49 protein-coding genes are annotated in these 46,539 nt (G+C 68.5%); 25 read left to right on the forward strand and 24 right to left on the reverse strand.

Translation table 11 applies throughout. From position 1 onward, the window contains the following. On the forward strand, positions 1-153 hold a 153-nt coding region (locus BHE97_RS16610), incomplete at its 5' end, for a PhoU domain-containing protein (RefSeq protein WP_272896921.1). Positions 154-234: 81 nt separating this feature from the next. On the opposite strand, the gene BHE97_RS16615 is transcribed toward BHE97_RS16610, so the two are convergent. Beyond that, complete coding sequence (locus tag BHE97_RS16615) at positions 235-810, reverse strand: hypothetical protein (RefSeq protein ID WP_140400217.1); 576 nt, start codon at positions 808-810, stop codon at positions 235-237. A gap of 100 nt (positions 811-910) precedes the next feature. Between BHE97_RS16615 and BHE97_RS16620 the strand changes: the two genes are divergently transcribed. Then, positions 911-1,396, forward strand: coding sequence for a CarD family transcriptional regulator (locus BHE97_RS16620; RefSeq protein WP_087625160.1), 486 nt, complete (start codon positions 911-913; stop codon positions 1,394-1,396). A gap of 84 nt (positions 1,397-1,480) precedes the next feature. On the opposite strand, the gene ispF is transcribed toward BHE97_RS16620, so the two are convergent. Then, positions 1,481-1,957 carry a 2-C-methyl-D-erythritol 2,4-cyclodiphosphate synthase gene (gene ispF, locus BHE97_RS16625; protein ID WP_087625199.1) on the reverse strand — a complete coding sequence of 159 codons (477 nt, stop codon included), beginning with the start codon at positions 1,955-1,957 and terminating at the stop codon, positions 1,481-1,483. A 167-nt stretch (positions 1,958-2,124) separates the two neighbouring features. Here ispF and BHE97_RS16630 point away from each other — a divergent pair, with 167 nt between their 5' ends. From BHE97_RS16630 to rlmB, 3 genes are all read left to right on the forward strand, one after another. After that, positions 2,125-2,622 (forward strand): hypothetical protein, encoded by a 498-nt coding sequence (locus tag BHE97_RS16630; protein WP_140400219.1) that lies wholly within the window; start codon positions 2,125-2,127, stop codon positions 2,620-2,622. A gap of 68 nt (positions 2,623-2,690) precedes the next feature. Beyond that, positions 2,691-4,103, forward strand: coding sequence for a cysteine--tRNA ligase (gene cysS, locus BHE97_RS16635; RefSeq protein WP_087625200.1), 1,413 nt, complete (start codon positions 2,691-2,693; stop codon positions 4,101-4,103). Then, positions 4,103-5,050 carry a 23S rRNA (guanosine(2251)-2'-O)-methyltransferase RlmB gene (gene rlmB, locus BHE97_RS16640; RefSeq protein WP_087625162.1) on the forward strand — a complete coding sequence of 316 codons (948 nt, stop codon included), beginning with the start codon at positions 4,103-4,105 and terminating at the stop codon, positions 5,048-5,050. Before cysS ends, rlmB begins: the two co-directional genes overlap by 1 nt. Positions 5,051-5,056: 6 nt before the next feature. On the opposite strand, the gene BHE97_RS16645 is transcribed toward rlmB, so the two are convergent. The 8 genes from BHE97_RS16645 to BHE97_RS16680 all read right to left on the reverse strand — a co-directional run bounded on the left by BHE97_RS16645 (position 5,057) and on the right by BHE97_RS16680 (position 12,760). Continuing rightward, entirely contained in the window at positions 5,057-5,494 is a 438-nt protein-coding gene (locus BHE97_RS16645) for a hypothetical protein (RefSeq protein WP_087625163.1), read from the reverse strand. 95 nt (positions 5,495-5,589) lie between these two features. Beyond that, a complete protein-coding gene (locus BHE97_RS16650; RefSeq protein WP_236757753.1) occupies positions 5,590-6,885 on the reverse strand; it encodes a HAMP domain-containing sensor histidine kinase in 1,296 nt (431 codons plus the stop codon). A 2-nt stretch (positions 6,886-6,887) separates the two neighbouring features. Then, a complete protein-coding gene (locus tag BHE97_RS16655; RefSeq protein ID WP_087625165.1) occupies positions 6,888-7,565 on the reverse strand; it encodes a response regulator transcription factor in 678 nt (225 codons plus the stop codon). A 128-nt stretch (positions 7,566-7,693) separates the two neighbouring features. Further along, positions 7,694-8,473: a phosphate ABC transporter ATP-binding protein PstB gene (pstB, locus tag BHE97_RS16660; RefSeq protein WP_087625166.1), complete on the reverse strand. Its 780-nt coding sequence runs from the start codon at positions 8,471-8,473 to the stop codon at positions 7,694-7,696. A gap of 5 nt (positions 8,474-8,478) precedes the next feature. Beyond that, a complete protein-coding gene (gene pstA / locus BHE97_RS16665; protein ID WP_087625167.1) occupies positions 8,479-9,555 on the reverse strand; it encodes a phosphate ABC transporter permease PstA in 1,077 nt (358 codons plus the stop codon). Beyond that, the gene (gene pstC, locus BHE97_RS16670) at positions 9,555-10,499 is read right to left on the reverse strand and encodes a phosphate ABC transporter permease subunit PstC (protein ID WP_236757754.1); all 945 of its coding nucleotides are present in this window, start codon (positions 10,497-10,499) and stop codon (positions 9,555-9,557) included. The genes pstA and pstC overlap by 1 nt, the downstream gene beginning before the upstream one ends. A gap of 99 nt (positions 10,500-10,598) precedes the next feature. After that, positions 10,599-11,687, reverse strand: a complete 1,089-nt coding sequence (gene pstS / locus BHE97_RS16675) for a phosphate ABC transporter substrate-binding protein PstS (RefSeq protein ID WP_201791501.1) — start codon at positions 11,685-11,687, stop codon at positions 10,599-10,601. Positions 11,688-11,884: 197 nt separating this feature from the next. Then, on the reverse strand, positions 11,885-12,760 hold the full coding sequence (locus BHE97_RS16680; protein WP_087625169.1) for an NUDIX domain-containing protein: 876 nt from the start codon (positions 12,758-12,760) through the stop codon (positions 11,885-11,887). 34 nt (positions 12,761-12,794) lie between these two features. Between BHE97_RS16680 and BHE97_RS16685 the strand changes: the two genes are divergently transcribed. From BHE97_RS16685 to BHE97_RS16700, 4 genes are all read left to right on the forward strand, one after another. Beyond that, entirely contained in the window at positions 12,795-13,775 is a 981-nt protein-coding gene (locus tag BHE97_RS16685) for a hypothetical protein (protein WP_087625170.1), read from the forward strand. A 137-nt stretch (positions 13,776-13,912) separates the two neighbouring features. Then, the gene (locus BHE97_RS16690) at positions 13,913-14,872 is read left to right on the forward strand and encodes an ABC transporter ATP-binding protein (protein ID WP_236757755.1); all 960 of its coding nucleotides are present in this window, start codon (positions 13,913-13,915) and stop codon (positions 14,870-14,872) included. Between the two features lie 3 nt (positions 14,873-14,875). Then, positions 14,876-16,045, forward strand: a complete 1,170-nt coding sequence (locus tag BHE97_RS16695) for an ABC transporter permease (protein WP_201791502.1) — start codon at positions 14,876-14,878, stop codon at positions 16,043-16,045. After that, complete coding sequence (locus BHE97_RS16700) at positions 16,042-17,205, forward strand: ABC transporter permease (protein ID WP_087625172.1); 1,164 nt, start codon at positions 16,042-16,044, stop codon at positions 17,203-17,205. Before BHE97_RS16695 ends, BHE97_RS16700 begins: the two co-directional genes overlap by 4 nt. Before the next feature lie 171 nt (positions 17,206-17,376). On the opposite strand, the gene BHE97_RS16705 is transcribed toward BHE97_RS16700, so the two are convergent. From BHE97_RS16705 to BHE97_RS16720, 4 genes are all read right to left on the reverse strand, one after another. Next, positions 17,377-19,452 carry an RNA degradosome polyphosphate kinase gene (locus BHE97_RS16705; RefSeq protein ID WP_201791505.1) on the reverse strand — a complete coding sequence of 692 codons (2,076 nt, stop codon included), beginning with the start codon at positions 19,450-19,452 and terminating at the stop codon, positions 17,377-17,379. A 108-nt stretch (positions 19,453-19,560) separates the two neighbouring features. After that, positions 19,561-20,358 carry a mycothiol synthase gene (gene mshD / locus BHE97_RS16710; RefSeq protein WP_087625174.1) on the reverse strand — a complete coding sequence of 266 codons (798 nt, stop codon included), beginning with the start codon at positions 20,356-20,358 and terminating at the stop codon, positions 19,561-19,563. A gap of 178 nt (positions 20,359-20,536) precedes the next feature. After that, positions 20,537-21,955, reverse strand: a complete 1,419-nt coding sequence (locus BHE97_RS16715) for an acetyl-CoA carboxylase carboxyltransferase subunit alpha/beta (protein ID WP_236757756.1) — start codon at positions 21,953-21,955, stop codon at positions 20,537-20,539. Positions 21,956-22,001: 46 nt separating this feature from the next. Beyond that, on the reverse strand, positions 22,002-22,718 hold the full coding sequence (locus BHE97_RS16720; protein ID WP_087625204.1) for a response regulator transcription factor: 717 nt from the start codon (positions 22,716-22,718) through the stop codon (positions 22,002-22,004). Between the two features lie 158 nt (positions 22,719-22,876). On the opposite strand from BHE97_RS16720, the gene BHE97_RS16725 reads away from it, so the two are divergent. The 4 genes from BHE97_RS16725 (at position 22,877) to BHE97_RS16740 (ending at position 25,130) form a co-directional block, all read left to right on the forward strand. Then, entirely contained in the window at positions 22,877-23,314 is a 438-nt protein-coding gene (locus BHE97_RS16725; RefSeq protein ID WP_087625175.1) for a thioredoxin family protein, read from the forward strand. A gap of 221 nt (positions 23,315-23,535) precedes the next feature. Continuing rightward, positions 23,536-23,961 carry a DUF4395 domain-containing protein gene (locus tag BHE97_RS16730; protein WP_087625176.1) on the forward strand — a complete coding sequence of 142 codons (426 nt, stop codon included), beginning with the start codon at positions 23,536-23,538 and terminating at the stop codon, positions 23,959-23,961. 22 nt (positions 23,962-23,983) lie between these two features. Continuing rightward, on the forward strand, positions 23,984-24,832 hold the full coding sequence (locus BHE97_RS16735) for a sulfurtransferase (RefSeq protein ID WP_087625177.1): 849 nt from the start codon (positions 23,984-23,986) through the stop codon (positions 24,830-24,832). A gap of 1 nt (position 24,833) precedes the next feature. After that, on the forward strand, positions 24,834-25,130 hold the full coding sequence (locus BHE97_RS16740) for a DUF1416 domain-containing protein (protein ID WP_087625178.1): 297 nt from the start codon (positions 24,834-24,836) through the stop codon (positions 25,128-25,130). Between the two features lie 176 nt (positions 25,131-25,306). On the opposite strand, the gene dtd is transcribed toward BHE97_RS16740, so the two are convergent. Next, positions 25,307-25,732: a D-aminoacyl-tRNA deacylase gene (dtd, locus tag BHE97_RS16745; protein WP_087625179.1), complete on the reverse strand. Its 426-nt coding sequence runs from the start codon at positions 25,730-25,732 to the stop codon at positions 25,307-25,309. A 52-nt stretch (positions 25,733-25,784) separates the two neighbouring features. Between dtd and BHE97_RS16750 the strand changes: the two genes are divergently transcribed. From BHE97_RS16750 to manA, 4 genes are all read left to right on the forward strand, one after another. Beyond that, positions 25,785-26,279 carry an FABP family protein gene (locus BHE97_RS16750; RefSeq protein ID WP_087625180.1) on the forward strand — a complete coding sequence of 165 codons (495 nt, stop codon included), beginning with the start codon at positions 25,785-25,787 and terminating at the stop codon, positions 26,277-26,279. Then, positions 26,272-27,213, forward strand: coding sequence for a glycine cleavage T C-terminal barrel domain-containing protein (locus BHE97_RS16755; RefSeq protein WP_236757757.1), 942 nt, complete (start codon positions 26,272-26,274; stop codon positions 27,211-27,213). The genes BHE97_RS16750 and BHE97_RS16755 overlap by 8 nt, the downstream gene beginning before the upstream one ends. Continuing rightward, on the forward strand, positions 27,213-28,943 hold the full coding sequence (locus BHE97_RS16760; protein WP_087625182.1) for a DEAD/DEAH box helicase: 1,731 nt from the start codon (positions 27,213-27,215) through the stop codon (positions 28,941-28,943). The genes BHE97_RS16755 and BHE97_RS16760 overlap by 1 nt, the downstream gene beginning before the upstream one ends. An 86-nt stretch (positions 28,944-29,029) precedes the next feature. Beyond that, positions 29,030-30,214 (forward strand): mannose-6-phosphate isomerase, class I, encoded by a 1,185-nt coding sequence (manA, locus tag BHE97_RS16765; RefSeq protein ID WP_087625183.1) that lies wholly within the window; start codon positions 29,030-29,032, stop codon positions 30,212-30,214. A gap of 145 nt (positions 30,215-30,359) precedes the next feature. Here the strand turns inward: manA and BHE97_RS16770 are convergent, their stop codons facing one another. Next, on the reverse strand, positions 30,360-31,403 hold the full coding sequence (locus BHE97_RS16770) for a mannose-1-phosphate guanylyltransferase (RefSeq protein ID WP_087625184.1): 1,044 nt from the start codon (positions 31,401-31,403) through the stop codon (positions 30,360-30,362). Positions 31,404-31,462: 59 nt separating this feature from the next. Between BHE97_RS16770 and BHE97_RS16775 the strand changes: the two genes are divergently transcribed. After that, positions 31,463-32,392, forward strand: a complete 930-nt coding sequence (locus BHE97_RS16775; RefSeq protein ID WP_087625185.1) for an asparaginase — start codon at positions 31,463-31,465, stop codon at positions 32,390-32,392. Positions 32,393-32,425: 33 nt separating this feature from the next. Here BHE97_RS16775 and BHE97_RS16780 read toward each other — a convergent pair whose 3' ends face one another. Then, positions 32,426-33,355, reverse strand: coding sequence for an HAD family hydrolase (locus tag BHE97_RS16780; protein WP_087625186.1), 930 nt, complete (start codon positions 33,353-33,355; stop codon positions 32,426-32,428). Continuing rightward, positions 33,352-34,587 carry a helix-turn-helix domain-containing protein gene (locus BHE97_RS16785; RefSeq protein WP_170931472.1) on the reverse strand — a complete coding sequence of 412 codons (1,236 nt, stop codon included), beginning with the start codon at positions 34,585-34,587 and terminating at the stop codon, positions 33,352-33,354. The genes BHE97_RS16780 and BHE97_RS16785 overlap by 4 nt, the downstream gene beginning before the upstream one ends. A 410-nt stretch (positions 34,588-34,997) precedes the next feature. On the opposite strand from BHE97_RS16785, the gene BHE97_RS16790 reads away from it, so the two are divergent. After that, positions 34,998-35,528, forward strand: coding sequence for a bifunctional adenosylcobinamide kinase/adenosylcobinamide-phosphate guanylyltransferase (locus tag BHE97_RS16790; protein ID WP_087625205.1), 531 nt, complete (start codon positions 34,998-35,000; stop codon positions 35,526-35,528). Between the two features lie 168 nt (positions 35,529-35,696). Here BHE97_RS16790 and BHE97_RS16795 read toward each other — a convergent pair whose 3' ends face one another. The 5 genes from BHE97_RS16795 to BHE97_RS16815 form a co-directional block, all read right to left on the reverse strand. Then, positions 35,697-36,458 (reverse strand): adenosylcobinamide-GDP ribazoletransferase, encoded by a 762-nt coding sequence (locus tag BHE97_RS16795; RefSeq protein WP_087625188.1) that lies wholly within the window; start codon positions 36,456-36,458, stop codon positions 35,697-35,699. A 16-nt stretch (positions 36,459-36,474) separates the two neighbouring features. Next, the gene (locus BHE97_RS16800; protein WP_087625189.1) at positions 36,475-37,314 is read right to left on the reverse strand and encodes a hypothetical protein; all 840 of its coding nucleotides are present in this window, start codon (positions 37,312-37,314) and stop codon (positions 36,475-36,477) included. A gap of 32 nt (positions 37,315-37,346) precedes the next feature. Then, positions 37,347-37,607, reverse strand: a complete 261-nt coding sequence (locus BHE97_RS16805; RefSeq protein WP_087625190.1) for a hypothetical protein — start codon at positions 37,605-37,607, stop codon at positions 37,347-37,349. Beyond that, the gene (locus BHE97_RS16810; RefSeq protein ID WP_087625191.1) at positions 37,604-37,873 is read right to left on the reverse strand and encodes a hypothetical protein; all 270 of its coding nucleotides are present in this window, start codon (positions 37,871-37,873) and stop codon (positions 37,604-37,606) included. The genes BHE97_RS16805 and BHE97_RS16810 overlap by 4 nt, the downstream gene beginning before the upstream one ends. A 144-nt stretch (positions 37,874-38,017) precedes the next feature. Continuing rightward, the gene (locus BHE97_RS16815) at positions 38,018-38,974 is read right to left on the reverse strand and encodes an NADPH:quinone oxidoreductase family protein (protein ID WP_087625192.1); all 957 of its coding nucleotides are present in this window, start codon (positions 38,972-38,974) and stop codon (positions 38,018-38,020) included. Between the two features lie 85 nt (positions 38,975-39,059). Between BHE97_RS16815 and BHE97_RS16820 the strand changes: the two genes are divergently transcribed. After that, complete coding sequence (locus BHE97_RS16820) at positions 39,060-39,677, forward strand: TetR/AcrR family transcriptional regulator (RefSeq protein WP_236757758.1); 618 nt, start codon at positions 39,060-39,062, stop codon at positions 39,675-39,677. Positions 39,678-39,740: 63 nt separating this feature from the next. On the opposite strand, the gene BHE97_RS16825 is transcribed toward BHE97_RS16820, so the two are convergent. Next, positions 39,741-40,235 (reverse strand): inorganic diphosphatase, encoded by a 495-nt coding sequence (locus BHE97_RS16825; protein WP_087625206.1) that lies wholly within the window; start codon positions 40,233-40,235, stop codon positions 39,741-39,743. 94 nt (positions 40,236-40,329) lie between these two features. Between BHE97_RS16825 and dacB the strand changes: the two genes are divergently transcribed. The 5 genes from dacB (at position 40,330) to ftsH (ending at position 46,520) form a co-directional block, all read left to right on the forward strand. Beyond that, a complete protein-coding gene (gene dacB, locus BHE97_RS16830; protein ID WP_087625194.1) occupies positions 40,330-41,703 on the forward strand; it encodes a D-alanyl-D-alanine carboxypeptidase/D-alanyl-D-alanine-endopeptidase in 1,374 nt (457 codons plus the stop codon). A 225-nt stretch (positions 41,704-41,928) separates the two neighbouring features. Beyond that, the gene (locus BHE97_RS16835) at positions 41,929-42,966 is read left to right on the forward strand and encodes a zinc-dependent metalloprotease (RefSeq protein ID WP_087625195.1); all 1,038 of its coding nucleotides are present in this window, start codon (positions 41,929-41,931) and stop codon (positions 42,964-42,966) included. Positions 42,967-42,971: 5 nt separating this feature from the next. Further along, positions 42,972-43,931: a tRNA lysidine(34) synthetase TilS gene (gene tilS / locus BHE97_RS16840; protein ID WP_087625196.1), complete on the forward strand. Its 960-nt coding sequence runs from the start codon at positions 42,972-42,974 to the stop codon at positions 43,929-43,931. Between the two features lie 4 nt (positions 43,932-43,935). Then, positions 43,936-44,490: a hypoxanthine phosphoribosyltransferase gene (gene hpt / locus BHE97_RS16845; RefSeq protein WP_087625197.1), complete on the forward strand. Its 555-nt coding sequence runs from the start codon at positions 43,936-43,938 to the stop codon at positions 44,488-44,490. A gap of 23 nt (positions 44,491-44,513) precedes the next feature. Next, positions 44,514-46,520: an ATP-dependent zinc metalloprotease FtsH gene (ftsH, locus tag BHE97_RS16850; RefSeq protein ID WP_087625198.1), complete on the forward strand. Its 2,007-nt coding sequence runs from the start codon at positions 44,514-44,516 to the stop codon at positions 46,518-46,520. Positions 46,521-46,539 lie beyond the last annotated feature (19 nt).

Consider the following 46,539-nt stretch of genomic DNA (forward strand, 5'->3'; position numbering starts at 1 on the left):
TTCGTGTCCGATGATTCCTGGGACCACGGACTCGAGCCCGCGATCGATCTCGCACTGCTCGGCCGTTACTACGAGCGCTTGGGCGACCACGCCGTCAACATGGCCCGCCGCGTGGTCTTCCTGGTCACCGGGGAGCTGCCTGTCGGCGGCTGAGACCCGCGCTGGTCGCGCTGGTCCACCGATGAGAACGGGCCGCCCCGAGGGGCGGCCCGTTCTCATCGGTGTCGGTGGAACTCACTCCGCGGGTTCGAGGCCCGCGGCGTCGAGCTCCTCGAGCTGCTCTGTGCTCGGGGTCCGGGACTCCGTCGCGACCGAGGAGTACATCTCGCTGCGCGCGACGACCGGGACATTGAGCGAGACCTGCCCACCGGAGGCGAGGTTCAGGGTCAGCAGGGCGTAGCGGCCCTCGACGATCTCGTCGTCCTCGACGATGATCTCGCCGTCGGCGCCCACCGGGGCGAGGAGCTCTGCCCTGAGCTCGATGCCATTGGGCAGGTCGACGAGCGTTGGCGTGCCCGAAGGGGTGGCGTTGACGTCGGTGCCGCTGGCGGTGACCTCCACCGACTCGACGACCTGGTCCTCCGCCCGGGCAAGCAGGGCTCCGGAGAAGGTGGCCGTGCCGTCGCCGTTGTCCACGAACAGTCCGTTGTAGATCTGCACGGGCGCGTCGATGTCGCGCAGATTGGCGCCGATCGACTGCTGGTACTGCTGGTTGGTCTGCGCACTGAAGCTGGTTCCGCAGGCGGACAGCACGAGCGGAGAGGCGGCGACCAGGGCGATGGCGGCGATGCGGCGTCGTCGAAGGCTCACGGTCTGCATCGTATCGGAGGGCCCGGCCGCCGGCGAAAACGGCCAGGAAGTACGTCCGAAACCCGTGATATCCTGGGTGTCGAGGAAAGGTGCAATGTCTATGGCTTTCACTGTCGGCGAAACCGTTGTGTATCCGAATCACGGCGCTGCAGTCATCGAAGACATCGAGACACGAACGATCAAGGGGGAGATCCGCGAGTACCTCGTTCTGAGAGTCCTGGCGCAGAGTGACCTCGTCGTGCGCGTCCCGGCGTGCAATGTCGATCTGGTCGGTGTGCGCGATGTGGTCGACGAGGCCGGTCTGGAGCGGGTGTTCTCGGTGCTGCGAGCCGAGCACGTCGAGGAGCCCACCAACTGGTCCCGCCGCTACAAGGCGAATCTGGAGAAGCTGCACTCCGGAGATGTGCTCAAGGTGGCCGAGGTCGTCCGCGATCTCTGGCGCCGCGACCATGAGCGGGGCCTGTCGGCCGGTGAGAAGCGGATGCTCTCCAAGGCCCGGCAGATCCTCGTCTCGGAGCTGGCGCTGGCGGAGAACACCAATGAGGACAAGGCCGAGACCCGCCTCGATGAGGTTCTCGCGTCCTGAGTTTCCTGCCTAGCGGAACGGCGCCGGATCGACTGATCCGGCGCCGTTCGTCGTCTCCGCGGGCGCCGGTGGGGTGCGTGCCGTTCAGCCGAGCAGCAGAGCGGTGGCGATCGCCGCGATCCCCTCGCCTCGGCCGGTGAGTCCGAGGCCGTCGGTGGTGGTGCCGGAGACGGATACGTGAGCACCGATCGATGCGCCGAGCGTCTGCTGCGCCTCGCCTCGGCGCGAGCCGATCCTCGGACGGTTTCCGATGACCTGCACCGCGACATTGCCGATCTCCCAGCCCTCGGCGCGCACGAGTCGGGCGGTCTCCTCCAGGAAGACCGATCCCGAGGCGCCCGCGAACTCCGGTGACGCCGTGCCGAAGCGCTCCCCGATATCGCCCAGCCCCGCCGCCGTGAGGAGGGCGTCGGCCATGGCGTGTGCGGCGGCATCACCATCGGAGTGGCCGTCCAGACCGGCCTCGGCATCGGGCCAGTACAGTCCGGCCAGCCAGAGCTCACGGCCGGGAACCAGCCGGTGGACATCGGTGCCGATGCCGACACGGGGAAGCGCAGCCATGTCGACAGCGTAGTGGGAGTGCCTGGTCGGCGAGTCGTCGTCCACAGGCGGGGCGGGGTCCGGCATCGTCCACAGGTTCGCTGAAAAGGGTGGTCGGGGAGTGACGACGCTGCCTACCGTCAGTGGAATGGATCGACCGGATCGGTCACACTGAAGGGGTGTTGGGCATGGACCTGCAGACCTGGGTGTCGCTGTTCGCCGTGGTGGCGAGCTTTGGCAGCCTGTATGTCATGCTGCGGCGCGAACTGGGCAGCTTCCGTGCCGAGCTCAAGGCTGATATCGCCGCGGCGCGGGTGGAGTTCCGTGAGGGGATCGCGGATGCCAAGGCAGAAGCGAAAGCCGATAGCGACCGGGTGCGGGTGGAGTTCCGTGAGGGGATCGCGGATGCCAAGGCAGAAGCGAAAGCCGATAGCGAGCGGGTGCGGGTGGAGTTCCGTGAGGGGATCGCGGATGCCAAGGCAGAAGCGAAAGCCGATAGCGAGCGGGTGCGGGCAGACGTGAGGGCTGGGATGGAGTCGCTGGCCACGCGGATGGACCGCCTGGATGGCCGGATGGACCGCCTGGAGGATCGGATGAATCGCCTGGACGATCGTGTGTATCTCCTCGCGACCGGGCTGCGCCCCTACCTGGAGCAGGCTCCGCAGGCTGGCGGTAGCGGCGCCTGATGGCGCGGGGCGAGGCCCCCACCGGCGCGTCGGCCGACCACAGCCCCGCGGCCGATAGGGTTGGACCCGTGACCCTCCATCTGTATGACTCCGCGACACGGCAGATCCGGCCGCTCGACCCGGTGGTGCCGGGTCGCGTCGGGATCTACCACTGCGGGTTGACGGTGCAGGGACCGCCACACATCGGTCATATCCGCAAGGAGGTGGTCTTCGATGTGCTGCGCCGTTGGCTCGAGCGAGCCGGCTATGACGTGCGCATCGTCGCCAATGTGACCGATATCGACGACAAGATCATCGCCAAGGGTGCCGAGAACGGCGAGCCGTGGTTCGCCGTGGCCTACCGCAACGAGCGGGCCTTGCACGCGGCCTACGAGGTCCTCGGCTGTGAGCCTCCGACCTACGAGCCGCGGGCCACCGGCCACGTGCCAGAGATGATCGAGATGATGGAGACGCTCATCGCGCGAGGGCACGCCTACCCGGCCCAGGACGGGTCGGGAGACGTCTACTTCGATGTCCGCTCCTGGCCCCCCTACGGGGAGCTGTCGAATCAGTCGATCGAGGATATGCAGGAGGCACCCGACGCCCCCGCCGACGGCAAGCGCGATCCCCGTGACTTCGCGCTCTGGAAGGGCCGCAAGGAGGAAGAGCCCGAGTCCGCCTCGTGGCCGACTCCCTGGGGTCGGGGACGCCCTGGCTGGCATCTGGAGTGCTCGGCGATGGCTGCCAAGTATCTCGGACCGGAGTTCGACATCCACGGAGGCGGCCTGGACCTGCGCTTCCCGCATCACGAGAACGAGTTGGCGCAGTCACGGGCCGCTGGCCAGCCCTTCGCGCGCGTATGGATGCACAATGCGATGCTCAACCTCGGTTCGTCCAAGATGAGCAAGTCGGTCGGCAACACGCTGACGGTCGCGGAGGTCGTCAAGCGCGTCCCCGCGATCGCTCTGCGGTACTACCTGGTGGCCGCGCACTACCGCTCGATCATCGAGTACAGCGAGGAGTCCCTCGCCGAGGCTGCGACGACGATGAGCCGTATCGAGGGCTTCGTGACCCGCGCGGCCAGCCTCGTCGGCCGGTGCGACGGAGGGGAGATCCCGCCCGCTTTCGCCGAGGCGATGGACGACGATCTCTCCGTGCCCGCCGCGCTCGCCGTCGTGCAGGACACCGTGGCCTCGGGTCAGCGTCTGCTCGGTCACGGTGCCAGTGACGACCTGAGGGCCGCCCTCGGCTCTGTGCGCGCCATGCTCGATGTGCTCGGACTCGATCCGCTGGACCCGCACTGGGCCGGTAGCCGCGACCACGGGCCGGCCCAGGCCGCGCTCGGCGCCCTGGTCCAGCAGTTGCTCGACCACCGCGCCGAGGCGCGGGCCGCCAAGGATTTCGCGGCTGCCGACCGCATCCGTGACCAATTGACCACCGCGGGCATCGCCATCGAGGACACCCCTCAGGGCGCCCGCTGGACTGTGAAGGAGGACCGCTGATGGCCGGCAACAGCCAGCGTCGCGGCGCCGTAAAAAAGACCGGCAAGGGCAATCCCACGGCTGGTTCCGGCGGCAGGCGTCGCCGCGGCCTCGAGGGAAAGGGCCCGACCCCGCGGGCCGAGGACCGTCCCAATCACAAGAAGTACAAGATGGTGCAGGCTGCCGAGAAGCGCGAGCGGGCCAAGCCCAAGCGCAAGTCCGGTGACGGAGGCCCGGAGTGGGTCGCTGGCCGCAACTCCGTCGTGGAGCTGCTGCGGGCCACGGTGCCGGTCAATGCTGTGTACGTGGTCGAGGGCACCGAGCGAGACGAGCGCCTGCGCGAGATCTTCCGGCTCGCCGCCGAGCAGAATGTCTCGATGCTGGAGATCGGCCGCCCCGAGCTCGATCGGCTCACCGGCGGCGCCGTTCACCAGGGCATCGCCGCCAAGCTCGATGCCTACGAGTATGCGCACCCCGATGACCTGTTGGCGATCGCCGTCGAGCGAGGGGAACCGGCGCTCATCGTGATGCTCGATGGCATCACCGACCCGCGGAATCTGGGGGCGATCGTGCGCTCGGCCTCGGGCTTCGGCGTGCACGGGGTCGTCATCCCCGAGCGCCGCGCCGCGCAGATGACCGCGGCGGCCTGGAAGACGTCCGCAGGCGCCGCGGCCCGGGTCAGGGTCGCGCGGGCCACCAATCTGACGCGGCAGCTCAAGGCGTACCAGGAGGCCGGTCTCATGGTGGTGGGCCTGGCGGCCGACGGCGATGTCGAGCTGCCCTCCCTCGATCTGGCCGACGGACCACTCGTCGTGGTCGTCGGCAGCGAGGGCAAGGGTCTGTCGCGCCTCGTGGGCGAGACCTGCGACCAGCTGGTCAGCATCCCGATGTCGAGCGATCTCGAGTCGCTCAACGCGGGTGTCGCGACGGGTGTCGCGCTCTACGCGATCTCGCGATTGCGCGCCTGACACGCGCTAGCTGCGATCGTCACGGGCTGAGACTCGGCCGTATTGGTCGCGGTGACACGCACGGCGCCGCCGACGCTCTCGACCTGCGGGTCGGCAGGGAAGTCGCCGTAGGGCCGCCCCCTCGGGGTCTGACCGTCGACGGCCTCGGCGACGCGATCGCTCTCGTCGCCCGATCAGGCAGATCACGCTCCGCGGCTCACCGTCGGCGGCGTGGAACTCCACAGCATGCGGGACACCGGACCCGCTCTCGATGAGTGCCGCCACCGGATCGTCGAGGCAGCCCAGCAGCGCCGCGGTGGTCTCATCGCCCGCGGCCGAGCCCGCCGCCAGATCCACGCTGAGATTGCTGCCCAGACCGCCGATGATGACCCGGTCCCCGTCGATACGCACCTGATTGAGGGGTACCGCGAGGCGGTCCTTCTCGGCCGGTCCCCTGGCCAGCACCTCGTCGCCGGACCATCCCGCCTCCGCACCCCGCGAGGGCGAGCGTGGCCACGGGGATCCCGGTCAGAAATCCCGAAAGACGCATAGAGAGCAGTCTATGGCGAGCTCGTGCGCGGAATCTGGACGGTCAAGCGGGCGCCACCGAGGGGGCTCTCGTCGACGCCCACGCCCCCGCCGTGGGCCCGCGCGACCTCCGCGACGATCGCCAGGCCGAGTCCGCTGCCGCCAGCATCACGCGCCCGGCCCTCGTCCAAACGGACGAAGCGTCCGAAGACCCGCTCCCGGTCCGCTGGCTCGATACCATCGCCATCATCCTCGACCACGAGCAGTACGGTGTCCGGGCGCTCGCTCACCGAGAAGGCCACAGCGTTCCGCGCGTGCCGGGCGGCGTTATCGGCCAGATTGCGGAGCACCTGGCCGAGCAGGCGCCGATCGGCGTCGACCCGCGCCGGGCCGACCGCGGTGCTGTCGACCTCCAGACCCGCCGCACGCAGGCGACTCGCCTCGGCGAACATCAGATCGTCGATATCGACGGGCTCGCGTCGCAACGCCAGTCCGTGTTCATCGGAGCGCGCCAGGACGAGCATGGCCGCGACCAGGCCGTCCAATCTCTCGGTCTCGGCCAGCACGGTCGCCGGGAGGTCCAGATCCGCGGACGGGTGGCGGCGCAGCACCTCGGCACTCTGGCGCATGGAGGCGATGGGGGACCGCAGCTCGTGCGACGCATCGGAGACGAACTGCCGCTGTTGCCGCGACGAGGCCTCCAGGCGCTCCAGCATCGTGTTCATGGTGCGCGCGAGCCGTGGGATCTCATCACGTCCTCGCGGCACCTCGACCCTCCGGGACAGGTCGCTCACACCGATCCGGGCCACATCAGCGCGCATCCTCTCGACCGGCCGCAGGGAGCGGCCGACCGTCACCCAGGTGACCCCGGCGACGAGCACGACGAGCACGGGCAGGGCAACGAAGAGCAGTCCACGGGTGGCTCCGACGGAGTCCTCGACCTCGTCGAGCGGTGCACCGAGGGCCAGCACGCCGTCCTCGGCGGGGGCCGTGACCACCACGTAGCGGTCGCCGTCGACCTCGATGGTCCGCTCGTCGCGGTCCGGGTCGATGATCGCCGGCAGGCCGGAGGCCTCGTCGTTGGCGGCCCGCACGCTGCCGTCATCGTCGATCAGCTGAGCGAGATCATCGTCATCGGCATCGCTGATGCGGTCGTCGTCATCGTCGAGGGTGCGGGCGAGTGCCTCGGCGGATCGCTCGGCCGTGTCGGCCAGCGACGAGGTCAGCGTGCGCTCGAGGGTCCAGGTGAACAGCACGGCACCGAGGACGAGCACGATCGCGACGATCAGGCTCGCCCCGAGCGTGATACGGGCGCGGACGGACGACACGGTCATCCTCCATCTGCCGCGAGTCGATAGCCCGCACCCCGCACGGTTTCGATAGCGGCACGGCTGAAGGGCCGGTCGACCTTGTTGCGCAGGTGGCGGATGTAGACCTCGACGATATTGGGATCGCCGTCGAAGTCGAAGTCCCAGACATTGCCGAGTACATCGGCTTTGGAGACCACCTCGCCCTTGCGCCGCAGCAGGTATTCGAGCACGGCGAACTCGCGCGAGGTCAGTTCGATCGGCATGTCATCGCGGCTGACCGCGCGTGTCGAGGGGTCGAGGGCGAGATCGCCGGCGGTGAGCACCGCGGGGCGAGCGCTCTGCCCTCGGCGCACCAGCGCGCGGATCCGGGCGAGGAGGACATCGAAAGAGAAGGGCTTGGTGAGGTAGTCGTCGGCGCCGCCGTCGAGGGCCTCGATCTGGTCCCAGTCGCCGTCCTTCGCGGTCAACATGAGCACCGGCGTCCAGACCTCGTGATGCCGCAACGACTCGCACACCTTGAACCCGTTGAGGCTGGGCAGCATGATGTCGAGCACGATGGCGTCATAGGCGTTCTCGCGACCCAGCCACAGTCCGTCGGTGCCCGTGTGGGCGATATCGACGGCGAACCCCTCGGCCTCGAAGCCGGCCTTGAGGCCCGCCGCGAGCCGGACCTCGTCCTCGACCACCAGGATGCGCACGGTCCGATCATCCCAGGTCCCCGCTGAACGAACGCTGAAGAAGCCGCCGCGTGCGAACCCGTTGAGTGTGACGTTTGGACGGCGGAATCAGTGAATCAGCCGTCCAAACGTCACACTCAACGGGTTCGTCAGCCGAAGCGGCCCTGGATATAGGCCTCGGTGGCGGGATCCTCGGGATTGGAGAACATCATCGATGTGTCGCCGTGCTCGATGAGCCTGCCCGGCTGCCCGACGCCCGCGAGGTTGAAGAAGGCCGTGGTGTCGGAGACGCGAGCTGCCTGCTGCATATTGTGCGTGACGATGACGATCGTGTAATCGGTCTTCAACTCGTGGATGAGGTCCTCGATGATGCTCGTCGAGATCGGGTCGAGAGCCGAGCAGGGCTCGTCCATGAGCAACACCTCCGGCTGTGTCGCGATCGCCCGGGCGATGCAGAGTCGCTGCTGCTGGCCGCCGGACAGGCCCGAGCCGGGGCGGTCCAGACGGTCCTTGACCTCGTTCCACAGTCCCGCGCTACGCAGGGAGCGCTCGACGATATCGTCGGCCTCCTTCTTCTTCATCCGCTTGCTGTTGAGGCGCTGACCGGCCAGCACGTTCTCCGCGATCGACATCGTGGGGAACGGGTTGGGTCGCTGGAACACCATGCCGATCAACCGGCGCACGTTGACCGGGTCCATGTCATCGGCGTAGAGGTCCTGACCGTCGATGAGTACCTTGCCGTCGACACGAGCGCCGCGGATCACCTCGTGCATGCGGTTCAGCGAGCGCAGGAAGGTCGACTTGCCGCAACCGGAGGGACCGATGAATGCGGTCACGGATCGTGCGGCGATGGGGATGGTCACACCCTCGACGGCGAGGAAGTCGCCGTAGTAGATGTCGAGGTCGCTGACGTCGATGCTCTTGGCCATTGGTTTTACCGCTCTCCCTTGGGGCTGAAGAAGTACGAGACGAGCCGTGCGGCGAGGTTCAGCAGCATCACGATGATGAGCAGCACGAGAGCCGCTCCCCACGCGCGTTCGATGCTGGGACCCGGCGGCACGCCCGGGACGATGATCGAGAAGTAGGTGAACACCGGCAGCGTGGCCATGCGTCCGTCGAAGAGATTGAAGTTCACCGAATCGGTGAGACCCGCGATGACGAGCAAGGGCGCGGTCTCACCGATGACTCGAGCGATCGCGAGCGTCACCCCGGTCACGATACCGGCCAGCGCCGTCGGCAGCACCACCTTGACGATCGTGCGCCACTTCGGCACGCCGAGGGCGTAGGAGGCCTCGCGCAGCTCATTCGGCACCAGCTTGAGCATCTCCTCACAGGAGCGTACGACGACCGGGATCATCAGCACCGACAGCGCCACGGCGCCGCCGACGCCCATCCGGACACCGGGCCCGAAGAAGATGACGAACAGCGCGTAGGCGAAGAGGCCGGCGACGATCGAGGGGATCCCGGTCATGACGTCGACCAGGAAGCGGATCCATCCCGCCAGTCGGGTGCCGTCGCCGTACTCGATCAGGTAGATCGCGGTGAAGAGGCCGATGGGGATCGAGATCGCCGCGGCGGCGGCCGTGATGAGCAGCGTGCCCATCAATGCGTGGTAGATGCCGCCGCCCTCGCCGACGATATTGCGCATCGAGTAGGTGAAGAACTCGCTGCTCAGGACGGGCGCGCCACGCGAGACGACGGTGGCGAGGATGCTGCCGAGGGGGAACAGCGTGATCGCGAAGGCGGTCGAGACGAGCAGCGTCACGAGCCGGTCCATGGCCTTGCGGCTGCCCTCGACGGCCAGCGACCAGATCGGGATGACCGCTGCGACACACCAGCCGACGAGCACGAGCCAGGCGCCTACGGGACCGAAGACACCGACGAGGGCCAGCAGGACCGCGGCCGCGGTCAGCGCAGGGGGCACCCAGCGGGGGAGTTGCCGCCCGCGCAGGCTCGAGGCGATCGGCGATGCCCCGGACTCGGGACGAGGGGTCTGCAATGTGGAGGTCATCAGTTGGCTCCCGAGAAGTCCTTGCGGCGGTCCACGATGGCGCGTGCCGCGAAATTGACCCCGAAGGTGATGACGAAGAGCACGAGCCCGGAGGCGATGAGCGCGTTGACGGTCAGGCCGGTGGCCTCATTGAAGGTCAAGGCGATATTGGCCGCGATGGTCGATGGGTTCGTCGAGCTGATCAGGTTGAAGGTGACGACGCCGCTGGCCGAGAGGACCATCGCGACCGCCATCGTCTCTCCGAGTGCGCGGCCGAGACCGAGCATCGAGGCGGAGATGATGCCCGAGCGGGCGTAAGGGAAGATCGCCAGCCGGGCCATCTCCCAGCGTGTGGCGCCGAGGGCGAGCGCGGCCTCCTCGTGCAGTCGCGGGGTCTGCAGGAAGATCTCGCGGCAGATCGCCGTGATGACCGGCAGCACCATGACCGCGAGCACGATCGAGGCGGTCAGGATCGTACGTCCCGTGGCTGAGGCAGGTCCCGCGAACAGCGGGACGAATCCGAGATTGTCCTCCAGCCAGCGGTAGAGCGGCACGAGGGCAGGTGCCAGGAAGCTGATGCCCCAGACGCCGTAGACGACGCTGGGGACGGCGGCGAGGAGGTCGATGACATAGCCGAGTGGGGCTGCCAGCTTTCGCGGTGCGTAGTGGGAGATGAACAGCGCCACGCCGATCGCGAGGGGCACGGCCATCGTCAGGGCGAGGATCGCAGCCAGGAGCGTACCGAAGACGAGCGGTGCCACATAGTCGACGAAGCCCGTGCCGTGCTTGACCTCATCGGGCGAGGCCAGGATGCCCGGGATGCCCTCGGCGGTCAGGAACACGGCGACCCCGGCCAGGGTCGCGAGGATCAGCAGTGCCGCGGCCAGCGATGTGCCGCGGAAGATCCGGTCCCCCGGTCGGGTGGGGGTCGTCCTCCGGCGTTCCGGGGACTGGGTCGAGGTCACGATGGTGAGCCTTTCCGATGGTGCGGTGGTGCCGGGCGGACAGCCCATGACCCCGGCGAACGATTGGTGCCTCGTTCGCCGGGACCAAGGCCCGTCCGATCAGCCGCCGATCGTGTCGATCGCGGTCTGGACCTTCTCGCGGAAGTCATCCGTGAGCGGTGCGGAGCCGGCCGAGTCGGCGGCCGCCTGCTGGCCATCCTCGCTGACGACGTAGGTCAGCCAGGACTTCACGAGTTCGGCCTTGTCGGCGTCTTCGTAGGTCTGGCAGGCCATCTGGTAGGAGACCAGGACGATCGGGTAGACGCCGTCCTCGGTGGTCGCCCGGTCGAGCTCGAGGGCGATATCGGTGTCCTCGCGTCCCTCGACCTCCTCGGCGGTGTCGAGGACACGGGCCGCTGCCTCCTCGGTCGGGGCGACGTACTCGTCACCGACCTTGACCGCGACCTGGCCGAGGTCGCCGGCCTGGCTCGCGTCGGCGTAGCCGATCGTTCCCTCACCGGACTCGACCGCCGCCACGACACCTGAGGTGCCGTTGGCGGCCTCGCCGCCCTGCGTGGGCCAGGTCTCGACGACACCCGCGGTCCAGGTGCCCTCGGACGCGGCGTCCAGGTACTCGGTGAAGTTCTCGGTCGTGCCGGAGTCGTCGGAACGGTGGACGGGGGTGATCGCGCTGTCGGGCAGCTCGGCGTCCGGGTTGTCCTCGGCGATCGCCGGGTCATTCCAGGTGGTGATGTCGCCGGCGAAGATCGAGCCGATCGTCGAGGGCGAGAGCTGGAGCCCGTCGACACCCGGTAGGTTGTAGATGACGGCGATCGGGCTCACATAAGTGGGCACGGAGACGATCTGGCCGCACAGGTCGTTGGCCTGGGTCAGTTCCTCGTCGTCGAGGTAGGCATCCGAGCCGGCGAAGTCGGTGCCGCCTGCGAGGAACTGCTCACGACCGCCACCGGAGCCGATCGGGTCGTAGTTGACCGTCACATCGGAGTTCTCGGTCTGGAAGCCCTGCTGCCAGGCGGAGACGGCAGCCTGCTGGGAGCTGGCGCCGGCGCCGTTGAGCGTACCGGACAGATCGCTGCTGCTCTCGTCGCCGTCACCGGACTCGTTCCCGGCGCCACAGGCCGTGAGGCCGAGGGCGAGCACGGCGCCTGCGCCGAGTGCCGCGGCCTTACGCATGGACTTGCTCTTCACGGGCATTTCCTTCTCTGGGTCCTATCGGTCGGGCCGGTCTCGGCCCCTCGGATACGACGCTAGGGAGGGTAGGTGTATCGCAACCCCAGGGCGGGTGAACGGAAGGTGAACGATCAGCGAAGCGTCCTGCGGGACCTCGTGCGACGAGCCTCCGGGCGGTGACCTGTTCAACGCGGGAGGCCTGCAGGTCCGCGGAATCAGGCACGCCAGCGCTCGGTGGCCAGAACCACACCCTTGCGGTGGTGCACGATGGCCGCTTCGCCGGTCGAGAGCTCGGGATCTTCGAGGTCGAGGGCGGCGAACAGGTCTGGAAAGACGGGACGGTGCGAGCACAGCAGCGACCGCTTGTGCGCCAACGCATCCCGCACGGCATCGCGGGCGGCTTTGGGGGAGGTGCCTTCGAGCAGCCGGTCGTCCAGGAACATCGAGCGTCCGGTGGCCTCGGCGTAGGGTTCGAGGGATTGGCGGCAGCGTAGGGCCGGGGAGCAGAACAGCCGCTTGGGGCCGAAGGCGTCGAGCACGGGGATTAGGCGCAGCGCTGCCGTCAGCCCGGGGGGCGCCAGGGGACGTTCGCGATCGTCGGGGCCGTGGAAGTGCTTGCGCTGTTCGGCCTTGGCGTGACGTAACAGCACGAGGCTGTGGGTGGCGTGCTGTCGTGGTCCGATGAGGTCCTCGACGTGGTCGAGGAGTGCGATGTCGTGCTCGTAGCTGAGTCGTTTGCGTGCCGCGCGCAGCGTGCACCATCGGAGGGCGTCGACCTCCTTGGTGGGCTCGAAGCTCGAGCTTCCCCGGGTCTTGGCCATCCAATAGTCGACTTCTTTGACGCCCCCGGCGATCTGATAGGAGACTTTCGGCAGCGGACGGCCGAGCCGGACGCGGAATCCGGTCTCCTCGAGGATCTCCCGGGCTGCGGTGACGGGCGGAAGTTCGCCAGCCTCGGCCTTCCCTTTGGGGAAGGTCCAGTCGTCGTAGCGGGGGCGATGGATGAGTAGGATCTCGAGACCGTCCGTACGCGAGGAGGGCTTGCGCCACACCACGCCACCGGCGGCGGGGACGACCTTGCGGGGCGACATGGTGAGTATTGTCCATGCTCAAGGTGACGAGGACATGTCGAGAGGCTGGGCGATGCGGCGTTCTGTGGTGATGTTCGTCGCGTTTGCCGTGGTCGCGGCCGGTTGCACTGCCTCGCCCTCGGCCTCCTCGCCGTTGGCCGCGGCTCTCGCGGCGGCGCCGGTCGATGCGGTCGAGGTCTCGTTCACGGATTGGTCGCGGGTCGATGACGACGATCTGGCGGCGGCGGTACGTGCTGGTCTGGCCGATGACACCCTCACCCGCTCGGCGATCGCGCCCCTGGCCGTGCAGTGGGAGGAGGTCTTCGGTTTCTCGCCGCAGGATCTGGACTGGGAGGCGGGTTCGTTGACGGAATCTGGCAGCTCTTTGGCGGTCGGATGGTCCTCCTCGTTCGGATCGGGCCGGATCGCCGATGCGTTGGAGGCGGCTGGCTACGAGCGCGATGGTGAGCGCTGGAGGCTCGGCGACGATGCGCCGCTTCCAGCCGGTCTGGCGGCCTCGATGATGGTGGCGGAGATCGACGAGAGCAGCCGCACCCTGCGGGCAGGGAGCGATGACGGAGCCCTCGACGGTGGTCTGTCGACCCGCCGTGCCGTGCGTGATGTCGTGGTCGCTGTGTCAGAGGCGCCTGCCGCGATGCTGCTGCAGCGCGGCGATAGGGCCTGCGCGACGGCGGGTGTCTCGGGGCGTGGTGGGCAGGTGGCAGAGCAGGGCAAGGCCGCTGCTGAGCGGGCCGGCGGTCTCAGCGAGCCGACGTGGGGCGTGCGCGCCGTCGGTGAACGGTCCTTCACGGTGGTCCTCGGTTTCGACAGTCCTGGTCTCGCGACCGACCAGGCCCGGGTGCGCGAACGGTTGACGACGGGTGCGTTCATCGGCCGCTCTGGTGCCGTGACCGATGTGGTGACCGATGCGGATGTCACCGCGGAGGAGAACGTGACTCGGTTGTCGTTCACGCGCCGGCCCGGCGGCCCTTCGCTGATGGACAGCACGGGGCCGATTCTCTTCGCGGGCTGCTGACCGGGCGGTGTCGTTCGGGACCACGCCAGTGGAAACCGGTGAGCTGGCGCACGAGCATCCGCATAGCGGCCTCGCTCCTCTAGGATGTGCTCCATGAGACCGGGCCGTGAGTGACGATGGCGGGTGACGAGGACCAAGTGGGGGACACCCGAGGAGCCGTCGACGACGTTCTCGTCGTCGACGGCTTGTCCCGACGCTTCGGCGAGCTGAGAGCCGTGGACGAGGTGAGCTTCCGGATCGCCCCGGGTGAGACCTACGGCCTGCTGGGACCCAATGGCGCGGGAAAGACCACCACCATCTCGATGGTCGCCGGCCTGATCCGCGCGGACGCGGGGACGGTGCGGGTGGCGGGCCAGCGGATGTCGCCCTCACATCCCCAGCCCAAGCGGCATATCGGTCTGGTGCCGCAGGATCTGGCGATCTATCCCGAGTTGTCCGCCCGGGAGAACCTGGTCTTCTTCGGGCGGCTGCAGGGCATGGGCGGCGCCGATCTCAAGGGTCGGGTCCAGGAGGTCCTGGAGCTGATCGGGCTGGCTGACCGGGCGAAGGACAAGAGCAAGAACTTCTCCGGCGGCATGAAGCGCCGACTGAACATCGGCATCGGACTGCTGCACGAGCCGCACCTGCTGATCCTCGACGAGCCGACCGTGGGCGTGGACCCGCAATCCCGCAATTCCATCTTGGAATCCGTGGAGCGGCTGTCCACTGCCGGGATGGCAGTGCTGTACACCACGCACTACATGGAGGAGGCCGAGCGGCTCTGCGACCGGATCGGCATCATCGACACGGGCCGAATCCAGGCCGAGGGCACGCGTGATGAGCTCATCCGGCTCACCGGCGGCGTGGACCAGATCCGCCTGGCCGGCACGGGCGATCTCACGCACGCCATCGAGAGTCTCCGGGAGCTGCCTGCGGTCGAGCAGGTCGATCACGACGGTCTCGCGCTCCGGCTGACGGTTCATGGCGCACCGACCGCTGTCGCCGAGATCGTCACGAGGGCCACCGGAGCCGGGATGTCACTGGCCGATGTGGAGATCACGCGCCCCGATCTCGAGTCGGTCTTCCTCCAGCTGACCGGCAAGGCGTTGAGGGACTGACCTATGGGCCGCATCTGGACGATGACCGCCGCGGATCTCAAACAGCGCATCCGCGATCGCTCGGTCATCATCTTCGCCATCGTCGTCCCGCTCGCGCTCATGGGGATCTTGAACCTGATCATCGGTGGAGCCGAAGAGGGTACCGAGCTCGGCGATATGACTGTGGCTGCGTCGGTCCCGCAGGGCGATGCCTCCGCCGACGGTGTCCTCAGCGCGCTCGAGGGCATCGAGGGGCTGTCCATCACGGTGAACCAGGTCGACGAGGATCGGGCTCGGGCCGATGCCCGCGACGGGACCGCCACCGTCGGGTTATTGATACCTGAGGGATTCGGGGCGGGCCTGAGCAGCGGTGAGGGCTGTGACGTCACCGTCATCGAGGGAGACGGTGCCGGCCTGGAGGGGCAGGTCCTGACCTCGGTGCTCACCGGCATCGTGGACCGGTTCGCTGCCGCGACGGTCGCGACCCAGGCGGCCGGCGCGCTCGGCGTTCCCGCGGCGGATCTCCAGGACATCGCGCAGGACGTGACGACCGCCGCTCCGTCGATCTCCCTGACCGACGGGCAGGCCTCCGACGAGCAGTTGAGCGACTCCGGGGCACTGGTCGCCGGTCAAGCCGGGTTGTTCCTGCTCTTCACGGTCGGATTCGGTGTCCTCTCCTTGAATGCCGAACGCGATCAGGGAACCCTGCCGCGTCTGCTGTCGATGCCGATGCGGCCGAGTGCGGTGCTCATCTCCAAGGGGCTGGTCAGTTTCCTGCTCGGCATCGTGGCCACGACGATCCTGTTGGTGGCGGGCGGCCTCATGTTCGATGTCAACTTCGGCTCGCTCCCTGCGGTGGCGCTGCTGGTCCTGTCGGTGGTGACGGCGGCGACCTCGTTGATGTTCGTCATCGCCCGCGTGGCCAAGACCGCCGAGCAGGCCAATATCGCGCAGTCGATCATCGCGGTGACATTGGGTGTAGCCGGAGGGGCGTTCTTCCCGTTGGCCGCGTCGGGGCTGCTCGGCAGGCTCCTGGACCTGAACCCGGTCGCGGCCTTCATCCGTGGGCTCGGGATCACCTCGGGTGGTGGCGGCGTCGCCGATATCGCCGGACCGGTGCTCATCATGTTCGGCTTCGCCGTCGTGGTCGGTGTCATCTCCCGGCTGGTGCCCGACCGTGGGACGTCCCTGTGAGGCCCGTGGCGGCCGTCGCCTGGGCGGAGCTGCTGCGCTTCCTGCGCGACAGGTCGAATATCTTCTTCGTCTTCGTGTTCCCGATGTTGCTGGTGTTCGTACTCGGGTCGACCTTCGGCGGCGCTGGCACGCAGGGCGGTGTGCGGGTAGTGGGGGAGAGCGGGGCGCTGCGCGATGCCCTGGTCGCTCAATTGGAGTCGCAAGATCTGTCGGTCCGCATGGCGGATGAGGATGAGGCGCTCGAACAGGTCTCACGTGGCCGCGCTGCCGCGGGCCTGATCCTTCCCGATGGGGTGGAGGAGGCCTACGCCCGCGGGGATCGCATCGAACTGGAGATCGTGCCCACCTCGGGGGCGGCAGGACTGGCCATGCGGCAACAGGTGGCCACGGCGGTCGAGACGCTTCAGCTCGATCGCGCAGCGCTCGGAGCGCTCACTCAGCGTGGCATCGAGGCGCCCGCGGCGGAGGCGGCCCTCGATGCGGCGAGGGGGCGGGTCACGCCATCGAGGGTGACGGTTCGCGATGTCGATGACGTCGCGCAGGCCTTCTCCGGTGTGGGCCAGTTCGAGGTCGGGGCCACCTCGCAGCTGCTGCTGTTCGTCTTCCTGACTTCGTTGGCCGGATCGTCGACCCTGATCCAGGCTCGACGCGAGGGGGTGATCGCCCGGTCGTTCTCAGCGCCGGTGCGCTCGGGGCAGGTGCTGCTGGGGCAGACGACCGGGCGCTTCGCCATCGCGATGTTCCAGGGCCTGTACATCATGATCGCGACCACACTGATCTTCGATGTCGACTGGGGCGATCCGTTGCTGGCTGTCCTCATCCTGGCGTGTTTCGGGGCCGTGGCCGCGGGCGCGGCCATGCTGCTCGGCTCGCTCGTCGACAACGAGGCCGCCGCGAGCGGGATCGGTGTCGGGCTCGGACTGGTGCTCGCCGGCCTCGGCGGCGGTATGGCTCCGCTGGAGATCTTCTCCGACACGCTGCGCACGGTCGCGCACATCACCCCGCACGCCTGGGCCTACGACGCCTTCGCCGATATCCAGCGGCGTGGCGGCGGGATGATCGACATCCTGCCGCAGCTCGGGGTGCTGCTGGCGATGGCCGCGGTGGTTCTCGCCGCGGGCACCTGGAGCCTGCGCCGCAGTGTCGAACGCTCGCTCTGAGCACTCGCTGCCCGGCCTACTCCGCGCTCCCGGCCGATAGGCTCGGGACAGAGTGTGGCCGACGCGGCGGTAAGGCATACATCGGTTCCGCCTACTGGGTGGGAAGAAGGCCGTGAAGTAGACCCGGAGTATGCGCCACCTCGCCCTCCTCCTGGTCGGTGTGCTGAAGGCTCAGTCGCGGCGGGATCGGCGGGATCGGGCCTGTTCGATGAGGCTCGCCTGGATGTCGCGGTCGCCGTGCCGGGTCCACGTGCCGTCGGAGTCCAGATGCCAGGACATCGTCTCGGGGGAGGCCATCCTCGTGAGCAGATCCGAGAGCTGGTCGACGTGCTGCTGCGAGGGGACCCGGACGAGCACCTCAACGCGGCGATCGAGGTTACGGTGCATGAGGTCGGCCGAACCGATCCAGACCTCCTGCTCGCCACCGCCGGCGAACCAGAACACCCGGCTGTGCTCCAGGAAGCGTCCCAGTACGCTGTGCACCTGGATGTTCTCGCTGAGCCCCGGGACACCCGGCCGCAGGGCGCAGATACCGCGCACGATGAGGTCGATGCGCACGCCTGCCCGCGATGCCTCGTACAGGGCGTCGATCATCTCCTCGTCGACGAGTGCGTTGACCTTGATCCGGATCGCTCCGGGGCGGCCGGAGCGCGCATGGCTCGCCTCGCGGCCGATGCGTTCCAGCAGGCCGGCGCGGACATCGTGCGGGGCCACGAGCAGGGTGTCGTAGTCGGTGTTCTGCGCGAAGCCCGACAGATTGTTGAACAGCTCGGTGAGGTCGTGGGTCACGCCGGCATTCGAGGTCAGCAGTCCGAGATCCTCGTACTGACGCGCGGTCTTGGGGTTGTAGTTGCCGGTGCCGATGTGGGCATAGCGACGCAGGCCGTCGGGCTCGTCGCGGATGACGAGGGCCAGCTTGCAATGGGTCTTCAGGCCGACCAGGCCGTACACGACGTGACATCCTGCCCGTTCGAGCTTGCGAGCCCAGCGGATATTGGCCTGCTCGTCGAAGCGCGCCTTGATCTCCACCAGGACCAGCACCTGCTTGCCGGCCCGGGCGGCGTCGACGAGCGCGTCGATGATCGGCGAGTCTCCCGAGGTGCGATAGAGGGTCTGCTTGATCGCCAGCACATCGGGGTCGACGGCGGCCTGCTCGATGAAGCGCTGCACGCTCGTCGCGAAGGAGTCGTACGGGTGGTGGACGAGGACATCGCGCTTGCGGAGGGCCCCGAACATGTCGGCGGGACTGGCGGTCTCGACCTCGGCGAGATGCTGGTGCGTGCCGGGCACGAAGGGCGGGTATTGCAGCTCCGGTCGGTCGAGGTCGGCGATCTGGTTCAGTGACCGCAGGTCCAGCGGGCCGGGGAGCCGGAACACCTCCTCCTCAGTGATGCGCAGCTCCGTGACCAGCAAGGACAGGACGTCGTCGGTGATCGTGTCCTCGACCTCGAGCCGGACCGGTGGGCCGAAGCGCCGCCGCAGCAGCTCTTGTTCGAGTGCCTTGAGCAGGTTCTCGGCGTCGTCCTCCTCGACCTCCAGGTCCTCGTTGCGGGTCACGCGGAAGAGGTGGTGCGCTACGGGCTCCATGCCTGGGAACAGCATGTCCAGATGGGCCGCGATGACCTCCTCGAGGGGCACATAGCGGCCGTCCGATGCCGATACCCAGCGGTCGATGATCGGCGGCACCTTGACCCGGGCGAAGTGCTCCTTGCCGGTCGTCGGATTGCGCATGAGCAGGGCCAGGTTCAGCGAGAGCCCGGAGATATAGGGGAAGGGGTGTGCCGGGTCGACCGCGAGCGGGGTCAGGATCGGGAAGACGCGTTCGCGGTAGAACGCACCGAGGCGCTCACGCTCGTCGGCATCGAGATCGGCCCAGGTGATGAGCTCGATGCCTTCTGCCGCGAGCGCGGGCACGAGCGAGGAGGTGAACAGCTCGGCCTGCCGGGCCATGAGGGCATTGCTCTCACGCAGGCTCTCGGTGAGGACATGGCGCGGCTTGAGCCCGCTCGCCGAGGGGACGGCCACCCCGGCCGCGATGCGACGTTTGAGGCCGGCGACGCGGACCATGAAGAACTCGTCGAGATTGCTGTTGAAGATGGCCGTGAAGCGCACCCGTTCCAACAGCGGCAGGCTCGTGTCCTCCGCGAGCTCGAGGACGCGCGCGTTGAAGGCGATCCACGACAGCTCGCGGTCGAGGAAGCGGTCGTCGGGCAGGCTGCCCTCATGCGGATCATAGGGCGGATCCACGTCGAACTCGTCAGGCGACGTCGCAGCTTCGATCAGATCCGAACTCTCCACGTGTTCACGATGACATGAAAACGTGAACGGTGCGTGAACACCTGTCCTGCCGAGGGCTCAGGACGACCAGAGGACATCGCGCGCATGTTCGATGAATCCGAGTCTGCGGTAGACCGCGAGGGCAGGGGCATTGTCGCCCTCTACGTACAGATCGACGGTCCGCAGACCGCTGTCCCACAGATGTCGCAGGCCGCGGGCGGTGAGGGCGGTGCCCAGTCCACCACCGTGGGCCTCCGGATCGACGCCGACGACATACACCTCGCCCGAGTCGTTCTCGACCTTCGTCCAGTGGAAGCCGACGACACGACCGTCCCGTTCGGCGACGAAGAGTCCGGCGGGGTCGAACCACGGCTGGGCCCGGCGGCGGTCGAAGTCGGTGCGGTCCATCGCACCCTGCTCGGGGTGCGCGGCGAAGGCGCGCGCATTGATCGCGACGATCGTATCGGCGTCGTCCTCCTCGAAGGACCGGAGCGTGACGCCCGGGGGCTCGACGACCTCGGGTGCGGTCGTCATCGAGAGCCGCAGGACCAGCAGGGTGCGGGCGACGCGAAGACCGCGAGAGGTGGCGAGGGCGCGTGCGGCGGGCAGGTCGCCGTGGGACCAGAATGCCTCCTCGCCGCTCGCGAGAAGTCGATCCAGCAGAGCCCCGCCTCGGCCCCGGCGGCGATGGTCGGGGTGCACGGCGATCTCGACGGGGGCATCGCCGCTGGCGAGAGCGGCCGCGTGGTCCTCCGCCTGGAAGACCCGCCACGGTCCCTCGTTCTCCACGGCGATGGTGGTGGCCTCGTTGAACGGTGCGACGCCATCGGCCAGGCGGGCTGCCTCAGCGAGGTCGGCGATGTCCTGGACGCTCATGCGGTCACCCTACCCATCCAGCCCCGCCGCTCATGGGCGGTGACTTACGCACCTGTCCCGAGCGTGGGCGGTGGCCTACGCACCTGTCCCGCGCCGTGAGGCGTGCGTAACCCACCGCCCTGGGTGTCGAGAGGTGCGTAACCCGCCGGCCTGGGTGTGCGCTCAGTGAGAGGAGGCGTTAGGCGAGCTCGCGCAACTGGGCCCCGACTTCGGCCGCGACCGCACGCGCGAGGGACTCGGCATCGTCCTCGTCGTCCTCGGGGATGATCCGGTGCACGGTACCGGACTCGTGCAGGTCGAAGGCGCCGATGCGCTGGGCTCGGGCGAGCTCCTCGGCATGATCGATGTCCCCGTGCACGATCGCACTGGCACCCTCGGGCGGCAGCGGTGAGAGCCACGCATTCTGCGTGGCGATGACCCGTGCGGCAGGGAGCAGAGCGAGCGCGCCGCCACCACATCCCTGGCCGAGCAGCACAGAGACCGAGGGCACGCGAATGGTGGAGAGCTGGCTGATGCAGCGGGCGATCTCGCCGGCGATCGCTCCCTCCTCCGCCTGCGGCGAGAGCTCGGCGCCCGGGGTGTCGATGAAGGACACGAGCGGCAGGCCGAGTTCATTGGCGAGGCGGATCCCGCGGCGTGCCTCGCGCAGCGCCGCGGGTCCCATCGGCTTGATACGGCTCTGTGTCGTGCGGTCCTGCCCGATGACGACACATGGCACGCCGTCGAGCCGGGCGAGGGCGACGATCATCGCGGAGTCCCGCTCGCCCTTCTCGGTGCCCTGCAGGCGCAGCGTCGCATCGCTGCCGTAGCGGAGCACCTCGCGGACCCCTGCCCGCTGGGCGCGCCGCGTCAGCTGCACCGACTCCCAGGTGTCGTGCCGGATGGTCGTCTGCTCGCTCCGTCGGTGGCGCCTCGAGGGTTCGGCGGGGTCGACGAGCACCGACAGCGCGGTGTCGACCATCGATGGCAGTTCCTCGGGGAAGACGACCGCATCGATGATGCCGCGATTCGCCAGATTGTCGGAGGTCTGGACACCGGGCGGGAACGGCGCCCCGTTCAACAGCTCATAGACTTTAGGGCCGAGGAAACCGACCAGGGCGCCCGGCTCGGCGATCGTGATGTGGCCCAGCGATCCCCAGGACGCGAAGACTCCGCCGGTGGTGGGATGGCGCAGGTAGACCAGATAGGGCAGACCTGCAGCCTTGTGATCCATGAGTGCGCGGGAGATGTCCACCATCGTCACGAAGGCAGGGGTGCCCTCCTGCATCCGGGTTCCTCCCGAGGCGGTCGTCGCGAGGACCGGCAGCCTTTCGGCGGTGGCCCGGCGGACGGCCGAGACGATCCGGCTCGCAGCGGCCCGGCCGATGGATCCGGCGAGGAAACCGAACTCGTTGACGAGGACGGCGACCGGCCGGCCCTTGACCGTGGCGCGACCGGTGACGATCGATTCGTCCGTCCCGGCGCGCTCGGCCGCGGCGCGCAACTCGGTCCGGTACGGCTCTCGGTGTCCGCTGATGTCGATCGGCTCGTCCCAGGACGTGTAGGAGCCCTCGTCGAGGACGAGGTCGATCAGCTCGCGTGCGTTCAGGCGTCCCACGCCCGCGACTCTAGTGCTTGTGCGCCGCGCGTGGGCGTCGAACGCCTCAGACGGAGGTGTCGGCGGTGTCGCGCGAGGTCTCGCGCTTGGCGGCCACGAAGCGGTAGCCGACGTTGCGGACGGTGCCGATGAGGGTCTCGTGGTCGGCACCCAGCTTCGCACGAAGTCGCCGGACGTGGACGTCCACCGTGCGCGTGCCGCCGAAGTAGTCGTAACCCCACACTTCCTGGAGCAGCTGCTGCCGGGTGAAGACCCGGCCGGGGTGCTGGGCCAGGAACTTGAGCAGCTCGAATTCCTTGAAGGTGAGGTCGAGCGAGCGGTTCTCCAGCTTGGCGGTGTAGGTGACATCGTCGACCACGAGTCCGCCCGAGCTGATGACGTGCGCGTCGTCGTCGCCGGTGGTCTTGGCCTGCTGGAGACGACCGATGGCCAGCCGCAGGCGCGCCTCGAGCTCGGCGGGTCCAGCGGTGGTCAGGATGACATCGTCCATTCCCCAATCGGCGGCGGCCACGGCCAGTCCACCTTCGGTGAGGATGAGGAGGAGGGGGCAGTCGATGCCCGTGGTGCGGAGCACGCGGGTCAGGGAGCGGACTTGAGCGAGATCGAGGCGGCCGTCGACGAGCACGGCATCGGCCTGGGGGGCGTCGATGAGGGCGCTCGCCTCGGCGGGCAGAATCTTCACGTGGTGCGGCAACAGGGCCAGCGCGGGCAGCACCTCCACCGATGACTGGGTGCTCCTGGTGAGCAGAATCAGGTGGGACATGGCGTGGAATCCTCCCAGTACACGTTGAGGCCATGGCGAATTCACCGTGGCCTCATTGCTGCGTCGATCGTACTTCATGATTCATCGATGTTTCTAGGTGTGACGGGTGGAATGAGAACTGAATCACATCTGTTTCGGTCGCGTTCTAGTCTCATGACATGACCGGATGGTGGGTGCTCGCGGCCGCTCTCGTCGCGACCTTCCTCGTGGCCTTCGCGGCCCGCGCGGTCAACGGCCGGTTCCGTTCGACGGGGAGTGACGGCGTGCCTGCGACCGAGGATGCCGAGGGCCGATTCGATCTCGGAGCCCTCGGGCGGCGCCCTGGGGAGACGGCCACGCTGGTGCAGTTCTCGAGCGCCTTCTGTCAGCCGTGCCGGGCCACGCGGGCGGTGCTCGCCCAGGTCGCGGAGCTCGTGCCGGGCGTGGAAGTGGTCGAGGTCGATGCCGAGGCGCACCTGGAACTGGTGAGGGAGTGGGGCGTGCTGCGGACGCCGACTGTCTTCGTGCTCGACTCCTCCGGTCGGTTGGTCCGGCGTGCCTCCGGCGCTCCCAGCCGCGATCAGGTGCTGGCCGCCGTGGCGGAAGCGATCGAATGATCTCAATATATGGATAGTTGTCTTGCATTTCGAGACGCACGATGGGGTCGGCCGCTTTCGCCCCTAAGCTGAGGGACATGTTCATCACGGCACTCCTTACGCGACGCCGGGCGGTCGATAACTGCCACGTGCGCTCCGCGCTGTGTCGTCTTCGCTGACCCCTCCCACCGTCAGCCGGCCGCTCCCGCGGCCCTCCTTGGAGAAGACCCTTGTCTCGACCCGTGCAAGTGGACCCGCGTGGCCCCCGCGTCGCCGCTGCGCTCACCGCGGCCGTCCTCGCCGTCGCCCTCGTGGTCCCGTCGCCCGCACGAGAGATCGTGCTGGCCGTCCAGGCCGTCGTCTTCGCCCTGGGAGCGTTCGTGGGAGTGGGGGCGACGCCCTATGCCCAGCTCTTCGCCCGCGTGGTGCGCCCGCGCCTCGCGGCACCGACCGAGTGGGAGGACGCGCGCCCGCCGCAGTTCGCCCAGCTCGTCGGCCTCATCTTCGTGGTCGTCGCCATCGCCGGTTTCCTGACCGGCATCACGGTGCTCGGCTTCGTCGCCACCGCCGCGGCCCTCGTCGCGGCACTGTTGAACGCAGCCATCGGCCTGTGCCTGGGTTGCGAGTTGTACCTGATCACCCGCCGACTGGCCACCTCCCTGGCCTGAGTCACCACCGAAAGGAATGAGTATGAGCCGCGAGAACGCGCTCGTCACGGCCGACTGGGTCGAGGAGCATCTCAACGATCCGAATGTCGTCCTCATCGAGGTCGACGAGGATGCCGAGGCCTACGACAAGGGTCATATCCCCGGCGCCATCAAGCTGGACTGGAAGAAGGACCTCCAGGACGGCGTGCGTCACGACTTCATCAGCAAGGACCGCCTCGAGAAGCTGCTGAGCGAGAAGGGTGTCGGCAATGACGACACGATCGTCTTCTACGGCGGCAACAACAACTGGTTCGCGGCCTATGCCTACTGGTATCTCGCGTACTACGGGCACGAGAACCTGCGGCTGCTCGACGGCGGACGCAAGAAGTGGGAGCTCGACTCCCGCGAGCTGACCACCGAGGTCCCCTCGCGCGAGGCGACGACCTACACGGCGAAGGAGCCGAACGAGGAGATCCGCGCCTACCGCGACGAGGTCGTCGAAGCCATCGGCACCAAGAACCTCATCGACGTTCGTAGCCCCGACGAGTTCGCCGGTCGCCTCCTAGCCCCTGCGCACCTGCCGCAGGAGGCCGCGCAGATCGCCGGTCACATCCCCACCGCCGGGAACGTGCCGTGGAGCAAGGCCGCCAATGAGGACGGCACCTTCAAGAGCGACGAGGAGCTCCGCGAGCTCTACAGCGACGCCGGACTCGATGAGGACAAGGACACCATCGCCTACTGCCGCATCGGCGAGCGCAGTTCGCACACGTGGTTCGTGCTGCGGGAGATCCTCGGCTACCCGAATGTCAAGAACTACGACGGCTCGTGGAGCGAGTACGGTTCGCTGCGCGGCGTGCCGGTCGCCCTCGGTGACGAGCCCGGGGAGGCCTGACATGTGCGGAGCGATCAAGGGCGGCCCGAGCCTCGAGGGCGTCGATGTCGCCAATCAGGCTGTGATCCAGGGCATCGTCACCCGCGGTGACGAGCCGGTCGGCAATGCCTACGTGCGACTGCTGGATGCGGGCGGCGAGTTCACCGCCGAGGTCCCGACCTCGGCCACCGGACAGTTCCGGTTCTTCGCGGCCCCGGGCTCGTGGACGCTGCGCACTCTGGCGCCGCGCGCCGATGTCGTGGAGCGTCAGGTCGTCGCCCAGAAGGGATCGGTCGCCGAGGTGGCCGTCACCGTCTGACCCGATCCATCGAACGAAGGGGACTCACCGACCCGGTGGGTCCCCTTCGTCGTCCCGCTGGGTGGCGGCGGTAGGCCATCAACCCCTCGTCGCAGCTGGCGGTACCTGGTCAACGTATTCGCGGCTGGATGGGGTTGGTGGCGTACTGCCACCGGCGCGTGGGTGAGGTGTCCGATTCAGGCCTCGAGGAGCAAGGTCACCGGGCCGTCATTGACGAGCTCGACCGCCATGTCCGCCCCGAACATCCCGCGGCCCACCGTCGCGCCCAGTGCCTCGAGGGCCACGCAGAACTCTTCGTACAGGGGCTCGGCCACCGGCCCCGGCGCCGCCGCGCCCCAGGACGGCCGCCGCCCCTTGCGGGTATCGGCGTACAGCGTGAACTGACTGACCACCAGCACCGGTGCCCCGATGTCCGAGGCCGACTTCTCCTCGGCCAGGATCCGCAGTTTCCAGAGCTTCGCGGCGAGAGTCGCCCCGCGCTCCGATGTGTCGTCGTGGGTGATGCCGAGCAGCACCAGGAGCCCCGGTGCGTCGAGGCGTGAGATCACCTCTCCGCCCACCGTGACCGATGCCCGTGTGACCCGCTGCACGACCGCCCGCATGCGCGCCAGCGTACGTGTCGGACCTCAGGCGATCGGCGATAGGATGGCCCTTATGGCCTTCGAGATTCCGCCCGACCTCCATCAGGACGTCATGCCCCTCGCCTGGCTCCTCGGGCACTGGCACGGCAATGGCCGCGGGGACTACCCCACCATCGAGGAGTTCGGCTTCGAGCAGGACATCGCGTTCACGCACGACACCCGCCCGTTCCTGCATTACTTCAGCCAGACCTGGATCACCGACGAGGACGGCGATCGCGTGCGACCCGGTGCCCTCGAGACCGGATTCATCCGGGCTGTGGGGGAGGGCAAGGTCGAGATGGTCCTCGCGCACCCCACCGGCTACGCCGAGATCTGGTACGGCGAGATCGACGGCCCCCGTCTCACGCTCAGCACCGATGTCATCGCCCGGACCGAGACCGCCAAGGAGTACACCGCGGGCCAGCGGATGTACGGCCTGGTGGAGGGCAACCTCATGTATGCCTATGACATGGCCGCCGAGGGTCAGCCCCTGCAGTCCCACCTCTGGGGGAAGCTCGCCCGTGTCTGAACACCGCAGCCCCCTGCTCGACCTCCCCGGCGCGGTGGAGGCCGACGCGCCCGATTCCGGCGTTGCCGCGCACTATGGATCGATCGTCCCCGAGCAGCGCCGCCTGATCGTCGGCGAGGGCTTCGTCGACCTGTCGAACCGTGAGGTCTTCACCGTGAGCGGGCCCGACCGGTTGACCTGGCTCCATTCGCTCACCACCCAGCACCTGGAATCGCTGCCCGCGCACACGTGGACCGATGTCCTCCTGCTCACGCCGCAGGGGCGCATCGAGTTCGCCTTCACCGGCCGCGACGACGGTGAGGACGTCTTCCGCGCCTACACGGAACCGGGTGCCGCTGACGATCTGATCGCCTTCCTCGATCGCATGCGCTTCATGTCGCGCGTCGAGGTGGCGCGCGACGCCGACCATGTCCTCATCGCGACGGGGGCTGAGCTGATGCCCCGCTTCATCGCCCGCGAGGAGTTGGCCGGTCTCCCCGCCGAGCTCGGCCGGCCGGCCGGCACCTGGGCCTATGAGGCCATCCGCATCGAGCAGGGGCTGCCGCGGCTCGGTCTGGACACCGACGACCGCACCATCCCCAATGAGGTCGGCCTGCTCGGCCGCGCCGTCCACCTGGACAAGGGCTGCTACCGCGGGCAGGAGACGGTGGCCCGCGTCTACAACCTGGGGCGTCCGCCGCGCCGCCTCGTCCGGCTGCTGCTCGACGGCTCCGTCGACCACCTTCCCGCGCACGGCACCGACATCCTCGACGGCGACAAGGTCGTCGGACAGATCGGTTCGAGTGCACGCCATCACGAGCTGGGGCCCATCGCCCTGGCCGTCGTCAAACGCAATGTCGACCCCGCCGCCACGCTCGTGGCCGACGGCGTCGCCGCATCACAGGAGATCATCGTGGACCCCGATGCAGGACTACACGTGCGAGCGGCCCGGTAATGGCCGATTTCGCCGAACTCGGCTTGGACGACGCGATCGTCGACGTCGTCACGGGACTGGGCTATGAGACGCCCACCCCCATTCAAGAGAAGGCCATCCCAGCGCTGCTGACCGGCCGGGATGTCGTCGGCCTGGCGCAGACCGGCACCGGCAAGACCGCGGCCTTCGCGCTGCCCATCCTGCAGCGCCTCGACCCCTCGGCGAAGCAGACGCAGGCGCTAGTGCTCGCGCCGACCCGCGAGTTGGCGCTCCAGGTCTGCGAGGCCTTCGCTACCTACGCCGCCGCCACCCCGGGTCTCCGGGTGCTGCCGGTGTACGGCGGGCAGAGCTATCAGTTCCAGATCTCCGGACTCAAGCGCGGTGCACATGTCGTGGTCGGCACTCCCGGCCGCGTCATCGACCACCTGGAACGTGGCACCCTCGACCTCTCGCATCTGGACGTCCTGGTGCTCGACGAGGCCGACGAGATGCTCAACATGGGCTTCGCCGAGGATGTCGAACGGATCCTCGCCGACACGCCCGAGTACAAGCAGGTCGCGCTGTTCTCGGCGACGATGCCGACGGCGATCCGCCGATTGGCCAAGCAGTACCTGCACGACCCGATGGACATCGCCACACCCCAGGCGCGTCAGTCGACCAGTTCGGTGCGCCAGCGCTGGATCGCGACCTCGCAGCACTACAAGCTCGATGTGCTGACGCGACTCCTCGAGGTCGAGTCGGGTGACGCGATGATCATCTTCGTCCGCACCAAGCAGGCGACCGAGGAATTGGCCGAGAAGCTGCGCAGCCGCGGCTATCAGGCGGCGGCTCTCAACGGCGATCTCGCGCAGGCCCAGCGCGAGCGCACCGTCGGGGCGCTCAAATCCGGTGTGCTCGACATCGTCGTGGCGACGGATGTCGCGGCCCGCGGGCTGGACGTCGAGCGCATCAGCCATGTCGTCAACTACGACATCCCGCACGACACCGAGGCCTATGTCCACCGCATCGGTCGCACCGGCCGGGCGGGGCGCACAGGTGACGCGATCGTCTTCGTGACCCCGCGCGAACGGCGGATGCTCGGAGCGATCGAGAAGGTCTCGGGACAGCCGGTGGTCGAGATGTCGATCCCGACCGCCGATGAGGTCAACGCGCGCCGGGTGGACAAGTTCGCCAAGGAGATCACCTCCAGCATGGGCTCGCCGCAGTTCCATGCCTTCCGTGGCCTCGTCGAGCAGTTCGCGGTCGAGAACGGCGTGGAGATGATCGACATCGCCGCCGCGCTCGCGGTGATGGGCCACGATGGCGACGAGTTCTTCGTCTCCGGTGAGGTGCCCGGCCCCCACAAGCGCGGGCCCCGCGACCAGCGGGAGCCGCGCGAGGCCCGGGAGCCGAGGGCTCCGAAGGACGGACGATCCGTCTACCGGATCGCGGTGGGCAAGAGGCACAAGGTCACCCCGGCGATGGTCGTCGGCGCCATGGCGAACGAGGGTGGTCTGAGGCGCTCGGACTTCGGCAAGATCACGATCGGCATGGACCACACGCTCGTGGAGCTGCCCCCGGATCTGCCCGGTGAGGTGTTCGATGCGCTGAGCGACACTCGGATCTCCGGACGGCGCATCGACTTGCGCCGCGACGAGGGCCGTCCCGGCGGCTACCGGAGCGACAAAGGCGGACCGCGCAAGGGTGCTGCGTACAAGGGCGGCAAGGGTCGAGGAGGCAAGCCGCCGCATCGCAAGGGCCCCCGCACGTAGTCCGCGATCGGTCCGCACCGCCGCGCAACGATGTCACTCGAGCAGGACGACGGTTGCGATCGGGCGCCACGCCCTAGACTGGACGGGTGTTCGTCCTCGACAACGCCGTACGGCATTACGACTGGGGTAGCTTCGACGAGATCCCGCGATTCGTCGGTGCCGGACGCCCCGATGAGCCGGTCGCCGAGGTCTGGATGGGCACCCACCCCATGGACCCGTCATCGGTCACACTGCCCGATGGATCCAGGCGCCGCCTCGACGAGGTGGTAGGGGAGCTTCCCTTCCTGCTGAAGCTCCTCTCGGCGCGTCGCCCCCTGTCGCTGCAGGTGCACCCGGACCGGGAGCGGGCGCGGCGGGGATTCGAGCGGGAGAACGCGCTCGGCATCGCCCTCGACGCTCCTGAGCGCACCTATAAGGACCCGAATCACAAACCGGAGATGGTCTACGCGCTGTCGACCTTCGACACGGTGGTCGGCTTCCGGCCCACCGCGGAGATCCTGCGGGTGCTCGCTCCGATCGAGGCACCCCTGGCGCAATGGATGCACGATGGGCTGCGGGCGAATCCGGGATTCGCCGGCATCGTACGTCTCGTGGAATCGCTGCTCGCCGAGTCGATCGATCCTCAGCAGATCGATCAGGTCGTGCAATGCTGCCGCGATCTGCTCGACCAGGGGCTCGACATCAAGCGGGCCTATGCGACCGCTCTGTTGATCCGTCAGGACTTCCCCAACGACCCGGGGGTCGTCATCTCCTTGCTGTTGAACCGCCTCACACTGCAGCCGGGCGAGGCCGCCTTCCTCGACACGGGGGTCGTGCACGCCCATCTGCGCGGAATGTGTCTCGAGGTCATGGCGACCTCGGACAATGTCCTTCGGGCGGGCCTCACGAGCAAGCATCTGGACACCCGGGGGCTGGTGGACTGCCTCGATGCCGGCATGTCGCGGCTGGCGCGGGTCACGCCCGATACCCTCGGCTTCACGACCGAGGTCTACGATCCCGGTGTCGGGGACTTCGCCCTCGCGGTGACGCAGTGCTCTCGTGGTGAGCCGGAAGGCGTGCGGCTCATCGATGCGCCCCAGCGCATCGTGGTGTGCACCGGCGGTGAGGTCGAGTTGGTGAACTCCTTCGATGAGCGGCTCAAGCTGACCCGCGGCGATGCCGTGTACGCCGGAGCCGTGGACGGGGAGCTCACCGTCCACGGGACGGGTGAGATCGCCGAGGCCTATGCTCCGCAGGATCGCGCGGCCAGCCGCCTCGTCGATCTCATCTGACCGGGGCGGTGACCTACGCACCCCTCGCCTCGGTGGGGCGGTGAGCTAGGCACGTCTGGTCTCGGTGGGTGGTGGGTTACGCACCTCTCGACGTCCTCGAGAGGTGCGTAATCCACCACCCAGGGGAGTCAGCCGGTCGGGTGGGTCAGAGCAGGTCGGTGCGACCGCGCTCTCGCCATCGCCCCGGGACTGCCTTGACGTCTTGGGCCGCGGCCCGCGTGGTGACGAGGACGGCGTCGGGGGTGACCGCGACGATGACGTCGTCGAGGCCCACGACCGACACCGTCTGCTCCGTCGTGCTGGCGACGAAGCCGGCGGCATCGACCCAGACCGCATCGGCAGACGGAGACTTCGCGGCCAGCGCGGCGAAATCTCCGAGATCGGTCCAGTCGAAGGCGCCCGGCACGACCGCCACTCCGCCGTCGAGCGACACGGGCTCGGCGATGGCGTGGTCGATCGCTATCGAGGTCAGTCGCGGCCAGTGCTCCGCGAGGGCGGCCTCCCGTCCGGGGGTGTCCCATGCCTCGGCGATCGCCAGCAGTCCGGCGTGCATCGTGGGCTGCAGTCGGGCGAGGTGCTCCAGCAGTACAGACGCCCGGACCACGAACATGCCGGCATTCCAGGAGTAGGTGCCGGCGGCGAGGTATCCGCGCGCCGTCTCGAGATCGGGCTTCTCCACGAACCGGTTCACGCTCCTCGCGGTCGCGAAAGCATCGAGTCGGTCGCCACCGTCGATATAGCCGAAGGCGGTCGACGGGGTCAGCGGGGTGAGACCGATCGTCACGACCTTGCCGGTCTCGGCGACTCTCACCGCCTCGCGTACCGCGGCGGTGAACCCCGCGATGTCGTCGATCACGTGATCGGCCGCGAACGATCCGATGATCGCGTCGGGGTCACGTCGCGCGATGATCGCGGCGGCCAGGCCGATCGCGGGCATCGAGTCGCGGGGGCTGGGCTCGGCCAGCACCTCGACATCGGGGAGCTGCTCGGCGACGGCGGACTCGTGCGCTCGCCCGGTGACGACGTGCACGCCCGCCGCCAGACCGTCCAGGCGGTCCGCCGTCTGCTGCAGCAGCGAACGGCCCGTGCCGGTGAGGTCCAGGAGGAACTTCGGGTGACCGGCGCGGGAGAGCGGCCAGAGCCGGGTTCCGGCGCCCCCCGCGGGGATGATCGCGTGCAGTTCGTCCATGCCGGGAGACTACCGGTGGCCGACAGAACGGCTGAGCCGCAGGACACTAGGGTGGCGGCATGGACGTCATCGCGGAGGTCGAACGGTCTGGATTGGTGGAGAGCCGGCACCGGGGTGTAGCCGTGCGGGTCGACGCTGAAGGCGCCGTCATCTGGGCACTCGGCGACCCCGACACCATCACCTACCCCAGATCGGCCAACAAGCCCTTCCAGGCTGTCGCGATGCTGCGTGCCGGGCTGCCGCTGGTGGGCGAGCAGCTCGCGATCGCCAGCGCGAGCCACTCCGCGGAGCCGTTCCATCTCCAGACGGTACGTGCCATGCTCGCCGATGCGGGGCTGACCGAGGAAGCATTGCAGACGCCCCCGTCCTATCCCGTCGATCCGAAGGAGCACGCCGCGATCCTGCGCGCGGGCGAGGGGCGGCTGCCCATCCGGCACGACTGCTCGGGCAAGCACGCGGCCATGCTCCGGACCTGCGTGGAGCGCGGCTGGGACCCGGGGAGCTATCTCGAGCCGGACCATCCGCTGCAGGTCGCGATCACGGAGACCTTCACCGAGCTCATCGGGGCCCGGCCGGCCCGGATCGGCATCGATGGTTGCGGAGCGCCGCAGCACGCCACCAGCATGCGCCATCTCGCGATGGGGATCGCGCGGATCGCCGCCGCGCCCGAGGACTCCGAGGAGGGTCGGCTGCGGCGGGCGATGCTCGACCATCCGACCTTCGTGAGCGGCACCCGTCGCCCGGAGCTGCGGTTCATGACCGAGCTGCCGGGGGTCATCGCCAAGTCCGGTGCCGAGGCCCTGTTCGTGGTCGGGCTGCCGGACTCCACGGCGATCGCCGTGAAGATCGAGGACGGAGCCGACCGGCCGCTGTATGCCGTCGCCGGGCGAGCGGTGCAGCTCGCCGGCTGGGAGGCCGAGGTCCTGACGGAGCGTCCGCGCGTCCTCGGCGGCGGTGAGACGGTGGGCGCCCTACACGTCGCCTTCTGACGGCCCTTCGGCGATGGGCGGGGAGTGGTCCCGTCAACCGCCACGGATGACGGCTAACGAGGGCGCGGTCGCCACGACGAGTCCGGCGGTGATACTGCCGATCAGAGCGAGCCTCCTGCCGCGTCGGATCCGTGCCGGAAGGTCACGCGCGAGGGCGTAGGCCTCGGCGACGAGGCGGAGATCGGCGGGGCCGTCGGGAAGAGGCAGGACGGCGGCATGGACCCCCGCGGCGTTGAGCTCCGCCGAGACCTCCTCCGGCGAGCTCTGTGCCCGGACATCGTCGATACCCACATGGGCCGCGACATGCTCGGCCTTCTCGCGTGTGGTCCGGGTGGCGAGGGTGCAGCCGATGCCGAGTTCACGGAGCCGCTGCACCCCCGGCGCCGCGGAGTCGGCGATCTCGTCGACGAGCCGGATCAGCCCGAGCGGACGGTCGTCGACCTCGACTGCCACGGTCGTCGATATCGGATCGGTCGCGGTGTCGATGCCGATCCATCGGGGCGCGCCGACCCGCACCGGATGCTTGTCGACGATGCCGCTGATGCCCACGGCGGAGTCCTCGAAGACATCGGTCACCCGTCCGCGGGTCGAGAGTCGCGCGATCGCCCGGCCGACCCGGTGGGTGGCATGGTGCTCCAATGCCCCGGCGAACCAGCGGAGGTCCCGCTCGTGTCCGGCGCGCAGCGATTGCACTTCGTCGACCCGCATGCCGGTCACGAGGTAACCGTCTCGATCCATCACCAGCCGCTCGATCCAGGGATCGGGGGGGAGATCGAGTCCTCGCTTGGCTGCGGCACGGCTGAGTGATCGCCGGGCACCGCGCGCCCCGAGGTCGAAGGCAGCCGGAGCGGTGACGACGAGGGTGCCGACCGCGGCGATCAGAGCCCACAGCGGTCCGTCCTGGATCCACCAGACAGCGAGAACGACGGCGCCCACCCCGACCCAGAGCACACGTCCGATCACGGGGTCTCCTCGGCGTGGAACCGTTCGAAGTCGCGCTGGTCCCCGGCCTTCCAGAGAGGGACGCTCGCCTTGAGCAGCATGGTGATCTGCACGATGAACTCCGGTTCGTGGAGGTCATCGCCGAAGATCTCGTTGATGCGCTTCCATCGGTAGCGGATGGTCTGCGGATGCACGCCCAGTCGTGCGGCGATCGCCGGAGCGCTGTCGCGGGTCTCGAGCCAGGCGAGCAGCGTCTCGGAAAGAATCTCGCGGGAGTTGGGGGTCTCGGCCAGGAGGGGCCGCAGCAGCTCCTGGACCATGCCGCGCCGCAGCGCGGGCTCGGCGCCGAGCCAGAGTTGGGTGCGGTGCTGGGCGCAGTCGATCACGGGATGGTCCGCGATGACACCGGCCGTGTGGAGCTGGATCGCCCGGGTGCTCCAGCGGTGGGCATCGGGTACGTCGTGGCGTTCCACGGGCCAGCTGAAGGCGATGACGATGCCGGGTGCCGCGATCTCGTCGAGTCGTCGGCGGAGCTCGTCGGCATCGTGCTCGGCGCAGACCAGGTCGACGGCACGCGCGCTGGAGCGTTGCAGCACATCCCCGGGCAGTTCGGGGAGTGTGAGTGGTTGTTCGAGGGAGATCGCCCGGATCGCCCACACGATGAAGCGTTCGGGTACCGGCCAGCGGGCCTGCGCGGCGAGTCCGCCGATATCGGGCAGGCCCGGGTCGATCAGCATGTCGAGGAGACGGACGCGATTGCGGTCCTGATCGCGTTCGAGCACATCGTGGGCCGCCTGCCAGCCGATCACCGCCTGCTCGGAGAGATGGTCGATATAGGCGAGTAGAGCATCGCCGAGCACGCCGAGGGCCTCGGCGCTCAACTGATTCTCGACGGCGAAGCTGCGCAGGTAGTCCCAGGCACGCTCACGGGCGATGCGATGCGATGCCCGCATCGCGGTGAGGTCGTGTCCGTCGAGGGCCTCGCCGTATCCCATCTTGCGGAAGAGATCGTCGACGCGGTCGCCCGCGCCACCGTTGCCTTCAGCCAGATCGAGGAAGTGGCTGACCGCTCCGTTGACCGCCACCATGATGAGCCGGTGGCGTCGTCCCTGCGAGGGACCCGCGAAGGCCGGCACCCCCGCTTGGATCTCACTCGTGATCCGCGTGACGAGCTCGGGTATTCGAGGGCGGAAGAGGGGAACGAAGGTGCGAGCGAGTCCGCGGAGATTGCCGTCCTCGCGGAGCGCGGTCATGAGGACGCGCCATCGGCTCGACGACGTGATGCGGCGCTCATGATCTCCCTTGCTCAACGTGCCGGGCCTCACATTCTCGCCGGACCACCAGCCGACGCGCAAGCAGCTGCTGAAGATCGCGGAGTGGCCAGTAGGGAGTGGGAGGGAGTAACTGGCCACTCCGCGATTCACGGGCCGAGTCATGAGGGAGGAGTGACCCGACATCGTCCAGTGCAGCACGTGTCGCCGATCTGAGCCACCGGCTCGGAGGAAAAAGTGGAAAACTCGGATGATCATCCGAAAAGTCGGCGGTCCGATCGCGATCTTTGTACGAGAGTGAGGGTTCATCCCCGCTCGGACCGCGGGCATCGGCTGTCCATGATGTACTGCTGATGGCGCTCGTGAGCGCTGCACGGGTGGAGGAGGTCACCGTGAAGTCACTGGTCACCGGGGGTGTGCGCTCGGGCAAGTCCTTCCACGCGGAGTCGCTCGTCGTGGCCGAACCCCATGTCACGTATATCGCGCCCGGGCGTGAGGCCGATCCTGCTGCCGACCCGTCCCATGCGGCGCGGGTCGTCGAGCATCAGGCGCGTCGTCCGTCGAGCTGGGTGACGGTGGAGTCCCATGGTCTGGCCGATGCCGTCTGCGCCGCCGAGGGAGCCGTCATCGTCGACTGCGTCGGCGACTGGGTGCAATGGCTCATCGGTGAGCTGGACGGCTGGGATGCCACTCGCGAGGAGTGGGAGCCGCGCTTCATGCAGCAGGTCGAGACGGTGGCCGAGGCGGTCGCGGCCCGCCGCGACACCGTGGTGCTGGTGACGCAGGAGGTCGGCATGGGCGCGGTGACCGATGACTGGAGGGCCCGGTTGTTCCGCGATCTCCTCGGATTCGCCAATCAGCGCCTGGCGATGGAATGCGACGAGGTCCTCCTCGTGGTCGCCGGCCGAGTGCTGAGGCTGTGAGCGGCGTGGCCTGGATACACGGTCCGCGGTGCGGTATCGACGGGGATGCGCATCTGTGGTCGCTATAGCGACCGCGAAAGCACATCGTGCGTGGGTCCGAGGGCCGAGGTGAGCTATCCCGCAATTGAGCACTGAAGTGCGGAAGAGCTCACCGCCCACGACGGGGGATCAGGTGGCCGAGAGCAGCATGACGGCGAGCGAGACCTCCACCGTCGCGCCGAAGACGTCGCCGACGACACCGCCGAGCCGTCGGACGGCGCGACGCAGCAGCCAGCCGGTCGCGAGGAGCGCTGCTGCGGCGATGATGAGCCCGCGCCACCACGGCAGGTCGAGGACCCAGGCGCCGAGACACAGGGCGATGGTGAGCACGGTCCAGATGATCGCCGTGACCACCGGATGGATCGTCTCGGTATAGGTCACGCCGAGGCCGTCCTTGCGCGCCCCCCGCACCCCACGGGTGCAACCGATGGTTGCGACGGCGCGGGAGGTGCAGATCAGCGCGGCGGCGATCGCCGGGCCCCAGCTCTCGTCGAGCAGCGCCGTGAGCGCGCCGATCTGGATGCCGAGCACCAGTACGAGAGCGGCGGCTCCGGCGGGACCGGCATTGCCGACCTTGATCACCTCGAGGGCTCGCACGGGGTCGTACGACGAGGTCAGTCCGTCCGCGGTGTCGGACAGTCCGTCCAGGTGGAAGGCTCGGCTGCCGAGGGCGAGCACGGCCACGGCGGTCGCCGAGATGGCGATCGGCGCGAGGCCGAGTTCTCGACCTGACCACAGTACGAGGGCCGCGACGGCGGCGATCGGCACGACCGCAAGCGGTGCCAGGGCCACCGCGGCCCCGCTGAGACGCGGAGTGACCTCGCGGGGCGGTGTCACCGGGATGGCAGTGAAGGTACCGATCGACAGTCGCCAGGCGTTCAAGAGATCCACCTCGGTATTGTCCCCGTCAGCCGGTGGGTGGTCGCACGCCCGTGGGGCTCAGCTCGGGGACGAGTGGGCTGACACGCTTCGCCAGCTCGCTGATCGCCGCTGTGACCGTCAGCGCGCGGGCCGTGGCCTGATGGTCGAGTCCATTGGCGCAGACCCGGTCGGTCGCCCTTTCGAGCTGGATCCGCGCGGCGCGGCCGGAATCGGTGAGCGCGCCCTCGGGGGTGAGCCAGCCGCGTTGGCGGAGGTTCTCGGCACCCTCGCTCCACGCGTCATCGTCCCACCCTCGGGCGGCCTGCTGTGTGGGCGGCACGAGGCCGGCGGCCTGGGTCAGCCGGTTCGCCGCGGCGCCTCCCAGACCCGCCGCGGTGAGGACGGCGACATGGCAGTCGCCGCGATACTCCCGCCACACGGTCGCGGCGTGCCAGAGCCTGTCGAGCGGGTCTTCGGGCACCGGGAGCGCGGCGTGGGCGGCCGCGAGGGGTTTACCGGCCCAGTCGGCGCCATCGAGCATCGCGGTGAGCTGCCGCGCCACGGGCTCGATCGTGTCATCGGCGCCGAGTAGCGGGGCGAGGGCGTCGTGGGCGATCGACCGGCGGGTGCGCAGGATCTCGGCCGGGACGGAGCGCGACCACGCGTCCGGCAGGGCGCGACGGATGCGGGCCGGTGAGAAACCGTGGAACAACGCGGTGACGAGCTCGGGGGACGGGGTGCCGAGGGCCGCCGACCTGGACGCGGTGTACCCCATCCAGAATCCGGCGAGGCCGATCTCGGCATAGCGCTCGGTGGCGCCCTCGGCGAAGTAGACCGGAGCGTGCAAGGTCTCGACTGACTGCCAGAACTCCGGGACCACCGCCATGCGGCTCAGTCTTGCATGACTCGGCTCCCGGATCAGGCCCAGTGCGGGTAACGCCGTGGCGCCGGGTGGGTCTCCTCCGCGGCGGAAACATCGTCATCCCGAGGGGCCGACGATGACTCCTGTGCGAGGAGGAGCGAGAGGTCGGCCGCGGCGCTCTGCCACTGGCCGAGCGCCGACTGATACGCCTCGGTGGCGGTGTTGCTCCACTGCACGCGGAGTTCGCGGAGTTCGTGTTCCAACTCGATCAACCGCTGGTTGATGGCATCGCGGTGGGGGGAATCGGACGAGGTCATCCGGCGCGCCGAGGCCGGGGATCGTCCTGGAGGAAGGGCTGCGCCAGCGCCGAATGGTCCAGTGCGGCCTCGAGCCGCTCGAGAGCCGTCAGGATACGCCGGGTGTCGGCATCATAGCGGTAGTGCTCGCGGGTGGACTGCTCGTCGTCCCCGAAGAGCGATGCGCGAAGGGCGCTGCTGTGCGCAGCGATCTCCCGGCGGGCGGCGGCCACACGCGCGGCGCCGAGCTGCATGGACAGGGCCGGGTCACTGACTTTGATGGACATGGGACCCCCTTGCCTCGTGCACCGGATCACCGCGACCAGCACGCGATGATGGGTCCAGCCTAGACGGCTGGACCCATCATGACTAGTACTAATGGCCTATTCGCGGTTTTTTCCGGACACCCGACTCCGGTGTGGCCGGGTGGCTCAGACGGTGAGGACGACCTTGCCGGTGGCCTGTCGCTGGTCGAGTGCGTTGAGCGCCTGGGCGGCTTCCGCGAGGGGCCAGCTATGGCCAATAATCGGAGCGAGTGCTCCGCTTTCGATGTGCGGCAGCATGGCCTTCCACTCCTTCTGCAGGTGGCCGGGACGGCTCAGTGCGTAGGCACCCCAGCCGACCCCGACGACCGACACGTTGTTGAGGAGTAGCCGGTTGACCTTGACGGTCGGGATCTCCCCGCCGGTGAATCCGATGACCAGGAGGCGACCGTCCTCGGCCAGGCACCGCAGCGAGTCGGTGAAGCGGTCGCCGCCGACGGGGTCCACGATGATGTCGATGCGTCCGCCCGTCAGGGCGGCGTCCTTGAAGCCCTCCGCGAGGACGTACTCGTCGGCACCTGCCTCGAGGGCGATCCGGCCCTTCTCGTCGGTCGAGGTGACGGCCACGACGCGTCCGGCTCCGAAGGCCTTGGCGACCTGGATCGCGGCCGTGCCGACACCGCCGGCGGCACCGTGCACGAGTACGGACTCACCGGCCTGTAGTCCTCCGCGTTCGACCAGGGCGAAATAGGCAGTGCCGTAGTTGAACATGAAGGACGCGCCGGCCTCGTAGCTCATCGTGTCGGGGAGCGCGAAGGTGTACTGGGGCTCGGCCGTCACCTGCTCGGCGAAGCCGCCGAGGAAGGGGAGCGCGGCGACCCGGTCGCCGGGACGCAGGCCGGAGTCCGCCGGGGCGCTGATGACATCGCCGGCCACCTCGCTGCCGGGGATGAAGGGCAGCTCGGGCTTGATCTGGTATTGGCCGCGAGTCTGCAGGAGCTCGGGGAAGGCCACGCCAGCGGCCCGGACGGCGATGACGACCGCTGCGTCATCGCTGGGGGCCTCGATATCGTTGAGTTCGATCGCGTCGGGTCCGCCCAGTGAAGTGATCTGAATCGCACGCATAGGCAGAGCCTAGTGGTGAACCTGAACCTCGCGTCAACTTGGATTTTCAGATACTATCGGTATCTGAGTGGCAGGAGGCCCGAAGGTGACAGGGACCAGGGTGACACGCGCCGAACGACAGGCGCAGACGCGGGGGCGATTGATCGAGGTGGCGCAGGAGATGTTCCTCCGCGACGGCTATGCGGCGACCTCCCTCGACAAGGTCGCCTTGGAGGCAGGGTTCTCCAAGGGAGCGGTGTACTCGAACTTCGCTGGCAAGGAAGAGCTCTGCCTCGCCGTGCTCGATGTGATCCACGCCGAGAAGGTCCGTGGCGTCCGCGAGGCCTTCACCCGGGAGGCCGACCTGGAGGCGCAGCTCAAGGCCTTCGCCGACTGGGCCCACGATGGACTCGGGGAGCCTCGGTGGACGGCCCTCGAGGTCGAGTTCGGTGCGGTGGCCCGCCACAACGAGTGGGTGGCCGCCGAGCTGGTCACCCGGCATCGCGAGATTCGCGAAGCGATCGGCCAGCTCATCGAGTACGTGGTCGAGGAGGCCGGGCTCACCTCCCGGCTCCCCATCCCCACCGCGGCAGCCGCACTGCTGAGCCTCGGCGTCGGCCTCGGGGCGTTGCGGTCCCTGGACGCGCATATCGATGTCGGCGTGTTCACCGATGTCATGCGAGCGCTCATCCCACCGGCCGGCGACGACGCGCCGGCCGACTAGGACGACCCTGCCCACCCACGCGGTGGGCGGTGAGTCATCCGGTACCCGCGCGGAGGGCGGTGCTCAGTAGCCGCCGTTGTCCCGGAAGCGCTGGAAGCTGGCTTCGATCTCGACCTCGGCCTCGGCGCGGCCCACCCAGTGGGAGCCCTCCTCGACGGACTTGCCCGGCTCGAGCGCCTTATAGGACTCGAAGAAGTGCTGGATCTCGCTGAGGTCGAATTGGGCGACATCGCCGATGTCCTGCAGGTGCTCCTGGCGGGGATCCGTGGAGGGGACGCACAGGATCTTGTCGTCGCCGCCGGCCTCGTCGGTCATCGTGAACATGCCGATGGCGCGGCACTCGATGACGCAGCCCGGGAAAGTCGGGAACGGCAGGATCACGAGTGCATCGAGCGGGTCGCCGTCCTGGCCGAGGGAATCGTCGATGAAACCGTAGTCAGCGGGATACTGCATGGACGTGAAGAGCGTCCGATCCAGGCGAAGGCGATGCGTCTTGTGGTCGAGCTCGTACTTGTTGCGCTCCCCTTTGGGAATTTCCACGGTGACATCGAAAAACACAGTACCTCCGGTGATGTAGGCGACGTCCACGGCGCGGAGACGAGATCGTCGCCTCGCGTGATCGGTCGAGTGCTGACTCTATATTCTCTCCCACATGGCGGTACGCGGCTGGGGCAGGGTGCTCAGCAGATTCCTCGTGCTCGGGGTCGTGCTGGCGGTGCTCGCGGGCATCGGCATCCTGTATCTGCGCGGTGACCTGAACCGCTTCATCTGCGACGGTGCCTGTCCGGCGCGTTATGCGACGGCCCCCGAAGGCGTGCAGTCGTTGGCCGGCTCGCGGATCATGCCCGACGAGCCCACTGACGAGCCGATCGCCTCCAATGCCCTCAAACAGGCCGTCGCGGGTCCGCTGTCTGCCGGCTCCCTCGGACCGCATGTCGGCTTCGCGGCCGTCGATGCCCGCGACGGCACCCCGCTCGCCGGCGGTGATGAGGCCGCATTCGTCCCTGCCTCGACCACCAAGGTGCTCACGGCCTACGGCGCGTTGAAAACGCTCGGCCCGGACGACCGCTTCTCCACGCGCGTCGTCCGCGATGGCACCACCCTCACATTGATCGGCGGCGGCGATCCCTACCTGAGCCGGGACCGCCCGGCGGAGTCGGACCCGGTCCGGCCCGCGAGCCTGGAGACGCTCGCCGACCGTGTCGTGCGCGAGGTCGGTGCCGGCGAGTTCGCGTTGCAGTACGACGCCTCGCTGTTCAGTGGCCCGGCGATCAGCCCGGACTGGGAGGAGGGCTATGTGCCCGGGGTAGTCGCCCCGATCGTCTCCCTCTGGGCCGATCAGGGCCGGCGCGACGGCATCCGCTCGCTGGATCCCGCCCTCGCGGCCGCCAACGACTTCGCGACACTCCTGCGCGATCGCGGGGTCACCGTCTCGACGGTCGCTCCGGGTGAAGCGAGGGCGAACGCCTCGGACGTGGCCCTGGTGCGCAGCGCCCCCGTGGCGACGATCGCCGCGGAGTTCCTGGCCACGAGCGATAACGAGGCGACCGAGGTCATGTTGCGCCATATCGCCGTGGCGCGCGGTGAGGAATCGAGTTTCGCGGGCGGTGTCAGTGTGCTGAGGTCGGTGCTCGAGGAGTCCGCGATCTCGACGGACGGGCTCGAGCTCTACGACGGCAGCGGCCTCTCCCGCGGGAACCGGATCAGTCCCACCACGCTGGTGCAGACGCTCGTCGCCGCCGGACGGGACCGGGCGACGACCGCCACCCTCAGCGGCCTGCCCGTCGGGGGTTTCGACGGTACGGTCCGCAACCGATTCGCCCAGAGCCGCGATGCCCTGGGATGGGTCCGGGCCAAGACCGGCACCCTCACGGGCGTGCACAGCCTCGCCGGCATCGCGACCATCGACGGAGGCCGCCCCATCGCCTTCGCCGTCATGGCCGACGACACCGAGGCGCTGAACCCGCTCGAGACCCAGGCCGCGCTCGACGCGGTCGCCGGCGCCGTGGCCGGCTGCGCGTGCTGAGCGTCCAACAGGGACCGCGGTCTGATCGTTCGCCGATCACCAGCTGACTCCGCGATGGGCGGTGCGTCGTCGACTATCAGCATCGGTTGATTACTCACCGCTTGGCGCGATGTCGACGATTCAGGACTCATCGGGATGATGGGGTGGTTGATGAGTCACCGCCCAGGAGTCTCAGGCAGGTCCGTTTTCGCGTTCTATCGCGAAGGGGCCGATACCGTAGGCGCCATGATCGACTGGAAGCTCGCGCAGAGCACCGCGAACCGCTTCATCAAGCCCGGCCCGGAGCTGGAGGCGGCCGAGGTCGCCGAGGTGGTCGATGAACTGCGCGCCGCGGCGCGACGCGCGGTCGCTCCCGTCGAGAGCTACACCGGCCTGGTGGCCGATGCCGCCTCGCCCGTGCTCGTGGTCGATCGTCCCCGGTGGGTCGAGGCGAATCTGTCCACCTTCTCGCGGATCATGGAGCCGGTCGTCACCTCGCTCACCGCCGAACGCGAGCCGTCGCCGGCCGCTCGTGCCGTCAGCGCCAAAGCATCGGGGGTCGAGCTCGGGGCGCTGATGGCCTTCCTGTCTAGCAAGGTGCTCGGGCAGTTCGATCCCTTCCATGTCGACGGCGGCATCGGCGGCCGGTTGCTGCTGGTCGCGCCCAATATCGTCCACGTCGAACGTGAGCTCGGCGCCGATCCCAGCGACTTCCGGCAGTGGGTGTGCCTGCACGAGGAGACCCATCGTGCCCAGTTCACCGGCGTGCCGTGGATGCGGGAGCACCTGCAGGGTCTGCTCGATGACTTCGTCGACGCCACCGATACGTCCGAGGGTGCCGTGAGCGCGCTGGTGACCGAGGTGCTCCCCGAGTTGATGCGGATCATCCGCGGCGAGTCCGATAAGTCCCTCTCCGACCTTTTCCAGAACGAGCGTCAGGGGCGGATCGTCGACCAGATGACCGGTCTCATGTCGTTGCTGGAGGGACACGCCGATGTGGTCATGGACGCTGCGGGACCGGATCTGATCGGCTCGGTGGCCTCCATCCGCCGCAAGTTCGACAAGCGCCGTTCGCAGGGCACCGGGCTCGCCAAGATCCTGCGGCGCCTGCTCGGCCTGGAGGCGAAGATGCGCCAGTACCGGGACGGCGCGGTGTTCGTCCGCGAGGTCAGCGAGCGAGTCGGTGTGGACGGATTCGCGGCCGTCTGGTCCGAGCCGGCGCATCTGCCCACCAGGGCCGAGATCGACGATCCCGCGCGCTGGATCGCCCGCGTCCACGGCTGACGACCATGCCGGGACGTCTGGATCCGGTCGTCGCACGGGCTCGCTCGCTCGTGCGCGCGGCACTGGAGGACGACCCCCGTGCCGTCGTCATCGCTCTCTCGGGGGGTGCCGACTCACTCGCCCTGACGGCAGTGACCGCCTTCGTCGCGCAACGGATGGCACGCCCACTGCGGGCAGTGGTCGTCGATCACGGGTTGCAGGAGGTCTCGGCCGACGCCGCCCGCCGCGCGGCGGATACGGCGCGTTCCCTGGGCGTCGCTGCCGAGGTGGTCGAGATCCACGTGGACCCGGCCGACTCGCGCGGTCTGGAGGCTGCCGCGCGGGACGCGCGGTATGCAGCCCTCGATCGGGTCGCGGTCGCCGATGACGCCCAGATCCTGCTGGCCCACACCCTCGACGATCAGGCCGAGACCGTCCTGTTGGGGCTCGGGAGGGGCTCGGGAGCTCGCTCGCTCGCCGGCATGGCCGGACGGAGGGGCAGACTGGTGCGCCCTCTGCTGACGCTCCGCCGTGCGGACACCGAGCGGATCTGCCGCGTGCACGGGCTCGACTGGTGGAGCGATCCGTACAATGCCGATCCCCGGCTGCGACGGACACGCGTCCGCCACGAACTGCTCCCGCTGATGGAGGAGGTGCTCGGCGGGGGAGCGGCACAGGCCCTCGCCCGCACAGCCGACCTGCTGCGCGCGGATGCCGATGCCCTCGACACCGCCGCCGAGACGGCGATGACCGACGAGATCGATGCGCTGGCCGTACTCGCTCCCGCCATCCGTTCACGGGTGCTGCGGCGCGCGGCCATCGCCGCCGGAGCGCGTCCGGGCGAGCTCACCGCCGCGCACGTCGACGGGCTCGAGTCGCTCGTCACCCGGTGGCACGGCCAGCGGCGGGTGGAGCTGCCGGGCGGGGTGAGCGCGGTGCGGGCGGGGAACCGGCTCCGGTTCATTCCCACGCCTGTGGCAGGCTGAGCCCGTGGACGTCGAACACGTAGAGAGCGACATCGACCGGACCAAGCCCCTCTACACCGAGGACGAGATCCAGGCCCGCCTCGCCGAGATGGCGCGCCAGATCGAGGCCGACTATGAGGGTGAGGACCTGCTGCTCGTCGGCGTCCTCAAGGGTGCCGTCATGGTCATGGCCGACCTGTCCCGGGCCTTGAACCGGCACGTCGAGATCGACTGGATGGCCGTCTCGTCGTATGCGGGCACCCGTTCCTCGGGGGTGGTGCGCATCCTCAAGGACCTCGACACCTCCCTGGAAGGCCGGCACGTCCTGATCGTCGAGGACATCATCGACACGGGGCTGACGCTCTCGTGGCTGGTCGCGAATCTGCGATCGCGTGGCCCGGCCTCGGTCGAGGTGGCCACGCTGTTGCGCAAGCCGGAGGCACTCGAGATCCCCGTCGACGTCAAGTACGTGGGCTTCGACATCCCCAATGCCTTCGTCATCGGCTATGGGCTGGACTTCAACGAGCAGTACCGGAACTTGCGCAGTATCGGCACACTGGCTGAGCACGTCTACTCCTGAGTGAACGGACACCCCCGCGCCACATGAACGTCAAACGTCTCTTCAAGGGCCCCTGGCTCTGGATCATCCTCATCACCGTCGTGGTGCTGGTGGTGATCAACTTCTCCTCGGGCGCGGACGGGTACAAAGAGGTCAAGACGGCCACCATGGTCAAGCATTTCGACGACCAGGACATCCAGGAGGTGACCTTCGTCGAGGGAGACCAGGAGATCCGCGCGACCCTCAAGGGTGAGGACGAGGAGCAGATCAAGTCCACCTGGCTCGGCGACCAGCAGAGCAGCGACCTCGTCACCCTGGCTCAGCAGCAGGTCGACGACGGTGACATGGACTCCTACAATGTCGAGGTCCCGCGCAGCAATCCGCTGCTCTCGCTGCTCGGCACGATGTTGCCGCTGTTGCTGTTCCTGCTGCTCTTCTTCTGGATCATGATGTCGATGCAGGGTGGCGGCGGCCGGGTCATGCAGTTCGGCAAGTCCAAGGCGAAGGTCATGAGCAAGGACACGCCGAAGACCACCTTCTCCGATGTCGCGGGGGCCGACGAGGCCATCGAGGAGCTCGGGGAGATCAAGGAGTTCCTCGCCGAGCCGGCCAAGTTCCAGGCCGTCGGCGCCAAGATCCCCAAGGGCGTGCTGCTCTACGGTCCTCCGGGAACCGGCAAGACGCTGCTCGCCCGCGCCGTGGCCGGTGAGGCCGGAGTGCCGTTCTACTCCATCTCGGGCTCGGACTTCGTCGAGATGTTCGTCGGTGTCGGCGCCTCGCGTGTCCGCGATCTCTTCGAGCAGGCCAAGGAGAACGCTCCGGCGATCGTCTTCATCGACGAGATCGACGCGGTCGGACGCCACCGCGGGACCGGTATGGGCGGCGGCCACGACGAGCGGGAGCAGACGCTCAATCAGCTGTTGGTCGAGATGGACGGCTTCGATGTCCGTGGCGGGGTCATCCTCATCGCAGCCACCAACCGGCCCGATGTGCTCGACCCGGCGCTGCTGCGCCCGGGCCGCTTCGATCGGCAGATCGGCGTGGAGGCCCCGGATCTGGACGGACGCACGCACATCCTCAAGGTCCACGCGCGGGGCAAGCCGATGGGACCGGACGTTGATCTCGCGGCGGTGGCGCGTCGGACGCCTGGCTTCTCCGGTGCCGATCTGGCCAATGTGCTCAATGAGGCGGCACTGCTGACAGCGCGCAACAACCAGAGCGTCATCGACAATGCCGCCCTCGACGAGGCGATCGACCGGGTGATCTCCGGACCGCAGAAGCGCACCCGCCTGATGAACGAGCACGAGCGTCTCGTCACCGCCTATCACGAGGGCGGGCACGCGCTCGTGGCCGCTGCACTGCCCCAGAGCGATCCGGTGCACAAGATCACGATCCTGCCGCGCGGACGCGCCCTCGGCTACACGATGGTGCTGCCCGATGAGGACAAGTACTCTCAGACCCGCGCCGAGCTGCTCGACAAGCTCGCCTATATGCTCGGTGGCCGCGCCGCGGAGGAGCTGGTCTTCCACAACCCGACGACCGGTGCGGGCAACGACATCGAAAAGGCCACCGGTCTGGCCCGGGCGATGGTCACGCAGTACGGCATGAGTTCGCGCGTGGGCGCGATCAAGTACGGCGAGGACAACTCGCAGCCCTTCCTCGGCCGCGATCTCGGGAGCACGCGCAACTACTCCGAGCACGTCGCGGCGACCATCGACGATGAGATCTCCGCGCTGATCGAGCACGCCCATCAGGAGGCCTTCGACATCCTCGCGGAGAACCGCGATGTCCTCGACGCGCTCGTCGAGGAGCTGATGGAGAAGGAGACCCTCGACAAGGCTCAGGTCGCGCGGATCTTCGAACCGCTGCGCCGTCGGGACATCCGACCGCCGTGGACGGGCTCGGACACGCGAGTCCCCGACCAGCGGCCTCCGGTCGTCATCCCGGCGAGCACCGGTGAGAAGCCCGCCGATGAGCGCGACTCCGGTCAGGTCATCGCCCCCGATTCGGGCCCCGATGCGCCCTCGCCCGAGGAGCGCTCGGAGTCATGAGCGAGCGAGTCATTGATGG

Source organism: Aeromicrobium sp. PE09-221, from assembly GCF_002174305.1.
Lineage (GTDB): Bacteria > Actinomycetota > Actinomycetes > Propionibacteriales > Nocardioidaceae > Aeromicrobium.

Bases quoted from the DNA above. Each gene is read 5' to 3' on its own strand.
- BHE97_RS16620 (WP_087625160.1), top strand. From the start codon at position 911: ATGGCTTTCACTGTCGGCGAAACCGTTGTGTATCCGAATCACGGCGCT.
- ispF (WP_087625199.1), bottom strand. From the start codon at position 1,957: ATGGCTGCGCTTCCCCGTGTCGGCATCGGCACCGATGTCCACCGGCTG.
- BHE97_RS16630 (WP_140400219.1), top strand. From the start codon at position 2,125: ATGGACCTGCAGACCTGGGTGTCGCTGTTCGCCGTGGTGGCGAGCTTT.
- rlmB (WP_087625162.1), top strand. From the start codon at position 4,103: ATGGCCGGCAACAGCCAGCGTCGCGGCGCCGTAAAAAAGACCGGCAAG.
- pstB (WP_087625166.1), bottom strand. From the start codon at position 8,473: ATGGCCAAGAGCATCGACGTCAGCGACCTCGACATCTACTACGGCGAC.
- pstA (WP_087625167.1), bottom strand. From the start codon at position 9,555: ATGACCTCCACATTGCAGACCCCTCGTCCCGAGTCCGGGGCATCGCCG.
- BHE97_RS16680 (WP_087625169.1), bottom strand. From the start codon at position 12,760: ATGTCGCCCCGCAAGGTCGTCCCCGCCGCCGGTGGCGTGGTGTGGCGC.
- BHE97_RS16685 (WP_087625170.1), top strand. From the start codon at position 12,795: ATGTCGAGAGGCTGGGCGATGCGGCGTTCTGTGGTGATGTTCGTCGCG.
- BHE97_RS16695 (WP_201791502.1), top strand. From the start codon at position 14,876: ATGGGCCGCATCTGGACGATGACCGCCGCGGATCTCAAACAGCGCATC.
- mshD (WP_087625174.1), bottom strand. From the start codon at position 20,358: ATGAGCGTCCAGGACATCGCCGACCTCGCTGAGGCAGCCCGCCTGGCC.
- BHE97_RS16720 (WP_087625204.1), bottom strand. From the start codon at position 22,718: ATGTCCCACCTGATTCTGCTCACCAGGAGCACCCAGTCATCGGTGGAG.
- BHE97_RS16725 (WP_087625175.1), top strand. From the start codon at position 22,877: ATGACCGGATGGTGGGTGCTCGCGGCCGCTCTCGTCGCGACCTTCCTC.
- BHE97_RS16735 (WP_087625177.1), top strand. From the start codon at position 23,984: ATGAGCCGCGAGAACGCGCTCGTCACGGCCGACTGGGTCGAGGAGCAT.
- BHE97_RS16740 (WP_087625178.1), top strand. From the start codon at position 24,834: ATGTGCGGAGCGATCAAGGGCGGCCCGAGCCTCGAGGGCGTCGATGTC.
- dtd (WP_087625179.1), bottom strand. From the start codon at position 25,732: ATGCGGGCGGTCGTGCAGCGGGTCACACGGGCATCGGTCACGGTGGGC.
- BHE97_RS16750 (WP_087625180.1), top strand. From the start codon at position 25,785: ATGGCCTTCGAGATTCCGCCCGACCTCCATCAGGACGTCATGCCCCTC.
- BHE97_RS16760 (WP_087625182.1), top strand. From the start codon at position 27,213: ATGGCCGATTTCGCCGAACTCGGCTTGGACGACGCGATCGTCGACGTC.
- BHE97_RS16770 (WP_087625184.1), bottom strand. From the start codon at position 31,403: ATGGACGAACTGCACGCGATCATCCCCGCGGGGGGCGCCGGAACCCGG.
- BHE97_RS16775 (WP_087625185.1), top strand. From the start codon at position 31,463: ATGGACGTCATCGCGGAGGTCGAACGGTCTGGATTGGTGGAGAGCCGG.
- BHE97_RS16785 (WP_170931472.1), bottom strand. From the start codon at position 34,587: ATGACCGCGCTCCGCGAGGACGGCAATCTCCGCGGACTCGCTCGCACC.
- BHE97_RS16800 (WP_087625189.1), bottom strand. From the start codon at position 37,314: ATGGCGGTGGTCCCGGAGTTCTGGCAGTCAGTCGAGACCTTGCACGCT.
- BHE97_RS16805 (WP_087625190.1), bottom strand. From the start codon at position 37,607: ATGACCTCGTCCGATTCCCCCCACCGCGATGCCATCAACCAGCGGTTG.
- BHE97_RS16810 (WP_087625191.1), bottom strand. From the start codon at position 37,873: ATGTCCATCAAAGTCAGTGACCCGGCCCTGTCCATGCAGCTCGGCGCC.
- BHE97_RS16815 (WP_087625192.1), bottom strand. From the start codon at position 38,974: ATGCGTGCGATTCAGATCACTTCACTGGGCGGACCCGACGCGATCGAA.
- dacB (WP_087625194.1), top strand. From the start codon at position 40,330: ATGGCGGTACGCGGCTGGGGCAGGGTGCTCAGCAGATTCCTCGTGCTC.
- BHE97_RS16835 (WP_087625195.1), top strand. From the start codon at position 41,929: ATGATCGACTGGAAGCTCGCGCAGAGCACCGCGAACCGCTTCATCAAG.
- tilS (WP_087625196.1), top strand. From the start codon at position 42,972: ATGCCGGGACGTCTGGATCCGGTCGTCGCACGGGCTCGCTCGCTCGTG.
- ftsH (WP_087625198.1), top strand. From the start codon at position 44,514: ATGAACGTCAAACGTCTCTTCAAGGGCCCCTGGCTCTGGATCATCCTC.